The sequence below is a fragment of the Micromonospora sp. NPDC092111 genome (assembly GCF_044755745.1).
Taxonomy (GTDB): domain Bacteria; phylum Actinomycetota; class Actinomycetes; order Mycobacteriales; family Micromonosporaceae; genus Micromonospora.
The window spans coordinates 1-56,327 of record NZ_JBIVRQ010000023.1; the positions used below are offsets into that span (position 1 = coordinate 1).

Genomic DNA, 56,327 nt, shown 5'->3' on the forward strand with positions numbered 1-56,327 from the left:
ACAGGACACCGACACCAACGACCTACCAGCGCTCAGCGCCTAACAACAACGAGGAATCACGCTCAACCGCAAACACCACGTCCAAGGACTTGACCCAACGCAGGCGCGGCGGTCGAAGACTCGGCACCCGGCTAGGCCGAGGGATCACCCTGGGCCTAGCCACTGCGGCGAAGTAGTGGTGTCCGCGCCCGTTCGATACCGCTATATCGCCCCAAGCGAGTCGATCGAGCCGGTCGAGCCGGTCGAGCCGGTCGAGGCAGCCAAGGCGAGCAAGGCGGCCAAGCCGGGGCGGCAGGCGCGGCGGCCAGGCTGGGCAAGGCGGGCGAGGTCGAGGCGCGCGCCGGCCGACGGACGCGGGCGCGGGTCAGCGGAGGGAGGCGCGGGCGGAGAAGGCGATGCTGGCCAGCAGGAAGCCGCCGTTGACGATCGTGAAGGCGACGATCACCCAGAGGACCAGCGCGGGCGCGACCATCAGCACCAGCGCGGCCACGAAGATCACCGCGCCGTAGTCACGGACGAGCTTCGCCAGGCGTACCGGCAGGGAGGTCGAGGTGACCATGCTGGCCGCGTTCGGGCCGGCCTGCATCACCGAGGTCACCAGGTTGACCATCCAGGTGCCGGCGAAGACCGCCACCAGCCAGGTCGGGGTGGCCGGGTGCTGCGCCACGGCGGTCGCGGACAGGGCGGCGACCAGGGCGATCTGGGCGGCCACGTCGCAGAGCACGTCGACCCGGGCGCCGGCCGCGCTGCCCTGCCCGGTCACCCGGGCGAGTTGCCCGTCGGCGCAGTCCAGGGCGTACGCGACCTGCCAGCCGACCAGCGCGACCAGCCCGACCAGCCAGGCCGGCACGTCACCGGCGGCGACCGGGCCGGCGAGCGCCACCACGGTCACCGAGGCGGCCAGACCGAGCACCAGGTTGGTGACGGTCAGCGCGGTCGGGCGCAGCCCGAGGCGCTGGGCGACCAGGGCGAAGACCGCGCCCAGCCACTGGCTGACCGACTCGCTGAACAGGCCGCCGCCCCGGTTGACCCGGTGGAAGTCGGCAACGGTGGGACGGGGTTCAGCCACAGTGGTCGCGGAGTGCACCGGCGTAGTCTGCCAGCCGCTCCCGTGTCTCGGTAGCCGACATCGCCAGGTGTTCCAGGATGGTGTACCGGTCCGGTCGGGTGTTCGGCGCGAACTGCACCGCCTCGACGAACTGCTCGTCGGTCAGCCCCACGTCGGCGGGGAGCCGGGGCAGCCAGTGCCGGCCCAGGCAGGCGGACATCTCCGCGAAGCGCCGCAGGTCGCCACGGAGGAAGGTGCAGAAGAGCGCACCCAGCCCGGCCAGCTCGCCGTGCGACGAGGTGCCCGGGAAGAGCGCGTCGATGGCGTGCATGATCTCGTGGCAGCCGCCGCTGGCCGGTCGGCTGCTGCCGCAGACCGCCATCGCCAGGCCGCTGGAGATCAGCGCCTCGGCCAGTACCGTGACGAACGCGTCGTCGGCCATGTCGCCGGTGTGCGCGAGCACCGCCTCCGCGCCCATCCTGGCCAGCGAGGCGGCGAGGCCGTCCACCGGCTCGCCGCGTACCTGCCGGGCCAGTTCCCAGTCGGCCAGGGCGCTGATGTTGCTGACCACGTCCCCGATGCCGGCCCGGTTGTGCTGGTCCGGCCCGGCCGCCACGAAGTCGAGATCGACGACCACCGCGATCGGGATGTGTACCCCGTACGAGCCCTTGATCCCGCCGTTGATCAGGCTGGCCACCGGGGAGGCGATGCCGTCGTTGGCGAGGCTCGTCGCCACCGTCACCATGGGCAGGCCGCGCCGGGTGGCGGCGTACTTCGCCACGTCGATGGTCTTGCCGCCACCGATGCCCACCACCGCGTCGTAGGAGCGCTCGCGGAGCTTTCCGCCCAGCTCGTCGGCGGCGTCGAGGGTGCCGCCGGCGACCGTGAAGACGTCCGCCGAGCGCAGCGTCGGCCCGACCAAAGCGGCGATCCGTTCGCCCTGGCCGGGGCCCACCACCACCGCCACGTCGCCGCCGGCCGAGATCCGGCCGTCGGCGAGGATCGCGGCGAGGTCGGCCACCGCCCCGCGCCGCACGTCGATGTGCAGCGGGGTCAGCACCGTACGGGCTAGTAGCGGCACGCGATCTCCCGCGCCCGGTCCAGGTCGGCGTGGTTGTCGACCTCGACCCAGGAGACGTCACCGATCGGCGCCGCCCGTACCTCGCCACCCCGGTCGGAGAACTCCTGGTAGCCGTCCTCGTAGTAGAGGTTCGGGTCGCGCCGCCAGGTCGCCTCCAGGGCGTCGGCGAGCGCGTCGGCCACCTGCGGTTCGATCAGCGTCGCGCCGATGTACTCCCCGTACGCCTCGCCCGGGTCCATTAGCTTGGTGATCCGGGTGAGCTGGCCGGCCGCGTCGAAGGTGGTCTTCATCTCCTCGTCGGCCAGCGCCTTGATGTTGTCGACCGCCAGCAGGATGCCCGGCCCGCGCTCGGCCAGCAGGGTCTTCTCCACGCTCACCGGGTGCACGGTGTCGCCGTTGACCAGCAGCACACCCCGGGCGAAGTGCTCCCGGGCCAGCCACAGCGAGTACGCGTTGTTCCACTCCTCGGCCTTGTCGTTGTGCACCAGGGTGAGCCGGACGCCGTACTTCTCCTCCAGCGCGGCCTGGCGGGCGACGACCGCGTCGGCGGCGTAGCCCACCACGATCACGATCTCGGGGAGTCCCACCTCGGCCAGGTTGCGCAGCGCGATGTCCAGGATGGTGGTCTCACCGTCCACCGGCACCAACGCCTTGGGCAGGGTGTCGGTGTACGGGCGCAGTCGGCGCCCCGCACCGGCCGCGAGCACCATCCCGATCATGCGGGGCCTCCCTCGTACGACTCCAGGTCACCGTGGAGGATAGCGCCGGGTGACGGTGTGGCCGCCGTCAACCGGGGTTCAGCCGGGCAGGGCGGCCAGGTCGGCGAGCATCGCGAGCCGCTCCTCGGCGGTCAGCGCGGCGTACGGGGCGGCCGCCCGGCGGTCCGTCTCCAGCTCGATGGCGCGTCGCTCCGGCCCGTCCGGCAGCTCCCCGACGCTGGTCGCGGTGTGCCCGGCGGCGGTCCACGCGGCGGCGTGCGCGTCCGCCCGGTGGTAACGCAGCGTGCCGAGCCGGTTGAGCAGCAACACTCCCGACGGGGTGCCGTCCGGCTCGTACGGTGGGGCCATGGCGGCGAACGCCGGCCCGGGTTCGGCGTCCGGCTCACCGGCCAGCAGCAGCGCGTACGCGAGCAGCCGGCCGCACGCCTCGACCAGCCGGCGCACCCGGTCGTCGTGCCCGGCCCACAGCTCCTCGGTCACCTCGCCGTGCACCTGGTAGGTCTCGGACAGGAAGTCGGCACCCCGTTCGGTGGCGGTGAACCCGCCGTCCGGCCGCCGGACGATCATGCCGTGGGCGACATGTTTGTCCAGCGCCCGCTGGCAGGTCGCCGGGTCCCGGTACCGGGTGACGGCGGCGAAGCCCGGCCCGTCGACCGTCCCGCCCGGTGCGGCGAGCCGGGTGCGGAACTCCACCAGGAAGCCGGTGGCCGCCGGCCCGCCGTACCGCTGGCTCAGCTCGGCACCGCCGCCGTCCCGACCGGCCAGCATGCCGGCCACGAACGTCCGCTCGACCGCCGGGGCGACCAGCCCGGCGAACCGGTGCGGCGCCAGCTCGACGCCGTCGTGCACGGTCAGCGAGCCGGCGCAGCGGAGAGGCTCGGTGGGCACGCGTCGACAGTAGCGAGCGGCGGCTGCCCGCGACGATGTCCGGTCTGGTTGCGGCGGCCGGTGGACCCGGGCACGCCTCGGTCCATTGGCTGGTCGGGATGCCCGCATGTTGAACTTGGCGTGTATGCCGGCCGGACCGGCCCGGGCAGGCCCTAGGCTCGTGCGCATGACCGCCGAGCAGCTGATCTCGTTCGCCCGTGGCGCACCCTCGCTGGACATCGTGGATGTCGAGGGGCTCAAGGCCGCCGCCGTCCGTGCCTTCGACGTCGACCCCGCCGGGGTGACCGCGTACGGCACCTCCGTCGGTTACCCGCCCCTGCGGAAGTGGATCGCCGAGAAGCACGGTGTCGAGGCGGATCAGGTGTTGATCACCAACGGCTCGCTCCAGGCGGACGCGTTCCTCTTCGACCACCTGGTCCGGCGCGGTGACGCCGTGGTGGTGGAGCGTCCGACGTACGACCGGACGCTGCTCAACCTCCAGCGGATGGGTGGCGAGATCCACGGTGTGACCGTCGAGCCGGACGGCCTGGACACCGCCGAGCTGCGCAAGCTGCTGGAGTCCGGGGTGCGGCCCCGGCTGGCCCACGTGATCCCGAACTACCAGAACCCGGCCGGGGTGACGCTCTCCCTGGACAAGCGCCGGGAGCTGCTCGACCTGGCCGCCGAGTACGAATTCACCATCTTCGAGGACGACCCGTACGCCGACATCCGGTTCCGGGGCGAGGCGCTGCCGTCGATGCTCTCGATGGACACCCGGGGCGTGGTGGTGCACGCCTCCAGCTTTACCAAGACCGTCTGCCCCGGGGTCCGGGTCGGTTACCTGGTCGGGCCGGCGAGCCTGATTGCGGACATCGCCAAGAAGGCGACCAGCCTCTACATCTCGCCGGGCATGGTCTCCGAGGCGATCGTGCACCAGTTCTGCGTCTCCGGTGACATCCAGCGGTCCATCGCGACGGTCTCCACCGCCCTGGGCGAGCGGGCCGGTGTCCTCGCCGAGTCGCTGCGCCGGCACCTTCCCGAGGTCACCTTCGTCGAGCCGGACGGCGGCTACTTCCTCTGGGTGGAGTTCCCGGACGACGTGGACGTGGACCGGTTGGCGCCGGCCGCCGCCGAGCGCGGCGTGGCCGTGGTCAAGGGCAGCGACTTCATGGTCGACGGTGGGCGGCACGCGCTGCGGCTGGCCTTCTCCGCGGTGACCGCGGACCGGATCGACGAGGGTGTGCGGCGGTTGGCGGACGCCGTGGCGGCCGTACGCGGCTGAAAATCTGTCGGGTTTCCGACAGAAGCGCGACACCGGCCGGCTCGGGGCTCCCCTCGGGTCGGCCGGCGGCCCACAATGCTGCGAGCGTCGCTCGTGTCCGACCGGGGCCCGACCAGGGTCGCGGTCGCCGCGACCGGCGACGCCGCAGCTTTACCCCCGCCCCCAACGGCGCCGGGTGGGTCGGGTCGCCCCCTCACCCCCCTGAACGCGGCACGGCCCGCCCGGCGCCACCACCCGGGCGATCGACGTGACCAGGATCACCGCGCCCTGCCGGCGGTGCCCGTCCGGCCGTTGGCACGCCGGTCGGCGGCGGGCCGTGGGGCCGGTGGCGGCGTAACCTGCAAGCCTCAGCAGCCACCGGGGAGGGGGATGCCATGACGGACCGGGCGGAGCGGGAGCGGCCGACGACACCGACCGCCGGCCGGGTGCTCAACCCCCGCGACTGGGTGGCACCGGTCCGGGCGATGTCCCGCATCCTCAACGCCGACGGCTCTCCCCGCACGCCCACGCCGACCGCCCCGGGGCGCAGCGGCGTGGTGGACTGCGGCGTCTATGTCGACGGCGAGCGTCGGCCGGGCCAGTGGCACCACGCCGACGCGCTCAAGGCCGCCCGCGGCGAGCGCAACGCGTTCGTCTGGCTCGGGCTGCACGAACCGGAGCTGGCCGAGATGACCGCCATCGCCGAGACGTACGGGTTGCACGAGCTGGCCGTCGAGGACGCGGTGAAGGCCCAGCAGCGGCCCAAGCTGGAACGCTTCGGCGAGGTCAGCTTCCTGGTGCTGCGTACCGCCCGGTACTGCGAGCACACCGAGCTGACCGAGAACTCCGAGGTCGTCGAGACCGGCCAGGTGATGCTCTTCATCGGCCCGAACTTCCTGGTCAGCGTCCGGCACGGGGACGCCTGCCGGCTCGCCCCCGTCCGGGCCGACCTGGAGGCCAAGCGCGACCTGCTGCGGCACGGGCCGTGGGCGGTGGCGTACGCGATCACCGACCGGGTGGTGGACCTCTACCTGGAGGTGGCCGACCAGTTGGAGGACGACCTGGACGTGCTGGAGGCGGACGTCTTCGACCGGCAGAGCACCGGGCGGATCCAGCGGATCTACCAGATGAAGCGCGAGCTGGTGGAGTTCAAGCGGGCGGTGATCCCGCTGCAACGACCGCTGATGTCGCTGACCGCGCAGGTCAACCGGGAGGTGCCGCAGGAGGTGCGGCGCTACTTCCGGGACGTGCAGGACCATCTCAGCCGCACCGTCGAGCAGGTCAACTCCTACGACGACCTGCTCAACTCGATCCTCCAGGCCCGGCTCGCGCAGGTCACCGTCGACCAGAACAACGACATGCGCAAGATCGCCGCCTGGGCCGCCATGGCCGCGGTCTGGACCGCGATCGCCGGCATCTACGGCATGAACTTCGAGAACATGCCCGAGCTGAAGATGACGTACGGCTACCCGGTCGTGCTGGCCCTGATGCTCGGCATCTCGCTGGCCCTGTACCGCTGGTTCCGTCGCCACGGCTGGCTCTGACCGCACCACCGGCTCGGCGCCGGGCCTCGATCCGCCGCTCGGCCTGTGCAGTGCCGCTCGACCCGCCGTGTGTCACTCGGCCTGTGCTGTGTCGCTGAACCCGGTGGGGCCGCTCAGGCCGCCGGGGTCGCCGCCGCCAGCAGCTCCGAGACGGTGACGAACTCGAAGCCGCGCCGGCGCAGGCCCGTGATCATCGCGGCCAGCCCACGGATCGCGACCAGCCGGTCCGCCGGGCCGGTGTCGTGGGCCAGCAGGATGGTGCCCGGGTCGCAGGAGCCGACGACGTAGTCGACCAGGCCGTCCGGATCGTGGGTGAACTGGGACTCCAGCATCTGCCGGCTCCAGAGCACCACCTGGTAGCCGAGGTCGTTCGCGGCGAGCAGGGTACTACCGGCGAGGTGCCCGTACGGCGGCCGGAGCAGGGTGGGTTCCCGCCCGCTGAGCCGGGTCAGCTCGTCGTGTGCCCGGCCGATCGCGTACCGGGCCTGCTCGTAGGTCATCTTCGCCAGGTCCCGGTGGTCCCAGGTGTGGTTGCCGATCTCGTGCCGGGAGAGCTGACCCGTGACCAGGTGGCCGTGTACGCGGGCTCGCCGTCCGACCATGAAGAAGGTGGCCCGGGTGTCGGTGTCGGCGAGGATGGACAGCACGCGCGGGGTCCAGTTCGGGGCCGGACCGTCGTCGAAGGTGAGCGCGACCAGTCGCCGGGTGGTGTCCACGCTCCACACCACGTCGACCCGGGAGGACTTCGGCGGGGTGCGCCGGTCGGCGTGCACGGTCGCGGCGTAGCCGCCGTAGACGGGGAGCTTCTTGCCGGCGGTCGCCTCGTCGTACCCGACCTCGCCGGTCAGCGTCACCCCGGCGCCGGCCAGCGCGGCGGCCGTCCCGGTGAGGATCCGACGCCGGGACACGGCCCTGTTCCGCCCGGCCGCCGGGTCCCCCACCGGGGCCGGGGCCGGGACGTCCGGCTCGGTCGTCGCGCTCGACATGCCTGCACTGTAGGAGCCGCACGCCCGTCGGACGATCCGATAACGGCCGGTGGGGGCCGGTGGGCGTACCCGGCGGACACGCCTGCGGCGCGGGACCACCGAGCTGGTCTCCGCGCCGCGGGCGGCTGGTGCGGGTGGTCAGCGGCGGGACTTCGCCGCGCTCTTCTCGGTGCCGATCGCCCTGGTGAGGTCGTCGGCCGGGCGGCCGGAGACGTCGGTGGCGCCCTCGGCGACCGAGGGGACCCGGTCGGTGGGGTGGACCACCGGGGCGGTGGTCGACGAGCCGGCGGCCACGGCGGAGCTGCCGGTGCCGGTCGACGGCGTCGCGGAGCCGGTCGCGGTGGACCCGTTGGCCGACGGGGTCTCCACGACCAGCGTGTCCACCTCGTCGCGGGTGGCCTCGATGCCACGGGTCGGGTCGTACTCGGCCCACTCCTGCTGCTCGCGGCGGCGGCGTACGACCATCGCGCCGGCCAGGCCGGCGACGGTGCCGGCGGCCAGCAGGCCCACCATCATGCCGCCCGACGTGCGCTTCTTCTTCCTGGCCGCCTTGCGGTTCTTCGCCTTGATCTTCCTACCCACCGCGGCCTGCTTGGCGGCGGCTGCCTTCTTCCCGGCCACCGCCTTGCCGGCGGCCTCGGCCTGGGCGTTGCGCACCGCGAGGGCCAGCGGCGCGAGGGCCGCAGCCGTCGACGCGAGGCCGCTGGATGCCCGGTCCCGCACGGCGACGGCGGTCGGCGCGACTGCGCCCCGGGCCGCCTGGACCCGTGGGCCGACCGTGGCGCCGGCGCCCTTCGCCGCGTGCGTGGCGGCCTGCCTCAGGTGACCGATGCCCTGGTTCAGCTCAGCCTTGGCAAGCTGCCCCTGGGTCTTGCGCCGCCCGATTCCAAACACGGTCCCACCTCCTGGGAGTTGTTCCTTCGTCATCCTCCACCTTCGGATGCCTCCGCACTGCCAGATCGGGCACATGGGAGGATCCGCAAGGAACTGACCAACGAGTGAGGAGTACCCGTGGCCGAGGCTCTCTACGCCACCTTGCACACCAACGCTGGCCCGATCCGGCTGGAGCTCTTCCCCAACCACGCGCCGAAGACGGTCCGCAACTTCGTCGACCTGGCCGAGGGCAACAAGGAGTACACCGACCCGCGGACCGGCCAGCCGGGCAACGGGCCGTACTACGACGGCACCATCTCGCACCGGGTGATCAGCGGGTTCATGGTCCAGATGGGCGACCCGACCGGCACCGGCCGGGGCGGCCCGGGCTTCAAGTTCGGCGACGAGTTCCACCCGGAGCTGCGCTTCGACCGGCCGTACCTGCTGGCGATGGCGAACGCCGGGCCGGGCACCAACGGCTCGCAGTTCTTCATCACGGTGTCGCCGACCCCACACCTGAACAACCGGCACACCATCTTCGGCCAGGTGGCCGACGAGCAGTCGGCGAAGATCGTGGACTCGATCGCGAACACCCCGACCGGCCCGAGCGACCGGCCGTTGCAGGACGTGGTGATCGAGCGGGTCGAGATCGAGCGTGCCGGGGCCTGACGGCGCCCGCGAGGTACCTTTGCACGCATGACTGAACGCCCCGGGCCGGCCGGTGACGCCTCCGGTGGGTCGATGCCGGCCACTCCGGTCTGCTACCGCCACCCCGACCGGGAGACGTACATCCGGTGCACCCGCTGCGACCGGCCGATCTGCCCGGACTGCATGCGGGAAGCCTCCGTCGGCCACCAGTGCCCGGAGTGCGTGAACGAGGGACGCCGCAGCGTGCGGCCGGCGCGTACCGCCTTCGGTGGCGGTGCCGCCGGCCGCCGTGGCCTGGTCACCCGGACGCTGATCGCCCTGAACGTCCTGGTGATGATCGTCTCGGTGCTCAGCGACCGGGGCGGCGACTCGCTGATCGGCGGGTCCGGCTTCGGCGGGCTGCTCGGTGGCGGCACCCCGTTGACCCAGTGGGGCTCGGTGCTGAGCTACGCCTCGTACGTCCCGTTCGGCGAGGCGCACGGCGTCGCCGCCGGTGAGTGGTACCGGCTGTTCACCGCGATGTTCCTGCACTACGGCGTGGTGCACCTGCTGCTCAACATGTGGGCGCTCTGGGTGCTGGGGCGGGACCTGGAGGCCCTGCTCGGGCCGCTGCGCTTCCTCACCCTCTACCTGGTGGCCGGGCTCGGCGGCAACGTCGCGGCCTACCTGTTCAGCAGCCCCAACACCGCGTCGGCCGGTGCGTCGACGGCGATCTTCGGGCTCTTCGCCGCGGTCTTCGTGCTGATGCGGCGGCTCGGCCGGGACACCTCGGCGATCCTGCCGATCCTGGTGATCAACCTGATCTTCACCTTCACCGTGCCGGGGATCTCCATCCCGGGCCACGTCGGCGGCCTGCTCGTCGGGGCGGTGCTGGCCTGGGTGCTGGCGTACGCCCCCCGGATGCGGCGCTCGGTCTTCCAGGCCGCCGGCACCGCCGTCGTCCTGGTGGCGCTGCTCGGCCTGGTGATCGTCCGGACCGGGATGCTGCTCGGTTGACCGGTGGGTCAGCCTCCGGCGGGGCGGGCGGAGCGCAGCTCCTCGGCCACCTCGGCGGGCGGGGCACCCAGGTCGGCGCGGCCGAGCAGGTGCAGTGTCTCGCCGGCGTCGATCTCCAGCGTCTCGGCGGCCAGCCCGAACCGGGTCCGCCGGTCGACGGTGATCGCCTCCACCGCGTCCCACGGCAGGTGGCGTCGGCCGGCGTACCCCCGGACGACGGTGATGCCGTCGGGGGCGACCGTGAGCCGGACCGGGGCGAGCAGGTCCCGCACCGCCCAGCCGGCCAGTCCGCCGGCGGCGGCCACCGCCAGCGCGAGCTGGACCACATCGCCGGTGGCGAGCAGCAGCCCGAGGACGACCAGCACGACCGCGCCGGCCAGCTTCACCACCGGCAGTGCCGGCGGCACCCGCCAGTGGCGGGCCGGAGACGATGGTGGGTGCACCGGTCCAGCATGCCAGCCGGAGCCGGCCGGTCCCGGGGGCGCCCGACCCGTCCGCCGAGGACGTAGTATCGACGCAGCCGAAGTTACCGGGGAGTAGTCATGAGTGACGCAGTCATCGTCGGCGCGGTACGCACCCCGGTCGGGCGGCGCAAGGGCAGCCTGACCGGCGTCCATCCGGTCGACCTCTCGGCCCACGTGCTGCGCGTCCTCGCCGAGCGCACCGGCATCGAGCCCGGCCAGGTCGACGACGTGGTCTGGGGCTGCGTCTCCCAGGTCGGCGAGCAGTCCTGGAACATCGCCCGCAACGGCGTGCTGGCCGCCGGCTGGCCCGAGACGGTCCCCGGCACCACCCTCGACCGGCAGTGCGGCTCCAGCCAGCAGGCCCTGCACTTCGCCGCCGCGACCGTGCTCTCCGGCCAGGCCGACCTGGTGGTGGCCGGCGGCGTCGAGTCGATGACCCGGGTGCCGATGGGCGCCAGCGTGGCCGGCGGGATGCCGTTCAGCGACCAACTCCGCGAGCGCTACCGGGGCGTCGAGGGCTTCGCCGACGACCAGCCGCTCCCGTTCAACCAGGGCGTCGGCGCCGAGCTGATCGCCGCCCGCTGGCGCTTCTCCCGTACCCAGCTCGACGAGTTCGCGCTGGCCAGCCACGAGAAGGCCGCCGCCGCGCAGGACGCCGGGGCGTTCGACCCCGAGCTGGCCCCGGTGGCGCTGGCCGACGGCGGCAAGTTCACCGCCGACGAGGGCATCCGCCGGGACACCTCGCTGGAGAAGCTGGGCGAGCTGAAGACCCCGTTCCGGCCCGACGGCGTGGTCACCGCCGGCTCCGCGTCCCAGATCTCCGACGGCGCGGCGGCGCTCGCCGTCACCACCAGCGAGTGGGCCAGCCGGCACGGACTGCGTCCGCTCGCCCGGGTGCACACCGCCGTGGTCGCCGCCGACGACCCGGTCACCATGCTCACCGCCCCGATCCCGGCCACCGCGAAGGCGCTGCGCCGCGCGGGGCTCGGCATCGAGGAGATCGGCGTGTACGAGGTGAACGAGGCGTTCGCCCCGGTGCCGCTGGCCTGGCTGGCGGAGACCGAGGCGGACCCGGAGCGGCTCAACCCGCGCGGCGGGGCGATCGCCCTCGGCCACCCGCTCGGCGCGTCCGGTGCCCGGATCATGACGACGATGCTCCAGCACATGCGGGACAACGACATCCGCTACGGCCTACAGACCATGTGCGAGGGCGGCGGGATGGCCAACGCCACCATCGTCGAACTGTTGTAGCGGGCGGGCCGCCGGTAGGTCTCCGAGAGACAGGTCCCGGCAGGTGACGGCCCCGCCAGGGGCAGGGCTGTGGGGTGCCCCGGGCCGGAAATGTGGCGGACGGAACGGGGCGGGTCCGCCTATCCTGCGCGACGTGACCACCATCTCCGCACCCGCCGGCTGGGCCGACCCGCAGTGGCGGACGACCGCCCTCGACTGGGTGGCCGGGCACCTCGACCGGCACGGCCGCCGGGTCACCGGCCCGGTCGAAGCCCGGGTACGCCCCTGGTCGCTGGTCTGGCAGGTGCCCACCGACGCCGGGCCGTACTGGTTCAAGGCGAACAACCCCGGCACCCGGTACGAGGCGGTGCTCCTCGCCGAGCTGGCCCGGCGTACCCCGGGCCGGGTGCTCGACCCGGTCGCGGTGGACACCGGTCGGGGCTGGTCCCTGCTGCCGGACGGCGGGCCGTCCCTGCGCGACCTGCCCGAGCCCGATCCCGGCCGGTGGGAGGGCGTGCTGGCGGAGTACGCCGACCTCCAGCGGGCGGTGGCCGGCGGGGCCGGCGAACTCGTCGCGCTCGGCGTACCCGACCAGCGCCCCGAGGTGCTGCCGGCGCTGCTCGCCGGCCTGCTCGACGACCGGGCGGCGCTGCTGCTCGACGCCGAGGGTGGGCTGGACCCGGCGACCCACGCCCGGCTCCGGGAGCACCTGCCGCGCTTCGCCGAGGACTGCCGGCGGCTCGCGGCCGGTGGCGTCCCGGCCACCCTCCAGCACGACGACCTGCACGACGGGAACATCTTCGTCACCCCGGCCGACGGATACCGCTTCTTCGACTGGGGGGACGCCTCCGTCGCGCACCCGTTCGGCACCCTGCTGGTGACCCTGCGCTCGGTGGCGCACACCTGCTCGCTGCCCGGGGGCGACCCGGTGCTGCTCCGGCTGCGCGACGCGTACCTGGAGCCGTGGACCGACCGGCACGACCGGGCGACCCTGCGCGAGGTGGCCGGGCTGGCGATGCGGGTGGCCACGGTGAGCCGGGCGCTGTCCTGGCGGCGGGCCCTGGACACCACCGACCCGGGCCGCGCCGAGTACGCCGAGGCGGTGCCCGGCTGGCTCGGCGAACTGTTCGCCCCGCTGCCGGTGTGACGGCCCGCTGTCCGGGGTGGACACGACGGCCGCTGTCCGGGGAGGATGCCCGGGCCGGTTGCCGGACGCGTGGCCCGTCCGCGTCCCGCCGCTGTCCGCCGTCACCCTCCGGAACGGGAGACCCGTGTCGATCCACCCCGCCGTTTCGGCTCCGCGTCGTACCGTCCGCCGGCTGCTCGCCGCCACCGTGGCCGGGGTGCTCCTCGCGGCCGGCGTGGCGCCGGTCGTCGACCGTCCGGCGGGTGCCGCCGGCTACTCCGGGCCGCAGCCGGGCACCTTCACCGGGTTGGGCTTCGACACCTGCGCCGCCCCGTCCGACGCGGCGATGACCGCCTGGCTGAAGTCGCCGTACCGGGCGGTCGGGATCTACCTCGGCGGGGTCAACCGGGGGTGCGCCCAGCCCAACCTCACGAAGGGTTGGGTGGCCAACCAGCAGGCGGCGGGCTGGCGGATCTTCCCGCTCTACGTCGGGCTCCAGGCGCCCTGCTCGACGTACCAGCGGCGGATCGATCCGACCCGCGCCCCGGCCCAGGGCCGCGAGGCGGCCGACGACGCGGCGACCAGGGCCGACGCCCTCGGTCTCGCCCGCCGCAGCACGCTCATCCTCGACCTGGAGCACTACCCGGCGGGCGACCCGGCGTGCACCGCCGCCGTCGACCAGTTCGTCAGCGCGTGGACTCTCCGCCTGCACGAACGCGGCTTCCTCGCCGGCCTCTACACCAAGGTGACCTCGGCCGGGCTGCGCGACCAGGTGGCCGCCTACGGGCGGCCGGGGCACGGCGTCCCCGACGTGCTCGACTTCGCCCGCTGGGACGGCGTGCAGACGGTCGCCGACGAGGCCGTACCGGCGTCCCACTGGGCACCCGGGCGGCGGATGAAGCAGTACCAGGGCGACCACCACGAGACCTGGGGCGGGGTCCGGATCAACATCGACAGCAACTATCTCGACCTGGTGCAGCCGGCCTGGACCCGGCAGTCGCGGACGGCACCGCAGGCCCCGCCGAAGTGGGGCAGCTCGCTGTCCCGGATCGTGGCCCGGACGGCCGCCGTGGCGCTCCGCTGACCGGGCCGCCGGCCGGGGTCGGAAAAGACGCACAGCCGGTGCGACCCGGGCCGTGGAACTTCCAATAGTTGTCAGTGACCCACATCACCCCCGGTCGTCGGCTCGTTGACCAGGGCATGGACGTCTTCTCGCGCACGTTCCTCCCGGCCGCCGCCGAGACCGGGCTGGCGGTCCAGACGGTGAGCCGGCACATGCCGGTCTTCCGGCAGTGCGTCGGCTCCGGCGACGCCACCATCCTGGTCGCCCGGTGTGCCCGCCCCGACAGCCCGGTCGGCGGCGAGTACCTCCTCCTGCTCACCCACCGCCGGTTGGTGGTCACCCAGCAGACCCGGCTGCTGCACCGGCTGCGGCTGCACCTCAACACCGAACTGCGCGAGCTGAGCAACGTCACCTGGAGCCCCGACCCCCGGGCGCAGGCCGTGGAGCTGGCGGCCACCGCCATCGACGGGGTGCGCGAGCGGTTCGTCATCCGTACCCAGCACCCGAAGCAGGTGTGGCAGCTCGACACCCTGCTGCACCACGCGTTCCGGACCCGGCTGCGCAAGCCCGACGAGCGGATCGTCGCCACCATCGGCGACACCCCGGCCGCCGCGCCGGCCCCGCTGCCGCGCCCCGTGCCGGCGCGCTGACCGCATCCTTACCTGACTCGAACACAGCCACCCGTCCGGCCCGGTCCCCGGTCGGTCATCATGGGCCGGTGACCGTCGACGCCGCCCCGCAGCGCGGGCTCGTCCTCGTGGTGGAGGACGAGCCGGCCATCGCCGACCTGGTCCGGCTCTACCTGAGCCGGGAGGGTTTCGGCGTCCACCTGGAACGGGACGGTGCGGCCGGGCTGACCGCCGCCCGCCGGCTGCGCCCGGTGGCCTGCGTACTCGACATCTCGCTGCCGGGGCTGGCCGGCACCGAGGTCTGCCGCCGGCTGCGCGAGACCGGCGACTGGACCCCGGTCATCTTCCTCACCGCCCGCGACGACGAGGTCGACCGGATCATCGGCCTGGAACTCGGCGCGGACGACTACGTCACCAAGCCGTTCAGCCCCCGGGAACTGGTGGCCCGGGTCCGGGCGGTGCTCCGGCGCACCGCCGGGGCCCCGCCGGGGGCGGACAGGCCCCGCGCGGTCGGCCCGGTCACCCTCGACCCGGCCCGCCGCACGGTGACCGCGGCCGGCGCCCCGGTCCAGCTCACCTCCACCGAGTTCGACCTGCTCGCGCACCTGATGGCCCGGCCCGGCCGGGTCTTCACCCGGGAGGAGCTGCTGGCCGGCGTCTGGGGCTACGCCGCGCACGCCGGCACCCGCACCGTGGACGTGCACGTCGCCCAGGTCCGGGCCAAACTCGGCCCGGCCAGCGTGATCCGGACCCACCGTGGCGTCGGGTACGCCGCCGATGGCTGAGCCTGCCCCGGCCCGCCCCGGCGGTCCGCCGCCGGTCGGCCCGCCCCGGCCGGTCGGCCCGGGGCGACCGCACGAGCCCACCGTCGCGTTGCCGGTGATCGGCCCCCGCCCTGGTCCCGCCCCGGCACTTCCCCGCCGCCGGTTCGCGCACACGCTGACCGCCCGCGCGGTCCTGGTCACCTGCGCGGTGGCGCTGGTGTCGGTGCTGGTCACCGCGCTGGTCGCGGTCCCCCTGGCGGTACGCGGGGTCGAGCGCCGGGACCAGGACGCGCTGGCCGCCCAGGCCCGGCTCGCCGCCGACGTGCTACGGGTACGCCCCAGCCGGCAGCGCGACGCGGCCGGTGACCGGCTGATCCGCCAACTCCGTCAGCAGCAGATCGAGGTGTACGTCGTGCAGGGCGGGGCGGCGGACCGCCCCGGTCTGCCCCGGCAGGTGGTGAACCGGATCTCCGCCGGCCGCGACGTCTCCGGGCGGCGGCTGGTCAACGGCGAACGGACCCTGGTCGAGGGGCGGGCCCTGCCCGGCGGGGAGGGCGTGGTGCTGACCCGGGCCACCACCGAGGGGCCGTGGCGGCAGGTGCTGCGCGGCATCTGGCTGCCGCTGCTCGCCGGGCTGGCCGCCGGGGTGGTGGCCGGACTGCTGCTCGCCCGCCGGCTGGCCCGGCCGATCCGGCACGCGGCCACCGCCGCCGCCCGGCTGCGCGCCGGTGACCGGGCGGTCCGGGTGCCCGTCGAACCCCCCGACGAGGTGGCCGACCTGGGGTACGCGCTGAACGGGCTGGCCGCCGCGCTGGCCACCAGCGAGGGGCGGCAGCGGGAGTTCCTGCTCTCCGTCTCGCACGAGCTGCGTACCCCGTTGACCGCGATCCGGGGTTGGGCCGAGGCGCTGGCCGACGGGGTGATCGACGCGGACCAGACGGCGGGCACCGGCCGGACCATGCTCGCCGAGGCCGAGCACCTGGACCGGCTGGTCTCCGACCTGCTGGCGCTGGCCCGGCTGGAGGCGGCGGACTTCCCGCTGGAGCCGGTGCCGGTCGACCTCACCCGGCTGGCCGCCGACGCCGAGCGGACCTGGTCGGACCGGTGCGCGGCGGTCGGGGTGGCGTTCCGGCTGGAGACGCCGGGCACGCCGGTGCCGGCGTACACGGATCCGGGGCGGATCCGGCAGGTGGTGGACGGGCTGCTGGAGAACGCGCTGCGGGTCGTACCGCCGGGGGCGCCGGTGGTGCTCGCGGTCCGGCCGGCCGGTGCCAGCCCGGCCGCCGGTGGGGTGGTCGAGGTCCGCGACGGCGGACCCGGCTTCACCGACGACGACCTGGCGGTGGCCTTCGAACGGGGGGCGCTGCACCAGCGGTACCGGGGGGTACGGAAGGTGGGCAGCGGGCTGGGGCTGGCGCTGGCCGCCGGGCTGGTCGGCCGGCTCGGTGGGGAGATCGTCGCCGGACACGCCACCGAGGGCGGGGCGGCGTTCACCGTCCGGCTGCCGGCCCATCCTTACCTGACCCGAACATCGGCCTGACGCTGCGCCCATCCCGCTCCGCCACGCTGGTGGCACCACGGACGAGAGGGAGAGTCATGGCACATCGGGGAATCGCCGTCGCCGCCACGTCGCTGCTCGCGGCGCTCGCGCTCGGCGTCGCCGGCTGCGGGCCGGCCCAGGTCGCGCAGGACACCACGAAGGCCGCCGGGGTCGACGTGGCCGCCGCGCTGGGCGTCGAGGGGCAGGCTCTCGCCGCGCTCGGCCTCGACCCGGCCGAACTGGACCTGGCCGCCGCGCCCGCGCCGTCCGCGTCGGAGTCGGCCGCGCCCGGGGCCTCCCCGCAGGCCGGCGACAAGGGCAGGCGGGGCGAGCGCGCGGAGGAGTGGCGCAAGCGGCGGCAGGCCCGGGTGCTGCTGCGGAAGAACACCCTGCACGGCGAGGCCGTGGTGCAGACCAAGGACGGCGGGACGAAGACCGTCGTGGTGCAGCGCGGCGAGGTGACCGCGATCGACGGCGACTCGGTGACCGTCAAGTCCACCGACGGCTTCACCCAGACCTGGAAGCTGGGCGACCAGCTCCGGGTGGTCGAGCGGCGGACCACCATCAAGGCGAACGAGATCAAGGTCGGCACGAAGGTCGGGGTGGCCGGTGCCAAGGACGGCGACACCAGCGTCGCCCGGCTGATCGTGGTGCCGCTCAAGCAGCGGTGAACCCGGGGACGGTCGGGGCCGGGCGGATGACCGCGCCGGCCCCCGACCGTCGGGACGACCGCGCCGGCCCCGACCGTCCGGGCGGGCCGGCGATGCTCAGCGGGCCGGGGGCAGCGCGTAGCCGACGTAGTCGCGGTACTCGACCGTCCAGCCCTGCGGCACCAGTCGTACGCACTCGGTGCGGGGGCCGGTGCAGACGATCGCGTCGACCGAGGCCGGGTCGGCGGGCGGCCGGTCCGGCAGCACCGACTGCAACGCCACCAGCTCCGGCGGTCGGCCGTCCCCGTCCCGCAGCAGCAGCCACCACGGGTACTCCCAGTTGTCGTTCTGCTGCACCAGGCCGATCCGTCGGGCGTCGCTCTCCCGGACCGCCGAGGCGGCCCAGCGGAACTCGTCGGCCCACTGCGGCCGGCGCAGGAACCGGGTGTCCCACTCGGTGGTGGTGAAGACCGAGCCGGCACCGACCAGCCGGCGCGGGAAGCCGTACGACAGGGCCAGCACGCCGGCCAGCGCGGAGGTGGCCAGCACGGTCACCGCCAGCCCGACGGCCACCGAGCGGCGGCCCGGGGCGGCCCGCCGCCGGAACAGCGCGTCGAGCCAGAGCCCGGCCAACGGCACGGCCAGCACCAGCGCGTAGAGCAGCAGCCGGTTCCCCCACGGCTGCCACTTGATCATCGTGGTGTGCAGCCCGACCGCGAGCACCACCACGGCCGCGTACGCCCGCAGCGCCTTCGGCCGCCCGGGGCTGACCCGCACCGGGCGGGTCAGCGCGAAGGCCGCCCCGAGCAGTGCCAGCGAACCGGCCAGCGGGAACGCGACCCGGTCCTCGTCGGGATACCAGGACGGCACCGGGAAGACCTCCCGGCCGAAGGTGATCGCCCGGTCCTGCGGGTCGACGCCGACCGCCCGGGATCCGTCCATGATGACCTCGGCGGTGCCGGCGCGCAGCGGGGCGAGTGGGGTGTCGAACGCGGTGTGTCCGATCCGCAGCGCGTTGACCAGGACCGAGGCTGGGTCGTGCCGCTCCATCGGGATGGACTCGCGCAGCCGGGGCGGGCCCAGCGGGTGACCGAACTCGACGGTCTCCCGGACCAGGAACGGGCCCACCACGACCCCCGCCACCAGCAGCACCAGCAGCGAAGCACCGACCGTCCGGACCACCTGCCGGGGGCCGGTCGGGGTGGCCCGCCCGGCCGTGGTGCCCGTCCGCCCGGCGGTGCCGGCGGCCGGGCGGCGGGCCAGCCGGAGCTGGGCGACGCCCCAGAGCACCAGCAGCGGGCCGACCGCGATCAGCCCGCTGGTCTTGGTCAGCGCGGTCAGCCCGGTGACCGCCCCCAGTGCCAGCACCGCGCCGAGGTCGGCCCGGCGGTGCAGCCCGTCCAGCACGAGGGTGGCCGCGCCGGCCGCCCATGCGGCGGCCACCAGGTCGGTCTGGGTGCTGGTCGCCTGGAGCGCCACCATCGGCGTGGTGGCGAGCAGGAACGCGGTGAGCAGTTGGGCCCGCCGGCCCCCGCCGAGTTGGGCGGTGATCCGGGTGGCCGCCAGCAGGCAACCGATCCCGGCGGCCCACTGGACCAGGTGGTAGAGCGCGTCGCCGCCGGTGAGCAGGCGCAGGTGCAGCAGCAGGTACTCGGCGCCGGGCGGGATGGTCACCTGCCGGTGGATGGCGGTGGGCCAGAACTCCAGGCCGGCCTGGGCGACCCAGTGCTCCACCTTCGGCAGGTGGTACGTCTGCGAGTCGAAGTTGTTCGGCTCGGCGAGCAGCGCCACGACCAGTTCGACCAGCACCACCCCGACGACCGTGCCGGCCAACAGCCGCTCGCCCCGTCCGGCCGTACGCCGGAAGTCGGCCAGTCGGGCCGCCCAGCCGGCCAGGGTCGACGCGACGCCGCCCCGGCCGCCCTCCGGTGCCCGGCCAGGTACGGCGAGCGGGTCCGGTGCGGACACCGCGCCAACGCCGACCGGGACGGAGCCGCCGGTCGTCCCGACGGCCGCGCCGACCAGGGCCTCCCGGCGGGTCTCGGCGACCGTGGCCCGGTGGCGGACCTGCTGCCCTGCGCGTCGCCGTCCGGCCGCCACCGCCACGGCGGCGAGGAGCAGCAGCCAGGCCAGCGCGACGCCGGGCAGGGTGAGCGCGTGGACCGCACCGAGCGACTCCACGGTCAGCACGGCGAAGACGCCGACCAGCGCCGCGGCCCGGACGACGCCGAGGCGCGACGCGGCGACCACCCCGGCGGCAGGTGGCCGGAGCAGCGAGGTGAGCACCAGGAGCGTGACGACGGGGGCCGCCACGAGTATCCAGCCGGCTGCCGACATGGGCGGAAGTAAACACCATCTTCCTGAATGACCGGGTGCCGGACGCCGTGGTGGCGACCGGCGCGCGGCTGACCTGCCAGGCTAGGCTAGGCCCGACTTACTGTCGCCACCGTGGAGATTCCCGTGAAGCTCTCGATCCTCATGCCGGTCTACAACGAGGAAGAACGCATCGCGGCTGCCCTCAAGCAGGCATTGGCGGTCGACTACCCGTGCGAGATCGAGCTGGTCGTGGTGGACGACGGCAGCCGGGACGGCACCGGGGAGATCCTCGGCCGGGCGGACGACGCGCGGCTGCGGGTGATCACCCATCCGCGTAACGCGGGCAAGGGCGCGGCCATCAAGACGGCGGTGGACAACGCCGAGGGTGGATACATGGTCATCCTCGACGCCGACCTGGAGTACGACCCGCAGGACATCCCGCGACTGCTCGACCCGGTGCTCGACGGCCGCGCCACGGTGGTCTACGGCAACCGCACCTTCGGCAGCCACAGCGCCTACAGCTTCTGGTACGTGATGGGCAACAAGGGCGTCACGATGGCGGCGAACGTGCTGTTCAACTCCTACATCGGTGACCTGGAGACCTGCTTCAAGCTGATGCCGGTCGAGCTGTACCGGTCGCTGGACGTCCGCTCCCGGGGCTTCGGGATGGAGGCGGAGGTGACCGGCAAGCTGCTGCGTCGCCGGATCCGCCCGTACGAGGTGCCGATCAGCTACCGGGCGCGCGGGCGCGAGGAGGGCAAGAAGATCACCTGGAAGGACGGCGTCGAGGCGATCTGGATCCTCGGCCGGGAGCGCACCCGCCGCCGTCCCGTCAGCTCAACCCGCTGACCCCAGGAAGTCGCCGACCGCGCGGCGCAGCCCGGCCGGGTCCAGCCCGTGCCACCGGTCGTGGTCCTCGGAGGTGCCGTACCGCCGCAGGTCCGCGCGGCCCACACCGAGGCTGAGCAGCCGGTGTGGCCGGTCGGAGAGCGCCTCGGACACCACCCGCGCCGAGGTGCCGGCCAGGTAGGGCTCCACCAGGATCACCGTCGGGCCGGCGAGTGCCCGCAGCCCGGCCACGTCGAACGGCCTCGGCCGGTGGGTGTAGGCCACCGTCACCGGCAGGTCGGCCACCGCCGCGAGCGCGTCGTCCCGGACCGGCCCCACCGCGACCAGCAGCGCCGAGCCCGGCCCGGCGTCCCGCACCACCCGCAGCTCACCCGCGTCGGGGTACGCCTGCCCGTTGGTCCGCGTCGACAGCCGCACGTACGCCGAGTCCGACCCGCACACCACGTCCCGCAGCAGCGCCGGCACCTCGTCGGGGTGGCCGGGCACGTGCACGGTCCAGCCGTGCAGGGTGTCGATCAGGGCGACGTCCGCCGGTGCGAGGTGGGTCCGCCCGGCCGCCGCCCGGTCGTACGAGGCACCGACGCTGACCAGCACCGCCCCGACGCCCTGGTGGTCGAGGTCCAGCTTGATCTGCTCGTACGCCCGCTCGACCAGGAACGGGGCGTAGCTGTGCACGATCGGACGCTGCCCGGTGAGGGCGAGCCCGCCGGCCACCCCGACCATCAACTGTTCCCGGATGCCCACGTTGACGACCCGGTCCGGGTAGCGGCGAGCGGCCGGGGCGAAGGCGTCGGCGGAGATGTCGGCCAGCACGATCGTGGTCCGGGGGTCGTCCAGGAATCCGGTGGCGCTGGCGACGAAGGCGTCCCGCATGGTGATCACTGTCCGCTCCCCACGACGGCGACGACCAGGTGCGGGCGGTGCCCGTCGTGGCCGGTGAGGGCCGCGTGCAGGGCGTCCGGGTGGTGGCCGTCGACGGTGGCGGCGGTCCAGCCGTTGACGGTGAACCGGCTGGCCACCCCGCCCGGCCAGCCGTGACTGGCCGAGGAGTTGTCGACCACGATCGCGGTGAGGCCGGCCAGCGCGGTGGCCCCGGCGTAGGCGATCGCCTCGTGGTTGGAGCCCTCGTCGAGTTCGGCGTCGCCGAGCAGGACGTACACCCGGGGATCGGTACGGCGCTGGGCGCGTAGCCCGAGCGCGGTGCCGACGCCGAGCCCGAGGCCGTGGCCGAGCGAGCCGGAGCCGATCTCGACGCCGGGCACCCGGAGCCGGTCCGGGTGGTCGCCGAGGCGGCTGTCCGGGCCGCCCTGGTCGTCCAGCCAGTCGACCGGTACGAAGTCCTTCGCGGCGAGCACCGCGTAGTAGCCGGCGACGGCGTGGCCCTTGGAGAGCAGGAAGCGGTCCCGGTCGGGGTCGTCGACGGTGGCCGGGGTGACCCGCAGCACGCGGTCGTAGAGCACCCAGAGCACGTCGATCGTGGAGTACACGTTGGGGCCGAGTTCGCGGCCGGCGCGTACCCGTTCCAGTGGCGCGGTGACCGGGCCGGGGAGGGCGCGGTCCGGTGGGCGGGTGGCGGTCGTGGTGGTCATGCGGCTAGCCTGCAAGTTGAAGCCAACTTCAACTCAAGGCGACTGATGCACGAATCACTCACCATCGGGCAGCTCTCCGCGCGCAGCGGGGTCGCCCCGTCGGCGTTGCGCTACTACGAACGGCTCGGCCTGATCCGCGCCGAGCGCACCGGCGGCAACCAGCGCCGGTACGCCCGCACCGAACTGCGCCGGGTGGCGTTCGTCCGGATCTCCCAGCAGGTCGGCATCTCGCTGGACGAGATCCGCGCGGCGCTGGACTCACTGCCGTCCTCCCGTACCCCCACCCCGGAGGACTGGGCCGACCTCTCCCGGACCTGGCGGGAACGACTGGACGAGCAGATCAGGCTGCTCGGCAAGCTCCGCGACGACCTGGACGGCTGCATCGGCTGCGGCTGCCTGTCGTTGCAGCGCTGCACCCTCAACAACCCGGGCGACTCGCTGGCCGGTGAGGGCCCCGGCGCCCGCCTGGTGCTGCCCCGGGCCGGGGACCCCGTCACCCGACCGTGAGCAGCACCTTGCCCAGGTGGTCGCCGGACTCGACCAGCCGGTGCGCCCGCGCCACCTCGGTCAGCGGCAGCCGCCGGTCCACGACCGGCCGGACCGCGCCCGACTCCACCAGCGGCCACACCTGCTCCCGGACGCCCCGGACGATGTCCGCCTTGTCGTCCAGCGGGCGGGACCGCAAGGCGGTGGCCGCCACGGAGGCCCGCTTCGCCAGCAGCGCCCCCAGGTCCAGCTCGGCCTTCCGGCCGCCCTGCATGCCGATCACCACCAGCCGGCCGCCGTCGGCCAGCGCCGCCACGTTCCGGGCCAGGTAGGAGGCGCCGATGATGTCGAGGATCACGTCCGCGCCCCGCCCCTCGGTGACCCGCTGGATCTCCTCGACGAAATCCTGCTCGCGATAGTCGATCGCGTGGGCGGCGCCCAACCCGCGCAGCCGGTCGTGCTTCGCCGCCCGGGCGGTCACCACCACGGTCGCGCCCAGCGCCACCCCGAACTGCACGGCGAAGGTGCCGATGCCGCTGCCACCACCGTGCACCAGCAGCGTCTCGCCCGTGCCGAGGCGGGCCAGCCGGGCCACGTTCGACCAGACCGTGCAGGCCACCTCGGGCAGCGCGGCGGCGTCCACCAGGTCGACGCCGGCCGGCACCGGCAGAAGCTGCCCGGCCGGCACGGCCACCCGTTCGGCGTACCCGCCGCCGGCCAGCAGCGCGCAGACCTCCTGGCCGACCCGCCAGCCGGTCACCCCGGGACCGACCGCGCCGATCACCCCGGAACACTCCAGACCGGGGTACGCGGGGGCGCCCGGCGGCGGCGGGTAGCGCCCCTGCCGCTGGAGCAGGTCCGCCCGGTTGACCGCGCTGGCGGCCACGTCGACCACCACCTCACCCGGGCCGGGCTCGGGGTCGGGCACCTCCGTCCAGACGAGTGCGTCGGGGCCGCCGGGTTCCGGGATCGTGATCGCGCGCATGGCCCAGTCATACCCGATCCGGCCCCGACCCGTACCGGGGCGGCGATATCCGCCAGCCGGCGGCCGGGCCGGGCCACCGTTGACCGACGATGGCCGGATTTTCGACCATTGTGGACCGTCTGGCGGAGGTGACCCTGGTCATCGCAGGGATGAGCGACCTCTGGCGTACCGCGCCGGCCCCGCCCGGGGGTGGGAGGCCGACCCGCCGGACCGCCGTCCGTGGCAGACTAGGCAGCGATCGCGCACCCACGGGTGGCGGTCCGGGAGGGTTCGCCTAGTGGCCGATGGCGCTGGTCTTGAAAACCGGTAAGGCAGCGATGTCTTCGTGGGTTCGAATCCCACACCCTCCGCCGCGACGCCGACCGACTTGCCCGCGCCGGTCCGCCGGGCCGGCGCTTCTGGTTCGACCGGCGGCGTGGGCGGGGTATGAAGGGCGCAGGAAACCGCGCACACCGGAAGGACCCCGATGACCCTGGAACGACCGATCGCCCCGGACCCGTACGAGCTGCTGCCGACCGTCCCGTCGTTCACCGTCACCAGTGACGACGTGCACAACGGCGAGCCGATGGACGCGCGGCACGCGCACGGCAGCACCGGTGGCGGGAACGTCTCCCCGCACCTGACCTGGTCGGGCTTCCCGGCGGAGACGAAGAGCTTCGTGGTGACCTGCTTCGACCCGGACGCCCCGACCGGCAGCGGCTTCTGGCACTGGGTGCTGGTCGACGTGCCCGCCTCGGTGACCAGCCTGCCGACCGGGGTGGCGGAGGCCGACCTCGGCGGCGCGTTCAGCGTGCGCAACGACTACGGCGACACCGGGTTCGGCGGTGCCGCCCCGCCTCCCGGGGACCGCCCGCACCGCTACGTCTTCGCGGTGCACGCGGTCGACGTCGAGCACCTGGGCGTCCCGCCCACCGCCAGCCCCGCCTATGTCGGCTTCAACCTGGCCTTCCACACCCTGGCCCGGGCCGTGACCCGCCCCACGTACCAGATCAAGGACTGACCACCGCCGACCCCCGCGATCTTGCGCGTGCGGCCCCGGCAGGGACAGGAGTCGTGACGCCAGGGCGGTGCAAGATCGCGGGTGGGGGTGGGGTCAGGCCGGGACGCGGGCGACGGCGAAGACGGACTGGCCGAACGGGGGGCGGACGAGCTGCTCGGCGGCCTTGGTGGCGGGGAGGACGAGGGTGTCGTACACCTTCACCATCGGGCCCTCCTTCGGCATCAGCCGGAAGACCTTGGTGGCCATGAAGTAGCCGATCAGGCCGAGCGCGTTGGCGTAGTGCATCGTCTCGACCCGTAGCCCGGCGGAGGTCATCGCCGCGGTGAGGGTCTGCTTGGTGTACCGGCGCACGTGGCCGGTGGCGACGTCGGCCGGGCTCATCGCGAACTGGAACGCCGGCACGATGATGATCACGGCACCGCCCGGCCGGACCAGGTCCTTCATGCTGCTCAGCGCGCCCACGTGGTCCTCGATGTGCTCCAGCACGTTGTACGAGACGGCCGCGCTGTAGTCCCCGCCCTCCGGGTGCGGCAGCAGCATCTCGCGGACCTCGATGGTCGGCTCGTCGGCCAGCCGCTCCTTCAGCGCGACCAGCCGGTCCGGGTCGGCCTCGGTGGCGGTGAACCGGGGCACGTGCCGGGCCCACTCCAGCGCGTAGTCACCCAGGCCGCTGCCGATCTCGATCGGGTTGTCACCGAGGTGGGGCACCGCCAGTTCGACGAACCATCTGCGGTGGTTGACCGCGGTGGCCAGGCCCTCCAGGACCTCGGACTGGACGCGCTGATCCCCAGTGATTTCTACCATGCGTCGATTCCTCACGATATGACTGACCCGCGCCTGGACCGACAGAGTGAATCATCCGCAGGAGGGGCGGAGGAAACAGGGCACCGTGGTGGCCGAATTGTGGTCGGGGGTGGGCACGTGATCGGCGGTCGGCGAACCCGGCACATAGTACGCAGTCCGCCGAAACATGTCACGCCCCCTCCATAGGGCAACTACGCTGGGAATTGTTATGACTACTCCCGAATCGGACCCCGGGGTCGGCCGATCCGGCGTCGGGGACGCCGAGGTGGCGGCGGGCCGTGGCGTCCGCTGGCGGGAGGGGTGGCGGTGGGACGTCGCCGCCGTGCTCAGCTTCGTCCTGCTGGCCTTCTGGGTGACCGCCCGGTTCTGGCGCGGTCCCGGCGTCGGGGTGCGGGACAACCGGACGGACCAGGCGCAGTTCGAGTGGATGATGGCGCACGGCGCTCGGGTGGTCACGGAATGGGTTTATCCATTCAGCTCGGACCGGATGAACGTGCCCGACGGCGTGAACCTGATGGCCAACACGTCCGTATTATCCATTTCAATACCAATGACGCCGGTCACCGTCCTCTTCGGTCCGCACTGGTCATTCCTCGTCTTTCTCACCGCCGGAATGGCGGCCACCGGCACCGCCTGGTACTTCTTCCTGTCCCGGGTGGTCACCCGGTCCCGGGGGCCGGCCTGGCTGGGCGCGACGTTCTGCGCGTTCGCGCCGGCGATGGTGTCGCACGCCAACGCCCACCCGAACATCGTCTCCCAGTTCGTCGTACCGCTCATCGCCTGGCGCACCCTGCGGCTGGTCGAGCCGGGCCGGTGGCTGCGCAACGGGGTCCTGCTCGGCCTGCTGATCGTCTGGCAGGCGTTCCTCAACCTGGAAATCCTGCTGATGACCGCCATCGGGCTCGCCGTGGTGGTCGGCGCGCTCGCCCTCGGCCGCCCGCACCTGCGCCGGGGCACCCGGCCGTTCCTCGCCGGACTCGGCGTCGCCGCCGTGCTCTCCGTCGTGCTGCTGGCCTACCCGCTCTACGTGCAGCTCTTCGGACCCGGCTCGTACCACGGGCTGTCCCGGTTGATCCGGGGCTACCGCACCGACCTGGCCGCCTTCGTCGGCTGGTCCCGGGAGTCGCTGGCCGGGGACGCCCGTTCCGCCGGGCCGCTGGCCCGCAACCCCACCGAGGAGAACGCCTTCTTCGGATGGCCGCTGGCCGTCCTCACGGTCGCCCTGGTCTGGTGGCTGCGGCGCAGCGCCCTGGTGCTCGGACTGGCCGGCGTCGCCGTGCTCTTCGCCGTCCTGTCGCTGGGCCGGGAGGTCCAGTTGTACGGGCGGGACACCGGTGTCCCCGCCCCCTGGGCGCTGCTGGAGGACCTGCCCCTGCTGCACTCCGTGGTGCCCACCCGCTGGTCGCTGGCGATCACCCCGATCGTCGGGGTGCTGCTGGCCCTCGGCGCGCACCGGGCCCGGGAACTCGCCCACCGCCATCCGTCGGCCCGCCGGCAGATCCGCTTCGGCACGGTGACCGTCCTGCTGATGGCGCTGCTGCCGCTGCTGCCGACCCCGTTGCCGGCCACCCGCCTCGACCCGGTTCCGGTCTTCGTCACCTCCGGCGACTGGCGTCCGTACACGGCGGGCAGACGCAGCGTGGTGACCCTGCCGCTGCCCGACAACACCTACCCCGACCCGCTGCGCTGGTCGGCCCGTACCCGGCTGGAGATGCCGCTGGCCCGGGGCTACTTCCTCGCACCGGACACCCGGCCCGGGTCGCCCGAGCCGGACGCCGCGCTGTTCACCGCCCCGTTCCGGCGGACCAGCAACTTCTTCGGCGGGGTGGCACGGACCGGGGAGATCCCACCGGTCACCGCCGCCGACCGGGCCGCCGCCGTGGACGATCTGCGCTACTGGCGGGCCGGCGTGGTGATCCTCGGCCCACACCGCCACGCCGACGCGCTGCGGCAGGCGATGACCGCGCTGACCGGGATCAGCCCCACCCGGACCGGCGGGGTGTGGCTCTGGGACGTCCGGCCGCTCACCGGCTGACCGGTGAGCGCGGAGTCCTGCGCCGAGGTGGCCGGCCCGGCCGGCGGGCGGGACGCGGCGGCGCGGACCGACCGCGAGGACCGGGGGTCAGGCCGGGCGGACGCAGCAGCCCTGGCAGACCTTCGGGCTGGGCAGGGTGAACGCCAGGCAGCAGGTGCGCCGCTGCACGGTCGGCTCGCCGTTGCGACCGGGCACCAGCTCGACCAGGTCCGCCACGTCGAGCGTGTCGAGCAGGGTGCCGATGGTGCGCACCGAGGAACCCGGCAGGACGTCCGCCGCGCGCAGGATGCCGTGCGCGATGCCGGAGGCGACCGAGCCGAGCAGGGTACGGGTGCCCACTCGCACCTCGGCCTGGATCGCGGTGATCAGCGGGGCGAGGTGGGCATCGAGCAGCGAGGTGCGCAGCACCCGGAGCAGCTCCGCCTCGTCGGCGACCACCCGGACCTCGGGCCGACCGGCCAGGGCCAGCGGGTCACCGGGCAGCACCGCGACGGTGGTCGAGCGACGTAGTCCCATGGTGAGCAACTGCCGCTGGTCCTCGAAGTGGATCAGCAGGTCGGCCGGGTCGAGCAGCGGCACCCGGCGGGCCGAGGCCCAGCCGAGCACCACCGGCAGGGCGGCCCAGTAGCTGTAGGACTTCCAGGCCAGCGCGGCGCAGGCATGCGGGGTGCCGCCCCAGCGCCGGGCGGCGGCGCGCAGGAGGTCCGGCAGCCGGGTGCCGTCGAGCAGCGTGGTCGCGGGGCTCCAGCCGGCCTCGTCGGTCACCACCAGGCCGGGGGCGAGGCCGGGCAGCACGTCGGTGCCGAACATGGCCCGCAGGGTGCCGGTCACCGGGGCGAGCGGGCTGGCGAGGTCCTGCGCCGGCATCACCGCTGTCACCTGGCCCGTCCCCTCCTGCGACCTGCTCGGCCCGCTCCGCATGCCGCGAGGCGTCGTCCGTTGAGCTAAGGCTAGCCTAACCATGCCGGGTGACCTGAGGGAAGCCTCACCAAAGTCGGATCGGGAGGCCCGGGTCACTCCGCCGACGTCGTTGGCGGCGAACCGGCCCGGGCACCGCGTACTACCCGGCGGGCCGGGAGGAAAACCCGGCGCAGTGTCAAGGCATATGTCGGCAACGTGCCAGTTCAGTACGGGCGGGTCGGGAAAACGTGAAGACTTGTCGTCCCGGCTGCGTGAGGAAGCTGATGACGACCTCTCCCCTGGAGCGGGCCGCCGAGTCGTTCGCGGCGGAACTCGCCCGGCACCGGACGGGACGAGGGCTCTCCAAGAAACAGCTCGCCACCCTGATGGGCTTCGACCCGTCGTACGTCAGCCACGTCGAGGGGCGCCGGCACCGGCCCACCGAGGACTTCGCCCGCCGCGCCGAGGCCGTCCTCGACGCCAGCGGCGCGATCTGGCAGCGGTTCCGCGAGTACGACCAGCTCCGCCACGCCCGGGCCGCCCCCGGCCAGCGCGAACCGGCCCCACCCGGCCAGTGGCTCCCCCCGGGCACCGGCCTGGTCGTCGAACGGGAGACCGCCGCCCTCACCCTGGTCGACGGCACCTACCGCTGCCTGATCCGCCGCCAGCTCCACAACGCGGGCAGCGAACCGGTCACCCGCTACCTGGTCCGGGTCGCCGTCGACCGTTGGCCCGACGACCCGGGACGCTCCAACCGGCACCACCGGGCACACCCGCTCACCTTCGCCGAGCTGCGCTTCCGGGCCGTCCACCACGACGGCGGGGCCCGGGAGCCGATGCACTGGCGGGTCCGCCACGACCGGGACGCGTACAAGGAGATCTGGCTGCTCTTCGAGAACGCCGACGGGCCGTTCCCGCTGCACCCCGGCGAACGGGCCGAGGTGGAGTACGCCTACCGGGTCGGCCGGGACAAGTGGGGCCCCTGGTTCCAGCGCGCCGTCCGCCTGCCCACCCGGCACCTGGCCGTACGGCTGGACCTCCCGGCGGCGCTGGACCCCCGGGTCTGGGGCGTGGAGACCTCGCTCTCCGCCGACGAGGGGCCGCTGCGCACCCCGGTACGCCGGCACGACCGCGGCGACCGGGCGGTCTTCGACTGGTCCACCGACGATCCGCCGCTCAACACCCGCTACCGCCTCCAGTGGCGGTTCCGGCAGGAACCGGCGGAGACCGGCCCGGCGACCGAGACCGGCCCCGCCGACCGGCTGCGCGCCCTCGGCGTGCTGCCCCCGGCCGCCACGCCGCCCGGCCGGCCGGCCCGCCCCTTCGAACTGCCCCGGGAGTCCACCGCCGCCAGGGAGGTGGTCGACCGGCTCACCGACCTGCTGACCCGCGCCGACGAGCTGCACCCGTTCAGCGGCGGGATGGGCCTCGCCGCGCCGCAGCTCGGGCTGGACGCCGCAGTGGCCGTGGTCCGCCCCGCCGACCGGGCCGCCCCGCCGGTCGTCCTGGTCAATCCCCGGGTGGTCGACGAGAGCCCGGAGACCGTCGAGCAGTACGAGGGCTGCCTCTCCGCCGCCGAACACCGTGGCCTGGTGCCCCGACCGCTCCGCGTCGACGTGGAACACGCCCGCTGGGACGGCAGCCGGATCATCACCTCGTTCGCGTACGGGATGGCCCGGCTGGTCGCCCACGAGGTCGACCACCTTCAGGGGCGGGCGTGGACCGACCGGATGGCGCCCGGCGTGCCGCTGGTCCCCGTCGAGGAGTACCGCGACAACGGCGGCTGACCCGTCGGCACCCGGCGGCGGAGTCGTTCGCGGTGGCCTGGTCGGCGTCGCGGAACAACGCGCCGGCCCCGCAAGGGGGACCGGGTCGCGTGCCCCAGGGGGCGGGGGCACGCGACCCGGTTCGGGGGGAGGAAAGCTCTACAGGTTGCCGAAGGTGTCGTACCGGATGTGCTGCGGCGGGACCTCGTCCTCGGCGAGCGCCCGCAGGGTGGCCCGGACCATCGGCGCGGAACCGGAGACGTAGCAGTCGTGCGTCGTCCACGGGCCGTACCGGGCGATCACCTCGGAGACGTCCCCCTGCTCGCCGTCGAAGTCCGGGTCGTCGCTGCACGACGGGGTCACCGACAGCCAGGGGTGCGCGGCGACCAACTCCGCCAGCCCGGCCAGGCCGTACAGGTCGTCGGCGTGCCGAGCGCCGTAGAAGACGTGCACCCAGCGGGTCCGGTTCCAGCCGGCCAGCTCCTCCACCAGCGCCTTCACCGGGGCCAGGCCCACCCCGCCGGCCACGCAGAGGATGTCCCGCTCCGACTTCCGGTCCACCGTCATCGAACCCATCGGCGCGGCCACCCGGAGCAGGTCGCCCGGCTTGGTCCGGCGGACCAGCGCACCGGAGACCCAGCCCGCGCCGGCCGGCGTACGGACGTGGAACTCCAGCACGTTGTCGTCGTTCGGGGCGTTCGCCACCGAGTACGTCCGCCACACCCGGGGCAGGTGCCGGGGCGACTCGACGCTGACGTACTGTCCGGCCTTCCAGGTCAGCGGGTACTGGAGCGCGCGCACCGTCAACACGGCGGTGTCCCGGCCGTGCCGCTCGTGGGTCAGCACCTCGGCGTGCCAGTACGGCGGGTTCCCGTCCGCCTCCGCCCCGGCCAGCATCTTCTCCGCGATCGCCGCGTACGCGTCCCGCCAGGCCTGGTCGTACTCCAGGTTCCAGCCGTCGCCGGCGGTGCTGCGCAGCGCGTCCAGCAGCGCGACCCCCATCGTCGCGTAGTGCGCCGCGTCGACGTGGTACTTGCGGTGGTCCCGGCCCAGCGCGCGCAGGTACTCCTCGAAGCTCTCCGGGTCGTCGACCACCTGGGTGGCGGTGACGATGGCGTCCAGGATCCGGTCGCCCTGCCCGGTCATCTCCACCGGGAAGAGCCTGCGCAGCTCGGGGTCGAGGAGGAACAGCCGAGCGTAGAAGTGACCGCCCAACCGGTCCCGGTTCTCCTCGACCAGGGTCCAGCTCTCCTTCAACAGCCGTGCGAAGTCGTCCACGGGGGGTGCTCCTCCTCCTGACGGCGGATCGGGCCCGGATAGAATGTCCACGGAGCGTGCCCACCGGTCGCACAGAATGTGCGACCGGCTCACCCGGGTCGTCCGGCCGGTGCCGTCGACCCTCCCGGTCGGGCAGAGTGGTGCGGTGACCGTTGAGCAGCTCACCCGCCCGGTGGCCCGCCGGGTCCTCGGCACCGAGACCCTGCTGGTGCTGGGCCTCTCGCTCGGGCAGTCGGCCGTCTACGCCGTGGTGTCGCTGACCGCGAAGCTGACCGCCGAGGGGCCACTGTCGAAGCAGACCGCCTCACTCAACACCTCGCAGTCGGCCCGGCCCTGGCTGGACCTGACGTACCAGCTACTCGGCATCGCCTTCGCGCTGCTGCCGGTGCTGCTCGCCGTACACCTGCTGGCGCGCGACCCCGGCGACCCGGCGCGGACCCTCGGAGTGGACCTGCGCCGCCCCGGGTCGGACCTGGCCCGGGGCGCCGGGCTGGCCGCGCTGATCGGCCTGCCCGGCCTGGCCCTGTTCTGGGCGGCGGCGCAGCTCGGCGTCAACGCCACGCTGGTCCCCGCCGGCCTGCCGCACCTCTGGTGGGCGGTGCCGGTGCTGATCCTTGCCGCCGTGCAGAACGCCGTGCTGGAGGAGGTGATCGTGGTCGGCTACCTGGTCACCCGGCTGCGCCAGCTCCACTGGCGGCTCGGCGCGATCATCGCGGCCAGCGCGCTGCTGCGCGGCTCGTACCACCTCTACCAGGGCTTCGGCGCGTTCCTCGGCAACGCCGTGATGGGTGTCGTGTTCAGCCTCTGCTACCTGCGCACCCGGCGGGTGCTACCGCTGATCGTGGCGCACACCCTGCTCGACGTGGTCGCCTTCGTCGGCTACTCGCTGCTGCCGAGGGCATGGTTCACCTGGCTCTGACCGGACGGTAGGCGGCCACCGCCCGGGCGGCGAGCCGTTCGACGGCCGCCGCGTCACCGGCCGCCGTGGCGAGCACCGCCGCCCCCGGCAACAGCCGGGCGGCCAGTCGCAACGCCGCCCACCCGCCGGCCTGCGCGGCCAGCGGCGCGCCCAGCCGCCAGGCCGCCTCCACCGCGCGTGGCCACGGTCCGTCGCCCGGCCCGTCCGCCACCCGGGCCGCGTCCAGAGCGGTACGCGCGCTGTCGGCGTCCGGGTGCACCCGGGTCAGCACCAGCAACTCCACCGCCCGGTCCGGGTGCACCGGGTCCCGGTCGTACGCCGCCGCGACATGCAGCACCAGCCCGGCCTGCGTCCAGAGCACCGTCACCAGCTCGGCCACCGGCGCGAAGAGTCCGGCCACCGCCGCCGCGGCCCCGCCCGCACCGGCCGCCCGGACGAACCGCCGGGCGGCGAGCCGGGCCAGCCCGTCCGGACCGGCATCCGGGTACGTCACCCGCAACCCACGCGCCCAGTCCCGGGCCTGCGGCCCGATCCCCGCCACGGCCGCCAGGGCCAGCAGTTCGGGTGCGTAGCCCGGGTGGGCCAGCAACCGGTCCCGCAGGCCCGCCAGGTCCAACTCCCCGGCCTCGACGGTCGGCTCCCCGGTGCCGGCGGTCGGGCCCGGGTCGGTGCTGGTCCCGGCGCCGGCAACCGGGCCGGGCCCGCCGGTGGGGTCGGTGTCGCCGGACGGCGGCGTCGGCGGGCGACTCCTGGCCGCCGGTACCACGGCGGACGTGGTCGACTTCCGTGCTGCCGCCTTCCTCGGCGGCGTCGTCCTTCGGGGCGGCGTCGACTCCCCGGGTGGTGTCGACTCCCGGGGTGGTGTCGACTTCCGGGGCGGCGTCGACTCCCGGGGCGCGGAGGACAGGCCAGCCTCCTCGGCCGCCGCGGCGTCGCGGTCGACCTCCGGCGTCGGGGCGGTCTTCCGCGCCGCCGCACCCCGCCGCCTCGGCGACGTACCGGTCTCGGCGGGCACCTCACCGGCGCTCACCGGCTCCGCCCTGGGCGTCCGCCGGGCCCTGGTGGTGTGCTGCCGGGTGGGACCCCCGGCCGCCGGGTCCGCCGCGGCCCCCGTACCGCTCGGGCTGCCGGTTTCCGTCGGCGGCTGGTCGCCAACCGCCGGGGTCTCCGGTGTGGCGGAGTGTTCCTGACCTCGGCGGACGCGGGTGCCGCGCCGCTGCTCCGGCTTCCCCGAGGAGGTCGGATCCGGTCCGGGTTCCGGCTCCCGCGCCGACTCCGCCGACCCGACGGGGGTTTCCTGGCCCGACCGTGCCGGCGTGTCCGGTTTCCGGTCCGGCGGCACGGTCGGCGTCGGGTCCGCCTCGGGTGCGGCGGCCGGGCCGGGTGCCTGCCGGGGCCGGCCGGCGTCCGGCTGCCGGGGCAGCGCAGGCTCGGCATCGGGTGGCCGGAAGAGCACCGCGGGAGCGGCCTTGGCCGGACGCGCCCGCTTCGGCGTCGGCTGCTCCTCCCCGGCCACCGGGGTCGACCTGGGCGGCGTGGGCGGTGGCGTGAAGGTGGCCTTCGGGGAGCGGTTGCGCGCCTGGTCACGGGGTGCGCGACGGGGCGGGTCGCTCGGCGGCTGCTGCTCCTGCATGTCGATGGAGCGTAGTCCCGAACGTGACCTCGCACACGGTGAAAACACGTCGGCGCCCGGACCGGCGGCACCCGCCCGCGGTAGTCGCTTTGCTCCGGGTGGGGGCGGACCTGTATCCTCGTCCGCGGTGGTCCGCAGGGTCACCGGAGGAGACTTCGCCTAGTCTGGTCTATGGCGCCGCACTGCTAATGCGGTTGGGGTCTTAAAGCCCCTCCCGGGTTCGAATCCCGGAGTCTCCGCGCGAAAACCGGTTGTGTAGACTGGTCGAGCACCGAGCGCCCGTAGCTCAATGGATAGAGCATCTGACTACGGATCAGAAGGTTAGGGGTTCGAGTCCCTTCGGGCGCACAAGATCATCAGACGTCTGGCCTGCGGAAACGCGGTCAGGCGTTTTTTGTTGATCGTCCCGGTTGGTCAGTGGGTGTCGCGTGGGTGTCATGTGGGCGCCGTCACTTTCCGTAACCATGCTTGGGCCGCATGTGCGTTGACCTGCTCTTTCGTGGTGAGGTCACTAGTGCTTGACGGGTAGTGCTCTTGTTTTTTGGGCGGGGTGTGGGGCGGTTGCTCTGGCCCGTCTTCCTGATCTTTTCGCGGGTGCGGCGGGCTGCGGCGAGAACCAGTCGGGCAGTGGCTTCGGCGCTCCTACGCTGGGCATATGGCAGGACGCTGGTGTAGGTGTCAGCGGTGGTGACGATGCTTGCGTGGCCGAGCTGATCTTGCACGGTTTTGAGGTCGGCACCGGCTTCGTGGGCGAGGGACGCGGCGCCGTGGCGGAGGTCGTGGAGACGGATCGGCGGGATGTCGGCTCGCTTGACGAGTCGACTGAAGTGCCGTGTGGCGTATTCGGGGTGCAGGGGCCGACCGTCTGGGCGGATGAACACGTAGCCGCTGTCGTAACAGGCTCTGCCTGCCGCCTCCCGGGCGGCCTGTTGCTGACGCTGGCGGCGAAGGTGCTCGCGGAGCACGGCCACGGTGTGTTTGTCGAGAGCGACGGCGCGCGTGCTGGCAGTCGTTTTGGGTTCTCCTTCGATGACCTGGTAGCCGACGACGGTGCGGCTGCGGAAGATGAACAGAACGCCGTGGTCGAGGTCGATGTCCGACCAGCGCAGGCCGCATGCCTCGCCGCGACGTAGGCCGCGTAGGGCGATGAGCCACCACAGCGCGAAGAGCCGGTCGGTGGTCACCGCGTCGAGGAACGCGGCGAGATGAGGCGCGGTCCAGACGGCGACCGCTGGCCGTTGACCGGTTGCCCGCCATTCCGCGACGCGTGCGGGTGTCCACACCTGGGCGTGTGGCTTGCGGTAGGACGGGAGTTCGAGGTGACGAATCGGGTTGGCGTCGAGGAGGCCCTCCCGGACAGCGAGGTTAAGTGCCGCGCGAAGAGTGGTCCGCAGATGCTGCAGGCATGAGGGCGACTGTGGCTGACCGCGTCCGTTGGTGGTCTGTGCGATGTCGTCGAAGCCGCCGCGGATTCGGCGGATGTTGAGGTCAGCCAGGGTGATCCTGCCCATGTGCGGGATGAGGAATTGTTCGACGTCCCGGGCGTACTGGGCCCTGGTGGTGTCCTTGATCTTCGTGCGGGTGGACAGCCAATACCGCAGCCACCGCTCCAGGGTCCATCCCTGCGCGGTGCGTTCCTCGCCGGTCTGGGTCAGCCACTCGTTGCGCGCTTGGGTGGCGGCGGCCTTGGACCGGAAGCCGCCTCGGCGGGCACGTGCCGGCCTGCCGAACGCGTCGGTCGCGGAGCAGGCGAAGTACCAAGTGCCATGGCCGCGTTCCGGCAGGCGCGCGCAGTTGGCTTCGAGCCGCTTCTTCGTTTCATTGTGCCGGCAGCCACACCGCTTGTAGATAGTTCCCGAACCAGCCACGAGTCTCCCTTTTTCTTGTGCGCTAAGGAGGTATTTGTGAGGACTAGTCACATTCTTCGTGATGGTGTGGGGGGTAGACGGACAGCCAGTCCGTCGCGCGGTGCGGAGCTGGCGGCGACCCCGATCACCAGTACTTGCGGCCGTCTCCAAAGACAGCCATTATGGACGGACGACGAACAAATCCATCGCTCCCACGCGTCTTCAGACACCCCCATTGGGGAGGGGTCTGTTTAGCGAAGGGTGGAAGCATGGAGAGTGGTTCCCTGATCCGGCTGTTGTGCCTGGTCATCGCCGTCTTGTCGGGCGGCTTGACCGCGACGATTACCAGTTGGATCTCCTGGGCCATCGAGCCGAGCATCGGCCAGGCTTTGCTGTCGGGTGGGGTCGCGTTCGGCGGCTGCTGCGCCCTCGTCCTCACCGCGATCCGGTTCCTGTCCGGCCGCGACGCGTGACGCCCCCGGTATCCGGGCGATCCCTGGCGAGGGCTGGGGTCGTCCGGAGCCGACAACCAAGCAACGCTTGGCCGCCCGGCAACTTCGTAGGTCGTCCCGAATCGGTTTCTTGCTCGATGCCGGTGATGAACTGTGACTATTGGTCGGGACGGGTACCTCGCCCCACGCGCTGACCTGGAGCACCGCGTCGGGGACTTGCTGCGGCGCCTCTGCGGCAGGTTGTGCCCGATGCCACCGCCCACCGTCCGATGCTCATAGCGGCCGGTGAGCCGCTTCGGGTATCTGGTGACCATGGGTCCGGTGCTGCATGCTGGTGCCGTAGCGGTAGCACGATGCAACGGGGGAGGCGGCATGGTTCAGCTACGGCTCGTATCTACCTCCGAACCTCAGCGTATGAGGCTGCCCCTTGCCGACGTCGTGTGCGCGTTGCTTGCCAGCGGCCCGGTGACGCGTGCGCCGGTCGATCCTGCATGGCCGCTGCACCGTGCCTTGCTTGAGCTGCGCGAAAGGGCCTTGGCGGCAGGGTTAGCCGATCCGCTGAACGGGGCGCTGACCCGGCCGGACCCGCACGTCGGCGTCCGCGTCGTTGGGGCGGATCAGGCGCTGCGCTCGCTCCGGGTTGAAGGCTTGGTCGTGCCGGTCGGGTCCGGGGCGTCGGCGGGGTGGGAGCTGACCGCCGAGGCCGCGATGGCTGCCAGGCATGGTGGCCTTCGCACCTGTCTGGCTAATCCAGACCTACTGTTTTGGGCTGCTCAACGCTGGAAAGCGTCGCTGTGCGCTGTCGAAAAGGCCCGGTCCAGGGCATCTCGGTCATCGGGATCCACCACAGCTTCGGGTTCGAGTCGTCGCCAGGCTGCGCCATCTCGGTTGCGGTAGAAAACGTTCACGCGCATCCGGCCACGATGTCGCCCGGCGCCCAGCGGCACAGCCTCGACGCGGTAGGAACGGGCTCTTCCATCGCGGCCTGGCAGCCCCGAACCCTCCCACTCGCGGGGCCCGCCGTCGCGGGGCCCGCACAGCCGCCAGTCGATCGTCTTGCACTCCTGTAGCCGGCGAAGCGCGTCAATGGCGGATGCGGGCCTCGATGACGGCGCCTGCGCGGCCATCGACCGGACTGCCCTACGCACCTGCGGATTGACGTGCGGAGGAAACTCGGCGAGGCCGTCCGGGAACGCCCGCCGGTTGCGCCCCAATGCCTCCTCCATCTGGAGGGGGTCCATCCGATCGTAGGGGAACGGTCCTCGCAGCATCTCGAGCAGTGTCACGCCAAGGCTGTAGACGTCCGACCGCGCGTCCAGTACCCCAGACGCGTACTCCGGCGGCCGGTAAAGCAAGGTCCCGCCGTGCGCGCTGCAGGTCGGATCACCGTCCGACAGAGGAGCGGCGGACCCAAGGTCGCTGAGGTACGCCGTCTTGCGGTCCTGATCGAGCAGGATGTTGCCCGGCTTGACGTCGCGGTGCAGGAACCTGTGCTGGATGTGGAGGTGATCGAGCGCGTCCAAGACCTGTCCCGCGAGCAGCAGCGCCCGACGAACCCCGAAGCGGTGGCCCTCCTTCAGCGCGTCGTGGACACTCCCGCCGGGCTGGTAGTCCATGACGAGCGTCAACCCAAAGTTGATCTCTGGGTCCGGCTGGGCGTCGCGGATCCTGACGACATGATCGTGCTGAACCCGGTCGAGCAGTCTCGGCTCCTGATAGGCGACGGCGTCCTCGAGGCCGAGAAGGTCGATGGTCTTCTGCACCAGCATCCGCTGCAGCGGCTCGTGCCAGACGAGCCGGACTTCGCCGACTGCACCCCCGGGCAGAGTCCGGAGGAACGAGTACGACGGCTGATCGAGCCGATCGCCGTGAAGCACCTCAGGCCCCCGCCCTCACCGCGGCGGCAGCGAGCGCGGCCAGATTGCGGCCATCGCCCCAGTAGCGGCCACTGCGCGTGACTACGCCCTCACCAAGCTTCGCCAGCTTGCCGCGCCCAGTCAACGAGAACACGCCCTTGACCGCCTGGTGCGAGATGTACCGGCACGGAATGTCGGCCTTTGCGCACTCCAACCGCAGCAGCGTCTCCATGGCCAGCCGGTCCGTCCACCCGGTGTGCGTGTCCACGTGATTCGAGACGGCTCGCAGGATTACCACCTCAGACCCGCCGGCGTCGCGCAGCGCGCGAGCGGCGTCCTTTCCGAACTCGACCAACCGCTCAGGCTCGGAGAGGCCGTCTCGGAAAGCCAGCCGCTCGGGTTTGCCGTCCAGGATGCCCCCGTCATCGGCGACCACGAGGTACGCGTACGACGACGTGCACGCGACACCGAGCGTAACCATGCTCCACGCCCTCCCGACCTACAGCGGTCCGTCCCCACGCCTACCGGGTAGGTCTGGCACGTGTCGTTTCCCGGCCGGCATCGGGGCCGCAGGCGCGTACCGGACGGATGGTGGAGCGGCCCGACCGCAGGGGGCTTGGGTCGCCAAGGTGCCGCCCGAGCGTCGAAAGGCAGGGCTACCTGGTAGGAGGTCCCCCGACCGGCACGCCAAAAAGGTACCGGACGCGCCCCAGTATTAGAAGTTGACATTGTGGACCGAGCACGCACGCCTACCCGAGCTGACCGATTAGGACACTCGTCGAGCACACACCAAGGCGCTGTCGTGCGGACCCCCGCCTAGCTGGCAGGGGTGGACGATGCGGTGGTGGTGCGGGTGAGCATGCCGTCGGTGGGGGTGAGGGCGTGCACCGCCAAACCGGTCAGCAGGCGGATCCGGCCGTCGTCGACGTGCGCGCGCAGCCGGGAGCCCTGCTGACGCCGCCCCGCACACGGGCGACGAAGAAGACCCGCTGAACGTCACCGTCGCAGACGGCGACCACGTCGGCTGACCGGCCTGAACCCGACGCACCGCCATCGACCCACGGCAGGGCATTCACCGCACGTGCACATCGAGAACGCAAGCCCCGCGGCTGTCACCGGCTATCACAGCCTCGGCCGGACAACGGCCTCCCCACCCAGGCGCCCCGCGCTGGGTCACGACACGCGGCGGACCTCATCCGGCCCGAACCGCGAAACGAAGAGCCGGCCGAGGTCCTGCCAGTCCTGGACCGAAGCCCGTTCATCGGCGTGCAGCTCAAGACACTCGTTAACGGTCCAGTCCTCGTAGGTGACATACGGCTCGCACCACCGCCCGCTGCGCCACGCCGCCCGGGTGCCCTGGCGCCCTTCGGACCTGCTCATGCCGATCCAGAACAGATTCCCTGGATCGGTCCGGGGGCCAGCGAGGCTCGGAAAGCGCGTCGCCGGTGCCCACCTGCGCCAAGCGTGGTTGAACCCAAGCTCCAGATTCTGTTTGGCGCTGGACACCGCTTCGACGCCCTGCGCAAGCACACCTAGCGCCATTCCCTCGACCACATGCTTCACCTGCTGGTCCTTCGTCGGCATGCGCCGATGCTACGACGAGCCGCCAAAGGCACCCTTCACCGCGAGGACCGCCAACGGACTCCGGGCGGCAGGTGACGGCGATGCCCGCCTGTCGCCGCGCCGCCCGGCACTCCACCGATGACCCGTGTCAGCGGGACTTCTCCGGCCGTCCGGGCCGCCGCCGGCCTGCCGAGGACCGAAGGTTGGCGCCTCCTGTGGCCGAGGACGGCTTCCACCGAGGGCGGCAGGCAGGTGCCGCCGCTGGCCGCGCCTCCGCGGGGCGTTCCTGCGGTGGCTTCGGATGGTGGCTGAGCTGGCGCCGGATCTCCTCGCCAGGTTTGGCAGCGTCAAGGACCAGACGCGCGGTGGCTTCCGCGGCCTCGCGCTGAGACTCGGGCAGGACGCTGGTGTAGATGTCCGCGGTCAGTTGGATGGTGGCGTGCCCGAGTTGGTCCTGCACCGCTTTGAGGTCGGCGCCGGCCTCCCGCGCCAGGGTCGCCGCGCCGTGGCGCAGGTCGTGCAGCCGGATCGGCGGCAGCCCAGCCCGGTCAACCAGCAGCCGCATCCGCTGGGTGAGATACCCCGGGTGGATCGGCATCCCGTCGGGTCCAGTGAACACGTATCCGCTGTCGTGCCACACCTTCCCGGCTGTGGCCCGCAGGTCGCGCCGCTGGGCTTGCCGCTCGCGGTGCTGGCGCAACACCCGCACCGTGTGCTGGTCCAAGGCCACGCTCCGGCGGCTGGTCCCGGACTTCGGTGGCCCCTCGTGCACGTCGTAGCCGGCAGTGGTGCGCTGCCGCACCACCGACAACTGGCCCGCGTGCAGGTCGACCTCGCTCCACCGCAGGCCGGCGGCCTCACCGCGGCGCAGACCCCGCAGGGCGATCAGCCACCACAGGGCGAACAGGCCGTCGTCGCGGACGTAGTCCAAGAAGGCGGCCAGTTGTGTGGGTGTCCACACCGCGACGGTGGGCCCCTCCCCGGTGGCCCTCCACTCGGCGACGCGGGACTCGGTCCACACCTGGGCCTGTGGACGGGGACGCGCGGGTAGCTCCAGGTGACGGGCCGGATTGGTGACGAGCAGGCCCTCGCGCACGGCGCCGGTCAGCGCCGCCCGCAGCGTCGTGTGGATGTGCTGCAACGTGCACGGGCTCTGCAGTTGCCCGGACCGGTTGCGAGTGGCCGCGATCTGGGCGAACGCCGCGGCGAGCTGCCGTGAGCTCAGGTCACCGAGGATCAGCTGGCCGATGTGCGGGATCAGGAAACGCTCGACATCGTGGCTGTAGTGCATTCGCGTCGTCGGCCGGATCCGGGTCTTGGTTGACAGCCAGTACCGCAACCAGCGGGTGACCGTCCAGGACCGGCCGGCCTGCTCCTCCCGGGACAACGCCAGCAACTCGTCACGCGCCGTGCGCGCCGCCGCCTCCGACGCATAGCCACCCCGGCGGATCCGCTCGGTCTGCCCGAGCAGATTGCGGGTTGAGCAGTGGAAGTACCAGCTGCCGTGAGCGCGTTGCGTCAGCTGCGGACAGGACGCGCCGCGCCGCCGGCCCGTCTCCGGGTTCACACACCGGCACCGCTTCACGACGACACCCTGACTGTTCATGATCTCCCCCTCTGATCTGGTCAGGGGCTCATCGTCGCGGCACCGCAGGGAGCGACTGTGGGCTTCAACCCGAAATATTCGGCATCCGTCGAGTAAGAATGGAATGAGGTGAAACGTGGCTGACGCCAATGACGGTCAGGGGCCACGCCATTTGGCCGATGTCGAGAGAGCCAAGTTGAGGCAACCGGCGCGACGGCGTAAGCCGATCATCGATCACCGCGAACCAATCTTAGAACTGTTGTACGACTTGGCTCGGCGCCGGAGGTTGCTCGGCGGATCGTTCCGGCAAAGTCCGGGTCGCGGCCGTAGGGCGTGGCCGCCTCGCTGCCGATACCCGATGAGAGGCAATCGCGGCCGGTGCGCAACTAATGGCCTGCGTGAACAGCACGCGGGACTCCCAGCGTCAGTGCTGGATGGCCCCTGGTGTCTGCGGTGGCGGCCCGGCCGGTGTGGGCCGCGGATGCCCGCTACTGGCGTTTGATCGACCGCGTCGGACGCTATTTCTGTCAGTAGGGTGCGGCACACTCAGCAGTGCGGGCATGCATTGCGACGTGATTGGCGGCTATGAAGATCACAGGCGAACGGATCAGGGCTGCGCTGGACTTGAATCCGACCCTGACGCTTCTCAAGGCGTACTCCAGAGAGTGGGTGCTGCCTCTGTTCGCCGAGCACCTCGAGCAGGTTGACGGGTCGGTTTCGGCCGAGTGGTTCCACGAACGAGTTTCCGAGGCGCGCGAGAAGATCCCCGAGTGGCAGGGCACTGTCACGCCGGCCGATCACTGCCGGGACTGGATCGAGAAGCGCTGGCTGGAGACGGAGACGCTCAACGGACGTCTGAGGTACCGCCTGTCGCCCTACTCCCTGCGAGCGCTGCGGTTCGTCCGCGAGCTCGTCGAAGGTGAGACCACCGTCAGTGGCGCCCGCCTTGGCTCCATCTCCAACGCGGTACGACGCCTGGCCGACATGACCAACCCGGACCGGGGCGTGCAAGTGCGGCGCATTGACCAGCAGATCGCCGAGCTGCGTAAGAGACGCGAGGACATCGCCTCCGGTCGGGTGCGGCTGGCGACGGTGGAGGAGATGAAGCAGCAACTGCTCGAGATTCTTGCCATGACGCGGTCTCTGCCGGCCGACTTTCGGCAGTTGCGCACCATGGTGGAAGACCGTCACCAGGAGGTGGCGCGACGGGCAATGGTCCAGGGACCCCGCAAGGCGGACCTCGTGGAGGACTACCTTCGCGAGAACGATCTGTTGTCGAAGACAAGTCAGGGCACGGCATACCTCGGGTTTTCCCGGCTGCTGTCGTCCCGGCAAACCGAGCAGCTCCGCGCCGACATTGACCAGATCCTCGCGCAGGGATTCGCGCGCGAACATGTGACTGCCTCGCAGCGTGAAGAACTCGACGGCATGCTCTCGACTCTGCTCGCCGCGGAACTCGACGTGCAGAACAGCTACGTACGCTGGTCTGCGTCGCTGCGCCGCTTCCTCACGCGTGTCGCTCACGGTCGCCACCAGCGGCTGCTCACCCTCGCTGATCGCGCCTTGCACGCCGGCACCGCTTGGGTGCAGGCCGAACGGGGGCAGCGGTATGTCCCGCAGGACGTGCTCGGCGTGGGTCCACACGCCGTCATCGACATCTCTCAGACCCAGCTGTGGCGCGACCACGGCCCGCAGGAGGTCGTCGTCGAGGTCACTGAACAGCGCAGGACTCTACCCACGCAGGACCGGGCTGCCCTTCGGTTGGCGGCAGGAACCAGCCCGCGTGCCGTGGGACGAACCATCAACATGTTGCTCGTCGGCCGGCCAGTGGTGACCGGCGCCGAGGTCTTCGACGCCACCGCCGAAGAGTTCCAGCGCTTGGGCACCTTGGTGAGCCTGCTGGATCTTGCAGTCCTGCACGGACAGGTCGATACGAACCTCGTCGAGACGGTACGGCTGTCCGGAGACCGGGCCACCACCCTGATAGCCGCGCTGCCTCACCTCGTCTTCGATGCCCCCGTGCCCACGAAGGAGATGCCGTGAGCGATCGCATCGACGTCCTCGATGACGACTCAACACCCAGCGACAACCTGGACGAGTACGGCTTCGACGGCGACGATCCGGACAGCCCAGACGGGTCACGCCTGCCAGCCCCGGCGCGACGGGCGCTGGCGACCCTGCTGACCAACAGATTCATCACCCGCTCGCGCAACCGGGCCGCGTGGGAGGCGCTGCTGGCGTACGAGAACGAGATCCGTGAGCGTCTCGCCGACATGTACCTGCTCCTCATCGTCGATCGTTGCTTATCCCTTGGTCGTGGGAGTCCTTGTCGTCGCCTTCGCACACCAGCGGGGTGTCCTTCGAGGACTGGTCGATGCCCTGGGCCGCATCCTTTGGTCCCTGGGTGCGGCGGCCGTATGGATAACGACCCTGGCGATCCTCTTCGCGCCGTTTGCGCTCATCCTCATCCACCCGGTTGCCGAGCGCTTTCAGGAACGCTGGCCAAACCTCTCCCAAGAACTGGTCTCGGGCTTGTTCGTCGCCCTTGGAGTCACTGCCATCGGGGCTCTGGTCAAGACCGAGGTGGGAGCGATCGTCATCGGGTTCGCCTTCGATGGGCTCGCCAAGACCGCATTCCTCATGCCGCCGCTGCTGCTGTTGATGGTCTTCCTGTTGTGGCCTCTCGGCCTGGTGTTCACGCTGGTCGCGTGGCTCTCGGGCGGAGATGGGCTGAACGGCTGGGTTGGAGCGGTCTGCGGACTGGCCGCCGGCGTTGTGGGCGGTGCCGCCCACGGGTATTACTCGGCGCGCTTGGCGGCAGACGAAGTGGACATACGCACCTTTTAGCGGACTTCTAGTGGCGGTGAGGGGCGAATTGGCGGGCGTGTGGCCGATGGCATCAGCTTGGGTACGCTGCCGGCCCTGCTCGCGGCCGCGGGCCTGATTGGCCCGATCGCCAGCGCTACGCATTTCACCGCGTCGATCGGCTCGTGCCGCTGTTGAGCCACATCCGGCAAGACGCGCATGCGAGGAGCCGGTCACAGCACGAGACCAGCCGAGTATCCCCCGCGCACTGCAGCCCAACCGCTGTTATTCGCAGCCAATCTGCGTTGATACAACCCCCATGCGGTGGGTATGTAGATACGTCGTGCGGGTCCTACTCGACACCAACATCTGGCCATCTCTCGGAGATGAGGGCACCTCCCGCCCGTTCCGGGACTTCATGCAGTCGCGCGGACTGGAGGTTCTCGTCACCCCGAGCACACTCGTCGAGGTGATGGACCTTCCGGTGCCCGCGCCCAGGCAGCGCATCATCGAAGCGCTCATTACAGGTTCCCGGCGGCGCCTGCCAACCGAAGCCATGTCTGAGTCGGCCGAGGTTGTGGCCGAAATTCGGAGAGCGCGGCCAGCATGGCTGCGTGCGATGCCGGACACCGCCACCGTCGCCTCGCTCAACACGTTTTGGACCAGAACCATCTGGCGGCAGGCGCGAGAAACGTCAGAGCGACTTCATCTCTGGCAGCAGGCTCAGCCGCCCATCGCCCCACACATCGTGCGGCAGCAGCGTCGCCAACGCCACGATGTGCTAGAAACGCGGTTTAGTTTTCGCCCATTGACAGCTATCAAGGCCCGCCTTGCGCCCGAGACGCCGGATCACTACCGCGCTGGATGGATCGAGGGCGACGAGGTGGACGCGTGGCGGGCCGAGCTCAGGGACCTGTACTGGCATCAGCTCGTGGTGGTCCCCGGCCGCGCCGTCCGTGACCCGGCAAGACACGACCTTCGCGGACTGGGTCGGTGCCTACGTCGACCTTCGCCGCCTCGGCAGTAGCCGCGCGGACTTCACCCGGTTCTGGCTCTACGACGCGTCTGCTGAGGCTGTACCAAGAAACTGGATCCGATGGGCTGTTCGCCACATCCAGACCACGCAGAAGATCTCAGGCGGTAACCCGGCCGATGAACAACACAGCTCCTACCTGGTCGATGCGGATATCTTCCTGTCGGCCGACTCGCGCTACGTCAGCACTCTGAAGATCGTGCGCGACGACGCTCCATTCGCGATGGCCGAGCCGCGCCTCGTGTCCGGTGATCGCTGCGTTCCGATTTTGGACCGCCTTGCCGCTGTGCTGTGACGAGCGGTCAACCGCGAGAACACGACGCGGCCTTTGGGCCTCCTGACAGGCGTGAACGGCCCTGATCGTGGCAACGCGGCGGCACTGGAACGTGTACGTAGCGGCAACGCCGCTCTCGCATGCCACCAGCTGGGCAGTGGCACTCGTGCGCCTGATCGACGGGCGCATCGTCAACGAAGATGGCGACCGTCTACAGCGACCTACTCGCGGAACACCTCCTCAAGAACGTCGAGGCAGCCGAGCGCATCCGTGGCGGCCGGGCGACGTGCCCCGACAGCGCGCTGCGCTAACGGAACGTCCGGGTAGGTGGCCTTGTCCTTGGACGAAGCCATCTACTCCGCTAAGTCCGAGCTCCTCGACGGGTCGGACGGCTGACCGTGGCGGATGGGTGTGGCGCGGCTTCATCCGGTGGCACCCTATTCGTACGTATGGGCGAGTGTCGCGCCTCTTCATGGGCTCACTGAGCGTTACAGTGTCGAGCCGGGTGCTCAGATCATCGGCGAACGATCACACGGAGCGAGTGCTTTGACGTCAGCAATGGCTTCAACAGGGAGTAGTCGGGCGGCATCGCCGGCGGGCACGCAGCGCGGACCCGCACGGTTCTGGGCCGTGGACCTTCACGTGCACACCCCTGCCTCGCGCGATGTCGATTCGCACACCTACGGCGCGAGCGAGCCCCGTCAGATCGTCGACGCGGCGATCGATGCCGGGCTGCACGCGATCGCCGTCACCGACCACAACACCGCCGGTTGGTGTGACAGGATGGCTGAGGCCGCCCGCGACACGACGCTCGTGGTGCTGCCCGGCCTGGAGCTCAGCACGGCCGAAGGGCATCTCCTCGCCATCTGGGAAGAGGGCACCCCGGCCCAGCACATCGAGGACGTGCTTGTTGAACTCGGGGTGCCCCGCACCGACCACGGCGACCTGCACAAGGCCCTGGACAAGGGCTTCATCGACACCGCGAAGGTCATCACCGCCCGGGGCGGCTTGGCAATCCCGGCGCACGCCGAGCGGGAGAAGGGCCTGTTCCGGCTCGCCGTGGCCGACCGCATCAACCAGACGCTGCTCGACGCCGCCATCGGCGCGGTCGAGATCGTCGACCTCACTGAGGTCGAGCGAATCAAGGCGCGGCTCGACGGCCGGCGCGAGCTCGCGGTCGTCCGCAGTTCCGACACCACCGCACCCGGTGCCAGCACCCACGTCCTGCGTGGCATCGGCCACCGCCGGACCTGGATCAAGGCCTCGCGGCCGGACCTGTGTGGCCTGCGGCATGCGCTGGCGGATTCGGCGCTGCGTGTCCGCCTCGAAGAACCCATGGCGTCGGAGCACACGGTGATCGAGTCTGTGACCGTGACCGGTGGGTTCCTCGACGGTCAGCAATTCGAGTTCTCGTGCGATCTCAACTGCCTGCTTGGCGGCACCGGAGCGGGCAAATCGCTGCTCATCGAGCTGGTCCGGTTCACGCTCGACCAGCAGACCGATGCCGACGACTTTCCCCAGGTCCGCAAGGAGGTCGAGTCCCGGCTGAAGTACGCGCTCACCTCGGGCTCAACCGTCGAGGTCGTGCTCACCCGCGGCCACGCGCGGTGCCTCGTACGCCGTGCGTACTTCGAGGACGGCTCTACTCAGCCAGAGTTCATTGGCGACGCCGAGCATCTGACCGGTCTGTCCGGCCGGATCGCGATCACCGGTTTCTCGCAGGGCGAGGTGATCGAGTACGCCCGGACTCCGGTCGGCCGGATGGCGCTCATCGACGCCGCCCTCGACCTGAGCGAGTTCGAGATCCGCGAAACGGACGCGGTCAGCCAGCTCAACGACAACGGTCAACTCATCGGATCGCTCGAAACGAAGATCGCGCAGGCCCGCGCGAGGTTAGAGACCCTTCCGGAGGTCGAGAAGCGCCTGGAAGAGCTATCCGGCTTGTTCGACGGCGAGACCATCAAGATGCAGGCGAAGTGGAGTGCGGAGAAGGCCCTCTTCGAGCCCGTGGTCGGCATCCCCGAACTGAAGGTCACCGCCCGAACAGACAGCGGAGAGAAGTTCCGGGTTGCGCCCGCCATCGCCGACAACCAGGACCTCTACCAGCGAGCGCAGACGGCATACACACAGGTGCGTGAGGCGATCGAGACGGCGAACGCGCAGCTGGCGCAGGTCCTGCTGGTGGTGAACAAGGAACTCGTCAACATCCGACAGGAGTGGCACGACCGGTACTGGCAGTTCGACCACGAACTCGCCGAAGCGGTCAACCGTATCGATGTCGATAACAAGGGTCTCGCTGCCCTGCGCACCCGGCTCGTCGAACTTCAGACGGAGAAGGCGAAACTCGACGCGCAGCAGACCCAGCTCGACGACGAACTCGTGCCGAACCTGGCCACGGCCACGTCCTACCGGGAAGAGTTGATCGCCGAGCTCATCGAGGCGCGCAAGGCGCGGCGCCGGCGGCGTGAGGACCGGATCAAGGCGCTCAACAAGCTCATGGGTGGCATCGTTCGGATCAAGATGCTGTCCGAGAACGACGACTCGGCCTACCTGGCCGAGCTGACGGCTATCGCCAAAGGATCGCGGCTGCGGGCTCAGGTCCTCCAATTGATCTGCGAAGGGTCGATCCCGGTCAAGCTGGTCCGCTCGTTCCTCGATGATGACGTCAACGGTGTGTGTGACGCCACGGGCGCGGAGCGCAGGCACGTCGAGACGTTGTTCGAGTACGTGCGGGAGAAGGGCACCATCGAGGACTTCCTGCGGATGCAGACCCTCGACCTGCACGACGGCCTGTCCGTCGAGTTCCGCAAACACGCCAACGACGGGTATGTGGCGATTGAGCGGCTCGCGCATGGCCAGAAGTGCACGGCCATCCTCATTATCGCCCTCGCCGACGGCAACGATCCCCTGATCATCGACCAGCCCGAGGACGCCCTTCACGCACCGTGGATCGAGGAATACCTCGTGGCGAAGCTTCGCGACCTGCGAGGTAGCCGGCAGTACATCTTCGCTACCCGCAGCCCTGGCCTCGTCGTCTCCGCCGACGCGGAAATGATCATCACCCTGACCTCCGACGCGAACAACGGTGTCGTCGAGGCAACCGGATCCCTCGAGCGTCACGACCTCAACACCCTGGCGCTGTACCACCTGGAAGGTGGCCCGGTCCCCTTCAAGCGCCGGACGGTCAAGCTGGGTTCGTCGATGTTGTAGGTCAGGGTGGCTGGCGGCCCAAAACGCTACAGCCGCAATCCCATCGACCACCGGCTGTCGTGTGCGGCATGCCGTCCCCGAGGGACAGCGGGCGCAGGGGACAATGCGTACATGAGGGTCTTCATCAGCAGTGTTCGTCGGGAGCTCGAAGAGGAGCGCGACGCACTTCCGGGCTTGATCTCGGCGCTCGGGCACACGCCGGTGCGCTTCGAGGACTTCACCGCCCAGACGTCACCCAGCCGTGAGGCGTGTCTGAAGGGTGTCGCCTCGGCCGAGGTGTACGTGCTGATCCTGGGGCCCCGCTATGGCGACCCGTTGCCCGACACCGGGCAGTCACCGACCCATGACGAGTGGATTGCAGCGAAGGCCGCCGGGATGCCTCGGTTGGTGTACCGGAAGCTAGGCGTGACGTTGGAGCCCGCCCAGGAGGAGTTCGTTCGCTTCATCGGTGACTACGGCACGGGCGTGTTCTACGAGTCGTTCGCCACGACTGCCGAACTGCAGACGAAGGTCGCGACGAAGCTGAGAGAGCTGGAGAGCGCTGGGGATCCGCTGGCCTTCATGCCGCTGCCGCACCCGGTGACGGTGACGTGGCGCTCAGACTTCGAGGCTCGGCGTGGCAACACGTCGAGCCTTCCGCCGGCCGTCGAGGTTCATGTTCTTCCGGCCACCGGGACGAACCGGCCAGCTCGGGTGATGGCCGAGCTGGAACAGCTCCTGCCGACGCGACTGCGCGCCAGCGGTCAGATCGACGCGGCCGACCCACTAACCTCCACTCGCCAGGGCGGCGCCGTGGTCGTCACCGTTCCCGATAGGAACAGCCGATGGAACGAGGTCCGCGCGCCGCAGCTGCTCGGCATACGCACGGCCGCCGACGGGCAGACCTCGGCGTGGGCGTCACTCCCGGGCGACGGGATGGGTGCCATTCTCGACCCGGACGCCCTGCCTGATCAGATCGCCGGACTGCTGCGTCTCGTCGGCGGTCTAGGGGTTCTCGACGGCGACCAGGTGGCCATCGGTGTCGGCGTCAGCACCGAGGGGCTGATGTCGGTCGGCCGGGTCAGCGGGCAGCCCCGTCAGCAGGCCACCAGCCTGATGCTGTCGAACGACCCGATCCAGGTGCCACCTGACGAGCTCGTGACCCTAGCGGCGCTCGGTCCGGGGGCTGCCGAGGTGGGCCGCACCCTGAGTCGGACTCTTATCGACGCTGTCTCGGCCCGCCGGTAGCCGAGCAGATATTCGTCCCACCGTGAGCTTGTCCGGTTGTCGGTCACGCCCGGGCGGGCGGCAGCGGGGGGCCTTCACGGCCACGGCGAAGAGGGCGATCGTCGGATGGCTGCTCTACGTTCTCGCCGTCTCGACGCTTCAGTAGATCAGCTGACCGTCCATCACATCGTCGCTCTGATCGACAACGGGGTGCATGACGACTTTGACCTGGACTTCAAGAGGGACACCTTCGGCAACAGCGAGAGCGCGAGGGGACCTGCCCGCCGACGTCGCCGCCTCGGCTGACATGCACCTGCACCGCTTTCCGATGCTGCCCTCGCTGTTCCCGGCCCAAGGGGTGGGTGCCGGATTTGGTCATCGACGACAGCGGGCGGAACTCAATGGTCTCCTCAAACCCGCCAGCGCCGTGGGTAGTGACAACCCCCAATACATCCGTTCCCTCGTCTGCTCAAGCGACGCGGAACGATACCCCGTGTGTCAACGCTGTTGCGTAGATGGGAGGCGACCCATAGTCTGGCCTCAAAGCCGTAGGGCCGGTGGCACGACGAGCGAGGCGCAATGGGAGCACGAATAGGCACAGTGGCAAGCCTGCTTGCGACTGCATCAACGACGCTATTCACCGCCGGATTTCTTCTCGGCGGTGGTCCTCAATATTGGAAATTCGCCCTCTTTTCTGCCTCGCTTGTTTCCTTAGCGTTAGCCGTTACAAACATTCTTCGTCCTGGCGCTTTGCGCATCCGCTTCCTGCGGCCGCGGATCACTGATCCAGGCCCCAGGATTGCAGCATCCCGTGTCACCTCGTACATCCTTGAGGCGCAACTCCGACTGCTAGCCGATCTGCCGATGGCCTCGCCTGGCTCCCGCAACGCCAAGACTCACGGATCGGTGTGATCTTTCGATGGCGGGTAGTAGCGGTTCGCGACGGCTCGCGCAGCAGCGGGAGTATCTGCGAATTGACGCGAGCAAGCTGAGCCGGATCGTCGATCGAGCAGAGTTTAACCGAGTTACCAAGGCGCTGGAAAGGAGATTGCAGGATTTCGAGATGGATGGCTTCTCGGAACCTGCTGCCGTGGCTTTGGCCGAGTGTCAGACGCTTTATTTCCGCCAATTGGGCGAAGAGTCGATCTCTCTTGCTAAAGGAGACCGTCTTGACTCAGTTTCCGCAGACCATGTGCGACGTGCAACAAGCAGGCTCCGCCACGCAGCCGCTCCTCCCTGGAAAGCGGTCCTCAATATCATCGGTGGCGCTCTCTTGGGAACCGCGATCCAAGAGATTGTAGGAATTGTCAACAGTGATGGGCCGCTAGAAAAGGGCAGAGTGCTTGTTACGATGGCGTTGGTTGCGGCTGGTGTGGCGGCAGTAATTATCGCAGTGGTCGCGCCACGTCGGACCTAGCTTCCGATCCTCTGACCTCGATGACGCTGTTTGATCGATCAGGACGATTGGTGGCGCGCTGCTCCGCCTTGAGTCATCAGGCGCTGAAGCGCCCACCAGGGGTGCCGGTTGCGGGGCAGTGTTGACAGGGCGATGGCGTCCCAGGCCGCAATACCGGGGGTGTCATCAGCGAGGTGATGGTCGGCTTGGCCGATACTGCCGGTCCACGACTCTGTGTATCTGACGACCGGGATGAGTGCGAGCCCGTCACGGGCGACGCCCCACTGTGCGCGTGTCTCGTCGGCCAGGGTGAGGGTTGGCTTCGCCCCGGCGGCGAGGAGTTCGTTCAAGATGAACAGGTAAGTCTCGGGTAGGTTCGCCGCCGCCGCCAGGTCGAGCAGGACCGTCGCAGCATACGAGGTGCTGGGCGTGGCGATTTCGATGTGCTCGAGTTCCGGCCCGAGGAAGTGCGTCGCCTCCTCAGTCGGGCTGGCACCGACGGGGGCGAGGCCGAGGCCGGTGTCGTAGGCGTCGGCGACCCAGCCAGTTGCGGCACGCAGGTAGGTCTCGACAGTCGCCGGATCCTCGACGCGTAGGGAAAGCACGGCCGGGATCATGCTCGCCGCCCAGTTGTCGGATACGGGGTGCGCCGCTCCGGGCTGGTGGGTCAGCAGCGTTCTCACTGTTTGTCGTGCCCGGGCGGCTGTCGCGGCGTCAACGTCCGGTGATATGCCCAGGAGCCCCCAGATCTCGGCCAGGCGCAGGCAGATCACCGGATAGGTGAGGTGAATGAAGCCCGGTGCTATTTCCTTCAGGAGGTCCATAGGGTTGCTGGCGGCGTCTCCGTAGCGGTCGAGGAGGCGGGTGGCGTAGGCGGCGTGCAGCAGTTTGGCCGAGCCGGCCAGTTCTGCGGATTGAGGTGCCGTTGGCTGGCAGACGGCTGCGCGTAGAGCTGCGAGAGCGACGGTTGCTGCGAGGTCGGTGCGCCGATTGTCCCGCAGCCGGTTGGCCACAACTGCGGACTCGATCGCCACCTGTTGTAGCGGCCTGGTTGTCCACCGTCGGGTATACTGCTCGACGGCCTGATAGTTGATCTTTTGTTGGTCGATCTGCCCGAGGAGCTCCAGCAGGTCGCCGGGGCTGCCCGCAGCCAACCCACACGCGGGCGTGGCGGCGAGCATCGGACGCAGGGTGTCGCGGTCCCAGAGCTCGAACCCGGGCTCGCCGAGCCCCTGCACGCGGGTGTTGTAGTCCTGTGCTTGCAGTGCCGCTCCGCCGACCAACCGCCCCGTGGTCACAAGGACCGCGGCCCGGGGCAGGTTACGGTCGAAGTGAGGATGCGCGAGACCGTCCGAGCGAATCTCGTCGACCTGGTACCGGATGGTCCGCCACTCGGCAAGGTTGATGTCACCGGCCTTGCTCTGCAGTGCGTACTGCCGCAGTTCGCCGTCCTCGCGGCGTTTGGCGATGAAGTCTTTGCCAAACTCGAACGCCCCGTGTAGCTGATGGACGTCGGTGAAGCCGTTGGCTTGCAGCAGCGCGAGCAGGGGAGCGTCGAACTCGCGTTCAGTGACCGTCGCGAGGTACTGATCGATGACGCCGTCGAGCATCAAACTCCTCCCGCTTCCGTCGTAAAATGTCGTCTAGACGGGCTTCCTGCGCAGCTGTCGGAGGTCCTTGCTGGACGAGTCTGGCGTAGGTCTCCGGGTTCATGACGATCATCCCGCCGTGCTCCCCGTCATCACCAAACACTAGGTCGACTCGTTCGAGTGCGTCGATGATCAGGTCCCATGACATGGGGCCGCTGACTGTGTTACCGACCGCCTCCGCTACCTCGTTGACATGCGAGTAGAAGCCTCTCATGATGGTCGCGAGCTGCCTCTGCGCTAGAAAAGCCATCTCGGACAGCAGCAGTTGTCGTTCTCCCGCGATGGCCTCGCGGACGTCGAATGAGATCCAGGACGACGCGTCAATCGGTTCTACCTGTACGGTCCGGCCTTCACCGACATCCACTGACACGGACGAGACATCGTCCAACGGCACCCGCCGAATGCGCCTGTACACCGGGTCCATTGCCCGCATCAGCGCATCGGTCCCAGTCATGAGGAACTCGTATCCGGCGACGTCATATTCAGTCAACGTCACCTCGCGCTTCCGCCCCGACTCCTCCACAGCCACACTCTAAGACCGACCTCTGACATGGCCCCCGTCAGCGGCGCGACACGACCGCCTACGGACGTCCTGGTGATCCGGGCCGTCTAACTGAGCCGTGGATGGCGATCGAGCGCGGCACAACGGTGCTCGGGAGCCCAGTTTGTAAGGCTAACCAGTCCCAGGGCCAAGGGCCGGATGCGCTGGCAGCCTGACCTACCCGGTACTTCCGGGCCTTTAAGGTCGAGAGCGAAGCAGCTAGCGGCATCCCTCAGAGCGGCTTGCGAGCCCTGTCGAGGCGCCGCGTGCGTCTGACCCGACCCTCGGAAAGCGTGGCGGGGTCGGTGACGGCTCCGTTCGCGGCGGTCGTGGCTGCTCGGTGGCTGGTGTTGGCCTGACCCAGGCACGTCTTCGTGCGTCAGATGACCGCACGGTGGGTTCACGCTTCCGCGATTGATCAAGTAGATGGTGCTGATCAACTGGCCGGCCCTGGGCTGGCCTCGGCATCAACTTGACCTGTCCGGTCGGATCTTTGTCCGGGTGGTTGTTGACCAGTGAGCGTGATGCGACAGCATGTAATGGTGCTTCAGGACCCGAATAGATGGCGCAGGCTTGTTGCCGAGTACAGCGAGCTTTGCCAACTGGGCGCCGGGATGACCCCAAACGCTCGTGGCCAGCGGTTCAACGGGATGATCGCCGAGCTTCTGACGGCCTATGGCTTGCGAGCGAAGTCAGACCAGCGCAGCGTCGGCGAGTTGGACGTTGTCTTTAGCTACGCGGGCAGGCGCTTCATCCTGGAAGCCAAGTGGGAGCGAGGCAAGACGGGGACCGGGCCGATCGCGAAGCTCCAACGACGCGTCGAGCAACGCATGGCAGGGGTGACCGGAGTATTCCTGGCGATCAAAGGCTTCACCGACGATGCAATAGCTGAGGTCGACAAAGGGCGGCGTCTGGATGTGCTGTTGCTGGACCAGTCCCATTGGGAGGCGATGCTTAGCGGTTTCGTGCCGCCGCAGGAACTCTTCGATCTGGCTACTGACGCCGCTTCCTTCCACGGCCGCGCCTATACGCCGATCGCTGAGCTCCTGAGGCATCGGACCGAGACGCCGACAGTGACTCCTGAGCCGGTAGCGACAGGTCTGGACGGGCTCCTCCGAGTGGCCACCGTCCGCGCCGTGGGCCATACCGACGGGCGGCGCACAGGGATCGGCACCGACCGGGATGGCTCCGCGTTGATCACCCTCGAACAGGGCATCCTCGCGGTGGACCTGGTAGCTCGGCGTTCCCAATGGGTCGCACCTGTCTTCGGCTGCAGCAACGGCGCGATTGCCACTGCGGATGGTGCACTTCTCATGACCCGAGGACACGGCGTTGGTCGGTGGGCGGGAGGCCGGTTGACCGTGGTGTCCAGTGGAGCAGCAAGACTGGATGACAGTCACCTGCTGGCGAACCCGGACGGATCAACCTGGTGTCTCGATCGGGGATCGGCGGATGTCGCGCCGGCCCGCCTTATCAGGCTGGGCACCCAAGTCGGAGACGAGAAGTGGCGTGAGCTGCCCTTGACGGTGACGGCGGCAGCCTGGCTGAACAGCACGAGACTGGTCGTGTCAGACGGAACCGACCTCGTCCAACTGTCATCGCAGCTCACCGTGGAACGACGCCTGCCGGCACCGGCAGGAAGCGTCCTCGCACTCACTACTCTCAACGAACAGCAGGTCGTCACGCTTCTGGACGACATGTCGCTGGTGCTGTTCGACCTTCAGGCGAACGAACACAGGTCGTTGGGCTCCTTCAGCATCTCCGGGCATCCCGGTGCGCTCATGCGCCGCACCGATGAATCGCTCTACGTGATGGGGCGCCACCGCGCCAAGGGCGGCCACGTCACAGTCGCGGAGGTCGAAATCGTCGGCCAACGCCCCACCGACGGCAGAATCCCTCGCAGACCGGAGCCGGAGGTAGGCGGCAGTCGTTCCCGGGTGACACCGGTTGAGGCCGTTCAGCCTGCAAGAGGCCGGGCTAGGGCAACGGTGGGAGCGATCGCGGTGCCACCAGCGGCTCGGAAGCCCGTCGAACCTCCAGTAGCGGCGGATGCTGCTGGGCGTGCCAACCAGAGCCCGTCGACCGACGAGCGCCTCGCCGATCAACGCCGCGGCTATGCAGAGGGCATGACTGCGGCCGTGGCACTCCCCCTTTACGCCCTAGAGGGCCTCGTCGTCGCGAACTTCGAAGTTGCGAACTGGTTGAAGCCATGGCGGAACCACTGGGACCGCATCGTCTCCGGGCAAGCTGTCCACCGGGAGACACTGCCGGACTGGCTACCATCGATCGCCCAACTCCTCGGCGCTCACGCCGCACCCCCTCGCGTAGCTCATGCGCAGCTCACGCCCTCAGTGCCCTATGTCATCAGCTTCGCTGACGGGTTAAGGGCCGCCTGGCAAGACGCTGTCCGCAGCCGGCTCGTCCCTGGGGATCGAGAGACGCTCAGCCAATGGGTTCGCACCCCACCGTCGCAGCCCGGACTACCGCCAGCCCTGCACACCATCGCCGACCTGCAAACCGCCGCGAAGCGGGCCCGCAGGTCGCGGACCTGGAAGTGGATCGGGCGCGGCCTTCTGTGGCTGCTGACGTTTCTGTTCGGAGTGAGCGAAATCGCCGCCATCGCCATCACCGTGACCGGGCAATGGGTGCCCAACACCGCGGCGAATGCGGTGATCGGCAACGCCTGCTTCGGCATCCCCTTCGCAGGCCTCCTCTGGTTCGCCGTATGGGACCTGCGGCGGCTGGTCCACGGCGGCCAGCCTCCACCTAGTGTCCTGAGTCGTTAATTCGGCCGCAGTATGTGGCGAGGTTGTTCAGGATCTCGTCGGCGGTTCTGGTCCAGACGAACGGCTTGGGGTCGG

At 70.9% G+C, this 56,327-nt stretch carries 48 protein-coding genes and 3 tRNA genes; 29 read left to right on the forward strand and 22 right to left on the reverse strand.

Features of this window, described 5'->3' with window-relative positions; all coding sequences use genetic code 11:
- Window positions 1-364 precede the first annotated feature (364 nt).
- From ACIQG9_RS27715 to ACIQG9_RS27730, 4 genes are all read right to left on the reverse strand, one after another.
- On the reverse strand, window positions 365-1,087 hold the full coding sequence (locus ACIQG9_RS27715) for a CDP-alcohol phosphatidyltransferase family protein (RefSeq protein ID WP_400407964.1): 723 nt from the start codon (window positions 1,085-1,087) through the stop codon (window positions 365-367).
- On the reverse strand, window positions 1,062-2,129 hold the full coding sequence (locus ACIQG9_RS27720) for an iron-containing alcohol dehydrogenase family protein (protein ID WP_400407966.1): 1,068 nt from the start codon (window positions 2,127-2,129) through the stop codon (window positions 1,062-1,064). Before ACIQG9_RS27720 ends, ACIQG9_RS27715 begins: the two co-directional genes overlap by 26 nt.
- A complete protein-coding gene (locus ACIQG9_RS27725) occupies window positions 2,117-2,848 on the reverse strand; it encodes a sugar phosphate nucleotidyltransferase (RefSeq protein WP_400407968.1) in 732 nt (243 codons plus the stop codon). The genes ACIQG9_RS27720 and ACIQG9_RS27725 overlap by 13 nt, the downstream gene beginning before the upstream one ends.
- A 78-nt stretch (window positions 2,849-2,926) precedes the next feature.
- On the reverse strand, window positions 2,927-3,736 hold the full coding sequence (locus ACIQG9_RS27730; protein ID WP_400407970.1) for a hypothetical protein: 810 nt from the start codon (window positions 3,734-3,736) through the stop codon (window positions 2,927-2,929).
- A gap of 166 nt (window positions 3,737-3,902) precedes the next feature.
- On the opposite strand from ACIQG9_RS27730, the gene ACIQG9_RS27735 reads away from it, so the two are divergent.
- Together ACIQG9_RS27735 and corA are read left to right on the forward strand one after the other, a co-directional pair.
- A complete protein-coding gene (locus tag ACIQG9_RS27735; protein ID WP_400407972.1) occupies window positions 3,903-4,997 on the forward strand; it encodes a PLP-dependent aminotransferase family protein in 1,095 nt (364 codons plus the stop codon).
- A 374-nt stretch (window positions 4,998-5,371) separates the two neighbouring features.
- Window positions 5,372-6,520 (forward strand): magnesium/cobalt transporter CorA, encoded by a 1,149-nt coding sequence (gene corA / locus ACIQG9_RS27740; protein WP_400407974.1) that lies wholly within the window; start codon window positions 5,372-5,374, stop codon window positions 6,518-6,520.
- Between the two features lie 113 nt (window positions 6,521-6,633).
- Here corA and ACIQG9_RS27745 read toward each other — a convergent pair whose 3' ends face one another.
- Both ACIQG9_RS27745 and ACIQG9_RS27750 read right to left on the reverse strand, forming a co-directional pair.
- The gene (locus ACIQG9_RS27745; protein WP_400407975.1) at window positions 6,634-7,506 is read right to left on the reverse strand and encodes a polysaccharide deacetylase family protein; all 873 of its coding nucleotides are present in this window, start codon (window positions 7,504-7,506) and stop codon (window positions 6,634-6,636) included.
- Window positions 7,507-7,644: 138 nt separating this feature from the next.
- Window positions 7,645-8,433, reverse strand: a complete 789-nt coding sequence (locus ACIQG9_RS27750; RefSeq protein ID WP_400407976.1) for a hypothetical protein — start codon at window positions 8,431-8,433, stop codon at window positions 7,645-7,647.
- Between the two features lie 84 nt (window positions 8,434-8,517).
- Between ACIQG9_RS27750 and ACIQG9_RS27755 the strand changes: the two genes are divergently transcribed.
- Together ACIQG9_RS27755 and ACIQG9_RS27760 are read left to right on the forward strand one after the other, a co-directional pair.
- Entirely contained in the window at window positions 8,518-9,048 is a 531-nt protein-coding gene (locus ACIQG9_RS27755) for a peptidylprolyl isomerase (protein WP_400407977.1), read from the forward strand.
- A gap of 27 nt (window positions 9,049-9,075) precedes the next feature.
- Window positions 9,076-10,023: a rhomboid family intramembrane serine protease gene (locus tag ACIQG9_RS27760; RefSeq protein ID WP_400407978.1), complete on the forward strand. Its 948-nt coding sequence runs from the start codon at window positions 9,076-9,078 to the stop codon at window positions 10,021-10,023.
- 8 nt (window positions 10,024-10,031) lie between these two features.
- Here the strand turns inward: ACIQG9_RS27760 and ACIQG9_RS27765 are convergent, their stop codons facing one another.
- On the reverse strand, window positions 10,032-10,466 hold the full coding sequence (locus ACIQG9_RS27765; protein ID WP_400407979.1) for a PH domain-containing protein: 435 nt from the start codon (window positions 10,464-10,466) through the stop codon (window positions 10,032-10,034).
- Between the two features lie 99 nt (window positions 10,467-10,565).
- Here ACIQG9_RS27765 and ACIQG9_RS27770 point away from each other — a divergent pair, with 99 nt between their 5' ends.
- From ACIQG9_RS27770 to ACIQG9_RS27800, 7 genes are all read left to right on the forward strand, one after another.
- Window positions 10,566-11,738, forward strand: coding sequence for a thiolase family protein (locus ACIQG9_RS27770; RefSeq protein ID WP_400407980.1), 1,173 nt, complete (start codon window positions 10,566-10,568; stop codon window positions 11,736-11,738).
- Window positions 11,739-11,871: 133 nt separating this feature from the next.
- Window positions 11,872-12,864, forward strand: coding sequence for a phosphotransferase family protein (locus ACIQG9_RS27775; protein ID WP_400407981.1), 993 nt, complete (start codon window positions 11,872-11,874; stop codon window positions 12,862-12,864).
- 124 nt (window positions 12,865-12,988) lie between these two features.
- A complete protein-coding gene (locus tag ACIQG9_RS27780) occupies window positions 12,989-13,927 on the forward strand; it encodes a DUF1906 domain-containing protein (protein WP_400407982.1) in 939 nt (312 codons plus the stop codon).
- A 116-nt stretch (window positions 13,928-14,043) separates the two neighbouring features.
- Entirely contained in the window at window positions 14,044-14,556 is a 513-nt protein-coding gene (locus tag ACIQG9_RS27785) for a hypothetical protein (RefSeq protein ID WP_400408027.1), read from the forward strand.
- Between the two features lie 68 nt (window positions 14,557-14,624).
- Window positions 14,625-15,320 carry a response regulator transcription factor gene (locus ACIQG9_RS27790; RefSeq protein WP_400407984.1) on the forward strand — a complete coding sequence of 232 codons (696 nt, stop codon included), beginning with the start codon at window positions 14,625-14,627 and terminating at the stop codon, window positions 15,318-15,320.
- Window positions 15,313-16,839, forward strand: coding sequence for a sensor histidine kinase (locus ACIQG9_RS27795; RefSeq protein ID WP_400407986.1), 1,527 nt, complete (start codon window positions 15,313-15,315; stop codon window positions 16,837-16,839). Before ACIQG9_RS27790 ends, ACIQG9_RS27795 begins: the two co-directional genes overlap by 8 nt.
- Before the next feature lie 56 nt (window positions 16,840-16,895).
- Window positions 16,896-17,510 (forward strand): hypothetical protein, encoded by a 615-nt coding sequence (locus tag ACIQG9_RS27800; RefSeq protein ID WP_400407988.1) that lies wholly within the window; start codon window positions 16,896-16,898, stop codon window positions 17,508-17,510.
- Between the two features lie 96 nt (window positions 17,511-17,606).
- On the opposite strand, the gene ACIQG9_RS27805 is transcribed toward ACIQG9_RS27800, so the two are convergent.
- On the reverse strand, window positions 17,607-19,826 hold the full coding sequence (locus tag ACIQG9_RS27805; RefSeq protein WP_400407989.1) for a hypothetical protein: 2,220 nt from the start codon (window positions 19,824-19,826) through the stop codon (window positions 17,607-17,609).
- A gap of 123 nt (window positions 19,827-19,949) precedes the next feature.
- Here ACIQG9_RS27805 and ACIQG9_RS27810 point away from each other — a divergent pair, with 123 nt between their 5' ends.
- The gene (locus ACIQG9_RS27810) at window positions 19,950-20,654 is read left to right on the forward strand and encodes a glycosyltransferase family 2 protein (RefSeq protein ID WP_400408028.1); all 705 of its coding nucleotides are present in this window, start codon (window positions 19,950-19,952) and stop codon (window positions 20,652-20,654) included.
- Here ACIQG9_RS27810 and ACIQG9_RS27815 read toward each other — a convergent pair.
- Complete coding sequence (locus ACIQG9_RS27815) at window positions 20,643-21,527, reverse strand: transketolase family protein (protein WP_400408029.1); 885 nt, start codon at window positions 21,525-21,527, stop codon at window positions 20,643-20,645. The two genes, ACIQG9_RS27810 and ACIQG9_RS27815, sit on opposite strands and share 12 nt — an antisense overlap.
- A 5-nt stretch (window positions 21,528-21,532) precedes the next feature.
- Window positions 21,533-22,243, reverse strand: a complete 711-nt coding sequence (locus ACIQG9_RS27820) for a transketolase (protein ID WP_400407991.1) — start codon at window positions 22,241-22,243, stop codon at window positions 21,533-21,535.
- Window positions 22,244-22,288: 45 nt separating this feature from the next.
- On the opposite strand from ACIQG9_RS27820, the gene soxR reads away from it, so the two are divergent.
- Window positions 22,289-22,750, forward strand: a complete 462-nt coding sequence (soxR, locus tag ACIQG9_RS27825) for a redox-sensitive transcriptional activator SoxR (protein ID WP_400407993.1) — start codon at window positions 22,289-22,291, stop codon at window positions 22,748-22,750.
- Here the strand turns inward: soxR and ACIQG9_RS27830 are convergent.
- Window positions 22,737-23,714, reverse strand: coding sequence for an NAD(P)H-quinone oxidoreductase (locus tag ACIQG9_RS27830; protein ID WP_400407995.1), 978 nt, complete (start codon window positions 23,712-23,714; stop codon window positions 22,737-22,739). The genes soxR and ACIQG9_RS27830 overlap by 14 nt on opposite strands.
- Window positions 23,715-23,977: 263 nt before the next feature.
- On the opposite strand from ACIQG9_RS27830, the gene ACIQG9_RS27835 reads away from it, so the two are divergent.
- Window positions 23,978-24,064: transfer RNA gene (locus tag ACIQG9_RS27835), tRNA-Ser, on the forward strand.
- A gap of 116 nt (window positions 24,065-24,180) precedes the next feature.
- Window positions 24,181-24,714, forward strand: coding sequence for a YbhB/YbcL family Raf kinase inhibitor-like protein (locus ACIQG9_RS27840; RefSeq protein WP_400407997.1), 534 nt, complete (start codon window positions 24,181-24,183; stop codon window positions 24,712-24,714).
- A 93-nt stretch (window positions 24,715-24,807) separates the two neighbouring features.
- On the opposite strand, the gene ACIQG9_RS27845 is transcribed toward ACIQG9_RS27840, so the two are convergent.
- Window positions 24,808-25,518, reverse strand: a complete 711-nt coding sequence (locus tag ACIQG9_RS27845) for a class I SAM-dependent methyltransferase (RefSeq protein ID WP_400407999.1) — start codon at window positions 25,516-25,518, stop codon at window positions 24,808-24,810.
- 208 nt (window positions 25,519-25,726) lie between these two features.
- On the opposite strand from ACIQG9_RS27845, the gene ACIQG9_RS27850 reads away from it, so the two are divergent.
- Window positions 25,727-27,553, forward strand: coding sequence for a hypothetical protein (locus ACIQG9_RS27850; protein ID WP_400408001.1), 1,827 nt, complete (start codon window positions 25,727-25,729; stop codon window positions 27,551-27,553).
- Between the two features lie 87 nt (window positions 27,554-27,640).
- Here the strand turns inward: ACIQG9_RS27850 and ACIQG9_RS27855 are convergent, their stop codons facing one another.
- Complete coding sequence (locus tag ACIQG9_RS27855; RefSeq protein ID WP_400408003.1) at window positions 27,641-28,420, reverse strand: hypothetical protein; 780 nt, start codon at window positions 28,418-28,420, stop codon at window positions 27,641-27,643.
- Between the two features lie 317 nt (window positions 28,421-28,737).
- On the opposite strand from ACIQG9_RS27855, the gene ACIQG9_RS27860 reads away from it, so the two are divergent.
- Window positions 28,738-30,240, forward strand: coding sequence for a peptide deformylase (locus ACIQG9_RS27860; RefSeq protein ID WP_400408005.1), 1,503 nt, complete (start codon window positions 28,738-28,740; stop codon window positions 30,238-30,240).
- Window positions 30,241-30,378: 138 nt separating this feature from the next.
- Here ACIQG9_RS27860 and ACIQG9_RS27865 read toward each other — a convergent pair whose 3' ends face one another.
- A complete protein-coding gene (locus ACIQG9_RS27865) occupies window positions 30,379-31,497 on the reverse strand; it encodes a globin domain-containing protein (RefSeq protein WP_400408006.1) in 1,119 nt (372 codons plus the stop codon).
- A 145-nt stretch (window positions 31,498-31,642) separates the two neighbouring features.
- Here ACIQG9_RS27865 and ACIQG9_RS27870 point away from each other — a divergent pair, with 145 nt between their 5' ends.
- Complete coding sequence (locus ACIQG9_RS27870) at window positions 31,643-32,416, forward strand: CPBP family intramembrane glutamic endopeptidase (RefSeq protein WP_400408007.1); 774 nt, start codon at window positions 31,643-31,645, stop codon at window positions 32,414-32,416.
- On the opposite strand, the gene ACIQG9_RS27875 is transcribed toward ACIQG9_RS27870, so the two are convergent.
- Window positions 32,403-33,182: a hypothetical protein gene (locus tag ACIQG9_RS27875; RefSeq protein ID WP_400408009.1), complete on the reverse strand. Its 780-nt coding sequence runs from the start codon at window positions 33,180-33,182 to the stop codon at window positions 32,403-32,405. The two genes, ACIQG9_RS27870 and ACIQG9_RS27875, sit on opposite strands and share 14 nt — an antisense overlap.
- 7 nt (window positions 33,183-33,189) lie before the next feature.
- Between ACIQG9_RS27875 and ACIQG9_RS27880 the strand changes: the two genes are divergently transcribed.
- The 3 genes from ACIQG9_RS27880 to ACIQG9_RS27890 all read left to right on the forward strand — a co-directional run bounded on the left by ACIQG9_RS27880 (window position 33,190) and on the right by ACIQG9_RS27890 (window position 34,397).
- Window positions 33,190-33,606 carry a hypothetical protein gene (locus ACIQG9_RS27880; protein ID WP_400408011.1) on the forward strand — a complete coding sequence of 139 codons (417 nt, stop codon included), beginning with the start codon at window positions 33,190-33,192 and terminating at the stop codon, window positions 33,604-33,606.
- A 591-nt stretch (window positions 33,607-34,197) separates the two neighbouring features.
- Window positions 34,198-34,288: transfer RNA gene (locus ACIQG9_RS27885), tRNA-Ser, on the forward strand.
- Between the two features lie 36 nt (window positions 34,289-34,324).
- Window positions 34,325-34,397: transfer RNA gene (locus ACIQG9_RS27890), tRNA-Arg, on the forward strand.
- A 101-nt stretch (window positions 34,398-34,498) separates the two neighbouring features.
- On the opposite strand, the gene ACIQG9_RS27895 is transcribed toward ACIQG9_RS27890, so the two are convergent.
- Window positions 34,499-35,917, reverse strand: a complete 1,419-nt coding sequence (locus ACIQG9_RS27895; RefSeq protein ID WP_400408012.1) for a tyrosine-type recombinase/integrase — start codon at window positions 35,915-35,917, stop codon at window positions 34,499-34,501.
- A 248-nt stretch (window positions 35,918-36,165) separates the two neighbouring features.
- Here ACIQG9_RS27895 and ACIQG9_RS27900 point away from each other — a divergent pair, with 248 nt between their 5' ends.
- Entirely contained in the window at window positions 36,166-36,369 is a 204-nt protein-coding gene (locus ACIQG9_RS27900) for a hypothetical protein (protein WP_238659690.1), read from the forward strand.
- 752 nt (window positions 36,370-37,121) lie between these two features.
- On the opposite strand, the gene ACIQG9_RS27905 is transcribed toward ACIQG9_RS27900, so the two are convergent.
- The 4 genes from ACIQG9_RS27905 to xerC form a co-directional block, all read right to left on the reverse strand.
- Entirely contained in the window at window positions 37,122-38,225 is a 1,104-nt protein-coding gene (locus tag ACIQG9_RS27905; protein ID WP_400408013.1) for a serine/threonine-protein kinase, read from the reverse strand.
- A gap of 1 nt (window position 38,226) precedes the next feature.
- Complete coding sequence (locus tag ACIQG9_RS27910) at window positions 38,227-38,685, reverse strand: hypothetical protein (protein ID WP_400408014.1); 459 nt, start codon at window positions 38,683-38,685, stop codon at window positions 38,227-38,229.
- A 692-nt stretch (window positions 38,686-39,377) separates the two neighbouring features.
- Entirely contained in the window at window positions 39,378-39,788 is a 411-nt protein-coding gene (locus tag ACIQG9_RS27915; RefSeq protein WP_400408015.1) for a hypothetical protein, read from the reverse strand.
- A 127-nt stretch (window positions 39,789-39,915) separates the two neighbouring features.
- Window positions 39,916-41,502, reverse strand: a complete 1,587-nt coding sequence (xerC, locus tag ACIQG9_RS27920; RefSeq protein WP_400408016.1) for a tyrosine recombinase XerC — start codon at window positions 41,500-41,502, stop codon at window positions 39,916-39,918.
- Window positions 41,503-41,937: 435 nt separating this feature from the next.
- Between xerC and ACIQG9_RS27925 the strand changes: the two genes are divergently transcribed.
- The 6 genes from ACIQG9_RS27925 to ACIQG9_RS27950 all read left to right on the forward strand — a co-directional run bounded on the left by ACIQG9_RS27925 (window position 41,938) and on the right by ACIQG9_RS27950 (window position 51,297).
- Window positions 41,938-43,395 carry a DUF3375 family protein gene (locus ACIQG9_RS27925; protein WP_400408017.1) on the forward strand — a complete coding sequence of 486 codons (1,458 nt, stop codon included), beginning with the start codon at window positions 41,938-41,940 and terminating at the stop codon, window positions 43,393-43,395.
- Window positions 43,396-43,668: 273 nt separating this feature from the next.
- Entirely contained in the window at window positions 43,669-44,199 is a 531-nt protein-coding gene (locus ACIQG9_RS27930; RefSeq protein WP_400408018.1) for a hypothetical protein, read from the forward strand.
- A 914-nt stretch (window positions 44,200-45,113) separates the two neighbouring features.
- Window positions 45,114-45,485 (forward strand): hypothetical protein, encoded by a 372-nt coding sequence (locus ACIQG9_RS27935; protein WP_400408020.1) that lies wholly within the window; start codon window positions 45,114-45,116, stop codon window positions 45,483-45,485.
- A gap of 609 nt (window positions 45,486-46,094) precedes the next feature.
- Window positions 46,095-48,674, forward strand: a complete 2,580-nt coding sequence (locus tag ACIQG9_RS27940; protein ID WP_400408022.1) for a PHP domain-containing protein — start codon at window positions 46,095-46,097, stop codon at window positions 48,672-48,674.
- A gap of 111 nt (window positions 48,675-48,785) precedes the next feature.
- Complete coding sequence (locus ACIQG9_RS27945; RefSeq protein WP_400408023.1) at window positions 48,786-49,901, forward strand: DUF4062 domain-containing protein; 1,116 nt, start codon at window positions 48,786-48,788, stop codon at window positions 49,899-49,901.
- 898 nt (window positions 49,902-50,799) lie between these two features.
- On the forward strand, window positions 50,800-51,297 hold the full coding sequence (locus tag ACIQG9_RS27950) for a hypothetical protein (RefSeq protein ID WP_357491928.1): 498 nt from the start codon (window positions 50,800-50,802) through the stop codon (window positions 51,295-51,297).
- A 38-nt stretch (window positions 51,298-51,335) separates the two neighbouring features.
- Here the strand turns inward: ACIQG9_RS27950 and ACIQG9_RS27955 are convergent, their stop codons facing one another.
- A complete protein-coding gene (locus tag ACIQG9_RS27955) occupies window positions 51,336-52,886 on the reverse strand; it encodes a restriction endonuclease (RefSeq protein WP_400408024.1) in 1,551 nt (516 codons plus the stop codon).
- Entirely contained in the window at window positions 52,843-53,448 is a 606-nt protein-coding gene (locus ACIQG9_RS27960; RefSeq protein WP_400408026.1) for a hypothetical protein, read from the reverse strand. Before ACIQG9_RS27960 ends, ACIQG9_RS27955 begins: the two co-directional genes overlap by 44 nt.
- A gap of 542 nt (window positions 53,449-53,990) precedes the next feature.
- On the opposite strand from ACIQG9_RS27960, the gene ACIQG9_RS27965 reads away from it, so the two are divergent.
- Window positions 53,991-56,252 carry a restriction endonuclease gene (locus tag ACIQG9_RS27965; protein WP_400408031.1) on the forward strand — a complete coding sequence of 754 codons (2,262 nt, stop codon included), beginning with the start codon at window positions 53,991-53,993 and terminating at the stop codon, window positions 56,250-56,252.
- Window positions 56,253-56,327 lie beyond the last annotated feature (75 nt).

Excerpts from the sequence above, each read along its gene's own strand:
- ACIQG9_RS27830 (WP_400407995.1), bottom strand. The coding sequence starts at position 23,714 with ATGCGCGCGATCACGATCCCGGAACCCGGCGGCCCCGACGCACTCGTC.
- soxR (WP_400407993.1), top strand. The coding sequence starts at position 22,289 with ATGCACGAATCACTCACCATCGGGCAGCTCTCCGCGCGCAGCGGGGTC.
- ACIQG9_RS27900 (WP_238659690.1), top strand. The coding sequence starts at position 36,166 with ATGGAGAGTGGTTCCCTGATCCGGCTGTTGTGCCTGGTCATCGCCGTC.
- ACIQG9_RS27845 (WP_400407999.1), bottom strand. The coding sequence starts at position 25,518 with ATGGTAGAAATCACTGGGGATCAGCGCGTCCAGTCCGAGGTCCTGGAG.
- ACIQG9_RS27745 (WP_400407975.1), bottom strand. The coding sequence starts at position 7,506 with ATGTCGAGCGCGACGACCGAGCCGGACGTCCCGGCCCCGGCCCCGGTG.
- corA (WP_400407974.1), top strand. The coding sequence starts at position 5,372 with ATGACGGACCGGGCGGAGCGGGAGCGGCCGACGACACCGACCGCCGGC.
- ACIQG9_RS27945 (WP_400408023.1), top strand. The coding sequence starts at position 48,786 with ATGAGGGTCTTCATCAGCAGTGTTCGTCGGGAGCTCGAAGAGGAGCGC.
- ACIQG9_RS27800 (WP_400407988.1), top strand. The coding sequence starts at position 16,896 with ATGGCACATCGGGGAATCGCCGTCGCCGCCACGTCGCTGCTCGCGGCG.
- ACIQG9_RS27915 (WP_400408015.1), bottom strand. The coding sequence starts at position 39,788 with ATGCCGACGAAGGACCAGCAGGTGAAGCATGTGGTCGAGGGAATGGCG.
- ACIQG9_RS27770 (WP_400407980.1), top strand. The coding sequence starts at position 10,566 with ATGAGTGACGCAGTCATCGTCGGCGCGGTACGCACCCCGGTCGGGCGG.
- ACIQG9_RS27805 (WP_400407989.1), bottom strand. The coding sequence starts at position 19,826 with ATGTCGGCAGCCGGCTGGATACTCGTGGCGGCCCCCGTCGTCACGCTC.
- ACIQG9_RS27860 (WP_400408005.1), top strand. The coding sequence starts at position 28,738 with ATGACGACCTCTCCCCTGGAGCGGGCCGCCGAGTCGTTCGCGGCGGAA.
- ACIQG9_RS27925 (WP_400408017.1), top strand. The coding sequence starts at position 41,938 with ATGAAGATCACAGGCGAACGGATCAGGGCTGCGCTGGACTTGAATCCG.
- ACIQG9_RS27910 (WP_400408014.1), bottom strand. The coding sequence starts at position 38,685 with ATGGTTACGCTCGGTGTCGCGTGCACGTCGTCGTACGCGTACCTCGTG.
- ACIQG9_RS27735 (WP_400407972.1), top strand. The coding sequence starts at position 3,903 with ATGACCGCCGAGCAGCTGATCTCGTTCGCCCGTGGCGCACCCTCGCTG.
- ACIQG9_RS27855 (WP_400408003.1), bottom strand. The coding sequence starts at position 28,420 with ATGCCGGCGCAGGACCTCGCCAGCCCGCTCGCCCCGGTGACCGGCACC.
- ACIQG9_RS27725 (WP_400407968.1), bottom strand. The coding sequence starts at position 2,848 with ATGATCGGGATGGTGCTCGCGGCCGGTGCGGGGCGCCGACTGCGCCCG.
- ACIQG9_RS27820 (WP_400407991.1), bottom strand. The coding sequence starts at position 22,243 with ATGACCACCACGACCGCCACCCGCCCACCGGACCGCGCCCTCCCCGGC.
- ACIQG9_RS27815 (WP_400408029.1), bottom strand. The coding sequence starts at position 21,527 with ATGCGGGACGCCTTCGTCGCCAGCGCCACCGGATTCCTGGACGACCCC.
- ACIQG9_RS27750 (WP_400407976.1), bottom strand. The coding sequence starts at position 8,433 with ATGACGAAGGAACAACTCCCAGGAGGTGGGACCGTGTTTGGAATCGGG.
- ACIQG9_RS27760 (WP_400407978.1), top strand. The coding sequence starts at position 9,076 with ATGACTGAACGCCCCGGGCCGGCCGGTGACGCCTCCGGTGGGTCGATG.
- ACIQG9_RS27795 (WP_400407986.1), top strand. The coding sequence starts at position 15,313 with ATGGCTGAGCCTGCCCCGGCCCGCCCCGGCGGTCCGCCGCCGGTCGGC.
- ACIQG9_RS27785 (WP_400408027.1), top strand. The coding sequence starts at position 14,044 with ATGGACGTCTTCTCGCGCACGTTCCTCCCGGCCGCCGCCGAGACCGGG.
- ACIQG9_RS27840 (WP_400407997.1), top strand. The coding sequence starts at position 24,181 with ATGACCCTGGAACGACCGATCGCCCCGGACCCGTACGAGCTGCTGCCG.
- ACIQG9_RS27950 (WP_357491928.1), top strand. The coding sequence starts at position 50,800 with ATGGCGGGTAGTAGCGGTTCGCGACGGCTCGCGCAGCAGCGGGAGTAT.
- ACIQG9_RS27965 (WP_400408031.1), top strand. The coding sequence starts at position 53,991 with ATGCGACAGCATGTAATGGTGCTTCAGGACCCGAATAGATGGCGCAGG.
- ACIQG9_RS27955 (WP_400408024.1), bottom strand. The coding sequence starts at position 52,886 with ATGCTCGACGGCGTCATCGATCAGTACCTCGCGACGGTCACTGAACGC.
- ACIQG9_RS27850 (WP_400408001.1), top strand. The coding sequence starts at position 25,727 with ATGACTACTCCCGAATCGGACCCCGGGGTCGGCCGATCCGGCGTCGGG.